Source organism: Pseudarthrobacter sp. NPDC058119 (assembly GCF_042884655.1).
Lineage (GTDB): Bacteria > Actinomycetota > Actinomycetes > Actinomycetales > Micrococcaceae > Arthrobacter.
In genome coordinates, this window is the sequence record NZ_JBHVTN010000008.1 from 55,544 (window position 1) to 112,776 (window position 57,233).

The 57,233-nt window shown below is 66.7% G+C and carries 53 protein-coding genes, 2 tRNA genes and 1 riboswitch; of the genes, 41 read left to right on the top strand and 14 right to left on the bottom strand.

Annotation, left to right across the window (positions count from 1 at the left end):
• Positions 1–411 precede the first annotated feature (411 nt).
• Genes ileS through ndk form a run of 4 tightly spaced genes read left to right on the top strand, consistent with a single transcriptional unit; the run spans position 412 to position 6,026 of the window.
• Entirely contained in the window at positions 412–3,729 is a 3,318-nt protein-coding gene (gene ileS, locus ACFVTD_RS16695; protein ID WP_387565020.1) for an isoleucine--tRNA ligase, read from the top strand.
• Positions 3,730–3,732: 3 nt separating this feature from the next.
• Positions 3,733–5,091 carry a bifunctional folylpolyglutamate synthase/dihydrofolate synthase gene (locus ACFVTD_RS16700; RefSeq protein ID WP_387565022.1) on the top strand — a complete coding sequence of 453 codons (1,359 nt, stop codon included), beginning with the start codon at positions 3,733–3,735 and terminating at the stop codon, positions 5,089–5,091.
• Between the two features lie 2 nt (positions 5,092–5,093).
• Positions 5,094–5,558, top strand: a complete 465-nt coding sequence (locus ACFVTD_RS16705) for a DUF4233 domain-containing protein (RefSeq protein ID WP_387565415.1) — start codon at positions 5,094–5,096, stop codon at positions 5,556–5,558.
• Positions 5,559–5,609: 51 nt separating this feature from the next.
• Positions 5,610–6,026, top strand: coding sequence for a nucleoside-diphosphate kinase (gene ndk / locus ACFVTD_RS16710; protein WP_387565024.1), 417 nt, complete (start codon positions 5,610–5,612; stop codon positions 6,024–6,026).
• Between the two features lie 99 nt (positions 6,027–6,125).
• On the opposite strand, the gene ACFVTD_RS16715 is transcribed toward ndk, so the two are convergent.
• Positions 6,126–6,791: a vitamin K epoxide reductase family protein gene (locus ACFVTD_RS16715; protein ID WP_387565026.1), complete on the bottom strand. Its 666-nt coding sequence runs from the start codon at positions 6,789–6,791 to the stop codon at positions 6,126–6,128.
• A 437-nt stretch (positions 6,792–7,228) separates the two neighbouring features.
• Between ACFVTD_RS16715 and ACFVTD_RS16720 the strand changes: the two genes are divergently transcribed.
• From ACFVTD_RS16720 to mctP, 15 genes are all read left to right on the top strand, one after another.
• Positions 7,229–10,636 (top strand): Rne/Rng family ribonuclease, encoded by a 3,408-nt coding sequence (locus ACFVTD_RS16720; RefSeq protein ID WP_387565028.1) that lies wholly within the window; start codon positions 7,229–7,231, stop codon positions 10,634–10,636.
• A 149-nt stretch (positions 10,637–10,785) separates the two neighbouring features.
• Positions 10,786–10,882: riboswitch (TPP riboswitch) on the top strand.
• 7 nt (positions 10,883–10,889) lie between these two features.
• Positions 10,890–12,410, top strand: coding sequence for a bifunctional hydroxymethylpyrimidine kinase/phosphomethylpyrimidine kinase (thiD, locus tag ACFVTD_RS16725; protein ID WP_387565417.1), 1,521 nt, complete (start codon positions 10,890–10,892; stop codon positions 12,408–12,410).
• Positions 12,411–12,672: 262 nt separating this feature from the next.
• Complete coding sequence (rplU, locus tag ACFVTD_RS16730; RefSeq protein WP_003803420.1) at positions 12,673–12,981, top strand: 50S ribosomal protein L21; 309 nt, start codon at positions 12,673–12,675, stop codon at positions 12,979–12,981.
• A 61-nt stretch (positions 12,982–13,042) separates the two neighbouring features.
• Positions 13,043–13,306, top strand: a complete 264-nt coding sequence (gene rpmA, locus ACFVTD_RS16735; RefSeq protein ID WP_387565030.1) for a 50S ribosomal protein L27 — start codon at positions 13,043–13,045, stop codon at positions 13,304–13,306.
• Positions 13,307–13,423: 117 nt separating this feature from the next.
• Positions 13,424–15,013, top strand: a complete 1,590-nt coding sequence (gene obgE, locus ACFVTD_RS16740) for a GTPase ObgE (RefSeq protein ID WP_387565032.1) — start codon at positions 13,424–13,426, stop codon at positions 15,011–15,013.
• A gap of 4 nt (positions 15,014–15,017) precedes the next feature.
• Positions 15,018–16,154, top strand: coding sequence for a glutamate 5-kinase (gene proB, locus ACFVTD_RS16745; protein WP_387565034.1), 1,137 nt, complete (start codon positions 15,018–15,020; stop codon positions 16,152–16,154).
• 26 nt (positions 16,155–16,180) lie between these two features.
• The gene (locus ACFVTD_RS16750; protein WP_387565036.1) at positions 16,181–17,548 is read left to right on the top strand and encodes a glutamate-5-semialdehyde dehydrogenase; all 1,368 of its coding nucleotides are present in this window, start codon (positions 16,181–16,183) and stop codon (positions 17,546–17,548) included.
• A 78-nt stretch (positions 17,549–17,626) separates the two neighbouring features.
• Positions 17,627–17,866: a hypothetical protein gene (locus tag ACFVTD_RS16755; RefSeq protein WP_311262130.1), complete on the top strand. Its 240-nt coding sequence runs from the start codon at positions 17,627–17,629 to the stop codon at positions 17,864–17,866.
• On the top strand, positions 17,805–18,536 hold the full coding sequence (gene nadD / locus ACFVTD_RS16760; protein WP_387565038.1) for a nicotinate-nucleotide adenylyltransferase: 732 nt from the start codon (positions 17,805–17,807) through the stop codon (positions 18,534–18,536). The genes ACFVTD_RS16755 and nadD overlap by 62 nt, the downstream gene beginning before the upstream one ends.
• Before the next feature lie 7 nt (positions 18,537–18,543).
• Positions 18,544–19,800 (top strand): hypothetical protein, encoded by a 1,257-nt coding sequence (locus tag ACFVTD_RS16765; protein WP_387565040.1) that lies wholly within the window; start codon positions 18,544–18,546, stop codon positions 19,798–19,800.
• Positions 19,801–19,842: 42 nt separating this feature from the next.
• Positions 19,843–20,244 carry a ribosome silencing factor gene (rsfS, locus tag ACFVTD_RS16770; protein WP_387565042.1) on the top strand — a complete coding sequence of 134 codons (402 nt, stop codon included), beginning with the start codon at positions 19,843–19,845 and terminating at the stop codon, positions 20,242–20,244.
• 114 nt (positions 20,245–20,358) lie between these two features.
• Positions 20,359–20,431 (top strand) — tRNA-Ala (locus tag ACFVTD_RS16775).
• A 199-nt stretch (positions 20,432–20,630) separates the two neighbouring features.
• Positions 20,631–20,703: transfer RNA gene (locus tag ACFVTD_RS16780), tRNA-Ala, on the top strand.
• A gap of 191 nt (positions 20,704–20,894) precedes the next feature.
• Positions 20,895–21,266: a DUF3311 domain-containing protein gene (locus ACFVTD_RS16785; RefSeq protein ID WP_387565044.1), complete on the top strand. Its 372-nt coding sequence runs from the start codon at positions 20,895–20,897 to the stop codon at positions 21,264–21,266.
• Positions 21,263–22,939, top strand: coding sequence for a monocarboxylate uptake permease MctP (gene mctP / locus ACFVTD_RS16790; RefSeq protein WP_387565046.1), 1,677 nt, complete (start codon positions 21,263–21,265; stop codon positions 22,937–22,939). The genes ACFVTD_RS16785 and mctP overlap by 4 nt, the downstream gene beginning before the upstream one ends.
• 75 nt (positions 22,940–23,014) lie before the next feature.
• On the opposite strand, the gene ACFVTD_RS16795 is transcribed toward mctP, so the two are convergent.
• Complete coding sequence (locus ACFVTD_RS16795) at positions 23,015–24,346, bottom strand: class I SAM-dependent methyltransferase (protein ID WP_387565048.1); 1,332 nt, start codon at positions 24,344–24,346, stop codon at positions 23,015–23,017.
• A 46-nt stretch (positions 24,347–24,392) separates the two neighbouring features.
• Here ACFVTD_RS16795 and ACFVTD_RS16800 point away from each other — a divergent pair, with 46 nt between their 5' ends.
• The 6 genes from ACFVTD_RS16800 to ACFVTD_RS16825 all read left to right on the top strand — a co-directional run bounded on the left by ACFVTD_RS16800 (position 24,393) and on the right by ACFVTD_RS16825 (position 31,150).
• Positions 24,393–25,475 carry an FAD-dependent oxidoreductase gene (locus ACFVTD_RS16800; protein ID WP_387565050.1) on the top strand — a complete coding sequence of 361 codons (1,083 nt, stop codon included), beginning with the start codon at positions 24,393–24,395 and terminating at the stop codon, positions 25,473–25,475.
• Positions 25,476–25,525: 50 nt separating this feature from the next.
• Positions 25,526–26,698, top strand: coding sequence for a class I SAM-dependent methyltransferase (locus ACFVTD_RS16805; RefSeq protein WP_387565052.1), 1,173 nt, complete (start codon positions 25,526–25,528; stop codon positions 26,696–26,698).
• A 181-nt stretch (positions 26,699–26,879) separates the two neighbouring features.
• A complete protein-coding gene (locus tag ACFVTD_RS16810; protein ID WP_387565054.1) occupies positions 26,880–28,079 on the top strand; it encodes an ROK family transcriptional regulator in 1,200 nt (399 codons plus the stop codon).
• 7 nt (positions 28,080–28,086) lie between these two features.
• The gene (locus ACFVTD_RS16815) at positions 28,087–29,439 is read left to right on the top strand and encodes an extracellular solute-binding protein (RefSeq protein ID WP_387565056.1); all 1,353 of its coding nucleotides are present in this window, start codon (positions 28,087–28,089) and stop codon (positions 29,437–29,439) included.
• Between the two features lie 2 nt (positions 29,440–29,441).
• Positions 29,442–30,323 (top strand): carbohydrate ABC transporter permease, encoded by an 882-nt coding sequence (locus tag ACFVTD_RS16820; RefSeq protein WP_387565058.1) that lies wholly within the window; start codon positions 29,442–29,444, stop codon positions 30,321–30,323.
• On the top strand, positions 30,320–31,150 hold the full coding sequence (locus tag ACFVTD_RS16825) for a carbohydrate ABC transporter permease (RefSeq protein WP_387565060.1): 831 nt from the start codon (positions 30,320–30,322) through the stop codon (positions 31,148–31,150). The genes ACFVTD_RS16820 and ACFVTD_RS16825 overlap by 4 nt, the downstream gene beginning before the upstream one ends.
• Here ACFVTD_RS16825 and ACFVTD_RS16830 read toward each other — a convergent pair.
• Positions 31,147–31,344 (bottom strand): hypothetical protein, encoded by a 198-nt coding sequence (locus ACFVTD_RS16830; RefSeq protein WP_387565062.1) that lies wholly within the window; start codon positions 31,342–31,344, stop codon positions 31,147–31,149. The two genes, ACFVTD_RS16825 and ACFVTD_RS16830, sit on opposite strands and share 4 nt — an antisense overlap.
• A 139-nt stretch (positions 31,345–31,483) precedes the next feature.
• Between ACFVTD_RS16830 and ACFVTD_RS16835 the strand changes: the two genes are divergently transcribed.
• The 6 genes from ACFVTD_RS16835 to ACFVTD_RS16860 all read left to right on the top strand — a co-directional run bounded on the left by ACFVTD_RS16835 (position 31,484) and on the right by ACFVTD_RS16860 (position 37,842).
• A complete protein-coding gene (locus ACFVTD_RS16835; RefSeq protein ID WP_387565064.1) occupies positions 31,484–32,491 on the top strand; it encodes an AAA family ATPase in 1,008 nt (335 codons plus the stop codon).
• Positions 32,492–32,497: 6 nt separating this feature from the next.
• The gene (locus ACFVTD_RS16840) at positions 32,498–33,400 is read left to right on the top strand and encodes a DUF58 domain-containing protein (RefSeq protein WP_387565066.1); all 903 of its coding nucleotides are present in this window, start codon (positions 32,498–32,500) and stop codon (positions 33,398–33,400) included.
• On the top strand, positions 33,390–33,866 hold the full coding sequence (locus tag ACFVTD_RS16845; RefSeq protein WP_387565068.1) for a hypothetical protein: 477 nt from the start codon (positions 33,390–33,392) through the stop codon (positions 33,864–33,866). Before ACFVTD_RS16840 ends, ACFVTD_RS16845 begins: the two co-directional genes overlap by 11 nt.
• A complete protein-coding gene (locus ACFVTD_RS16850; protein ID WP_387565070.1) occupies positions 33,857–35,839 on the top strand; it encodes a VWA domain-containing protein in 1,983 nt (660 codons plus the stop codon). The genes ACFVTD_RS16845 and ACFVTD_RS16850 overlap by 10 nt, the downstream gene beginning before the upstream one ends.
• Positions 35,836–36,552 (top strand): hypothetical protein, encoded by a 717-nt coding sequence (locus ACFVTD_RS16855; RefSeq protein WP_387565072.1) that lies wholly within the window; start codon positions 35,836–35,838, stop codon positions 36,550–36,552. Before ACFVTD_RS16850 ends, ACFVTD_RS16855 begins: the two co-directional genes overlap by 4 nt.
• Before the next feature lie 324 nt (positions 36,553–36,876).
• Entirely contained in the window at positions 36,877–37,842 is a 966-nt protein-coding gene (locus ACFVTD_RS16860) for a methylenetetrahydrofolate reductase (protein WP_387565074.1), read from the top strand.
• 139 nt (positions 37,843–37,981) lie between these two features.
• On the opposite strand, the gene ACFVTD_RS16865 is transcribed toward ACFVTD_RS16860, so the two are convergent.
• From ACFVTD_RS16865 to ACFVTD_RS16875, 3 genes are read right to left on the bottom strand one after another with little or no spacing between them, the layout of a single operon-like run.
• Entirely contained in the window at positions 37,982–38,692 is a 711-nt protein-coding gene (locus ACFVTD_RS16865; RefSeq protein WP_387565076.1) for a DUF4386 family protein, read from the bottom strand.
• 51 nt (positions 38,693–38,743) lie between these two features.
• Positions 38,744–39,250: a DUF2004 domain-containing protein gene (locus ACFVTD_RS16870; protein ID WP_159631825.1), complete on the bottom strand. Its 507-nt coding sequence runs from the start codon at positions 39,248–39,250 to the stop codon at positions 38,744–38,746.
• A 45-nt stretch (positions 39,251–39,295) separates the two neighbouring features.
• Complete coding sequence (locus tag ACFVTD_RS16875) at positions 39,296–40,213, bottom strand: LysR family transcriptional regulator (RefSeq protein ID WP_307089723.1); 918 nt, start codon at positions 40,211–40,213, stop codon at positions 39,296–39,298.
• A 95-nt stretch (positions 40,214–40,308) separates the two neighbouring features.
• On the opposite strand from ACFVTD_RS16875, the gene ACFVTD_RS16880 reads away from it, so the two are divergent.
• The 8 genes from ACFVTD_RS16880 to nrdF all read left to right on the top strand — a co-directional run bounded on the left by ACFVTD_RS16880 (position 40,309) and on the right by nrdF (position 48,753).
• Positions 40,309–41,706 carry an NAD(P)/FAD-dependent oxidoreductase gene (locus ACFVTD_RS16880; RefSeq protein WP_387565079.1) on the top strand — a complete coding sequence of 466 codons (1,398 nt, stop codon included), beginning with the start codon at positions 40,309–40,311 and terminating at the stop codon, positions 41,704–41,706.
• On the top strand, positions 41,703–42,434 hold the full coding sequence (locus tag ACFVTD_RS16885; RefSeq protein WP_387565081.1) for a DUF1365 domain-containing protein: 732 nt from the start codon (positions 41,703–41,705) through the stop codon (positions 42,432–42,434). The genes ACFVTD_RS16880 and ACFVTD_RS16885 overlap by 4 nt, the downstream gene beginning before the upstream one ends.
• Positions 42,431–43,801, top strand: a complete 1,371-nt coding sequence (locus ACFVTD_RS16890) for a class I SAM-dependent methyltransferase (RefSeq protein WP_387565083.1) — start codon at positions 42,431–42,433, stop codon at positions 43,799–43,801. Before ACFVTD_RS16885 ends, ACFVTD_RS16890 begins: the two co-directional genes overlap by 4 nt.
• A gap of 36 nt (positions 43,802–43,837) precedes the next feature.
• On the top strand, positions 43,838–44,359 hold the full coding sequence (locus ACFVTD_RS16895) for a TspO/MBR family protein (protein WP_387565085.1): 522 nt from the start codon (positions 43,838–43,840) through the stop codon (positions 44,357–44,359).
• 360 nt (positions 44,360–44,719) lie between these two features.
• Positions 44,720–44,965, top strand: coding sequence for a glutaredoxin-like protein NrdH (gene nrdH / locus ACFVTD_RS16900; RefSeq protein WP_013601222.1), 246 nt, complete (start codon positions 44,720–44,722; stop codon positions 44,963–44,965).
• A gap of 104 nt (positions 44,966–45,069) precedes the next feature.
• Entirely contained in the window at positions 45,070–45,540 is a 471-nt protein-coding gene (gene nrdI, locus ACFVTD_RS16905) for a class Ib ribonucleoside-diphosphate reductase assembly flavoprotein NrdI (protein ID WP_387565420.1), read from the top strand.
• A 20-nt stretch (positions 45,541–45,560) separates the two neighbouring features.
• On the top strand, positions 45,561–47,681 hold the full coding sequence (gene nrdE / locus ACFVTD_RS16910) for a class 1b ribonucleoside-diphosphate reductase subunit alpha (protein ID WP_387565087.1): 2,121 nt from the start codon (positions 45,561–45,563) through the stop codon (positions 47,679–47,681).
• A 97-nt stretch (positions 47,682–47,778) separates the two neighbouring features.
• On the top strand, positions 47,779–48,753 hold the full coding sequence (nrdF, locus tag ACFVTD_RS16915) for a class 1b ribonucleoside-diphosphate reductase subunit beta (protein ID WP_015937302.1): 975 nt from the start codon (positions 47,779–47,781) through the stop codon (positions 48,751–48,753).
• 146 nt (positions 48,754–48,899) lie between these two features.
• Here nrdF and ACFVTD_RS16920 read toward each other — a convergent pair whose 3' ends face one another.
• On the bottom strand, positions 48,900–50,429 hold the full coding sequence (locus ACFVTD_RS16920; RefSeq protein WP_387565089.1) for a DUF222 domain-containing protein: 1,530 nt from the start codon (positions 50,427–50,429) through the stop codon (positions 48,900–48,902).
• A gap of 360 nt (positions 50,430–50,789) precedes the next feature.
• Between ACFVTD_RS16920 and ACFVTD_RS16925 the strand changes: the two genes are divergently transcribed.
• The gene (locus ACFVTD_RS16925; RefSeq protein ID WP_387565091.1) at positions 50,790–51,335 is read left to right on the top strand and encodes a hypothetical protein; all 546 of its coding nucleotides are present in this window, start codon (positions 50,790–50,792) and stop codon (positions 51,333–51,335) included.
• A gap of 24 nt (positions 51,336–51,359) precedes the next feature.
• Here the strand turns inward: ACFVTD_RS16925 and ACFVTD_RS16930 are convergent, their stop codons facing one another.
• Positions 51,360–51,914, bottom strand: coding sequence for a DUF3090 domain-containing protein (locus tag ACFVTD_RS16930; protein ID WP_387565093.1), 555 nt, complete (start codon positions 51,912–51,914; stop codon positions 51,360–51,362).
• Between the two features lie 119 nt (positions 51,915–52,033).
• Positions 52,034–52,552, bottom strand: a complete 519-nt coding sequence (locus ACFVTD_RS16935; RefSeq protein ID WP_387565095.1) for a DUF2087 domain-containing protein — start codon at positions 52,550–52,552, stop codon at positions 52,034–52,036.
• Positions 52,553–52,873: 321 nt separating this feature from the next.
• Here ACFVTD_RS16935 and ACFVTD_RS16940 point away from each other — a divergent pair, with 321 nt between their 5' ends.
• The gene (locus ACFVTD_RS16940) at positions 52,874–53,620 is read left to right on the top strand and encodes a nuclease-related domain-containing protein (protein WP_387565097.1); all 747 of its coding nucleotides are present in this window, start codon (positions 52,874–52,876) and stop codon (positions 53,618–53,620) included.
• A gap of 34 nt (positions 53,621–53,654) precedes the next feature.
• Here ACFVTD_RS16940 and ACFVTD_RS16945 read toward each other — a convergent pair whose 3' ends face one another.
• The 5 genes from ACFVTD_RS16945 to ACFVTD_RS16965 all read right to left on the bottom strand — a co-directional run bounded on the left by ACFVTD_RS16945 (position 53,655) and on the right by ACFVTD_RS16965 (position 57,225).
• Positions 53,655–54,602: an alpha/beta fold hydrolase gene (locus ACFVTD_RS16945; protein WP_387565099.1), complete on the bottom strand. Its 948-nt coding sequence runs from the start codon at positions 54,600–54,602 to the stop codon at positions 53,655–53,657.
• Between the two features lie 23 nt (positions 54,603–54,625).
• Positions 54,626–55,495 (bottom strand): restriction endonuclease, encoded by an 870-nt coding sequence (locus ACFVTD_RS16950; RefSeq protein ID WP_387565101.1) that lies wholly within the window; start codon positions 55,493–55,495, stop codon positions 54,626–54,628.
• Positions 55,496–55,599: 104 nt separating this feature from the next.
• Positions 55,600–55,794 carry a hypothetical protein gene (locus ACFVTD_RS16955; RefSeq protein WP_387565103.1) on the bottom strand — a complete coding sequence of 65 codons (195 nt, stop codon included), beginning with the start codon at positions 55,792–55,794 and terminating at the stop codon, positions 55,600–55,602.
• The gene (locus ACFVTD_RS16960; RefSeq protein WP_387565105.1) at positions 55,791–56,315 is read right to left on the bottom strand and encodes a hypothetical protein; all 525 of its coding nucleotides are present in this window, start codon (positions 56,313–56,315) and stop codon (positions 55,791–55,793) included. Before ACFVTD_RS16960 ends, ACFVTD_RS16955 begins: the two co-directional genes overlap by 4 nt.
• 58 nt (positions 56,316–56,373) lie before the next feature.
• Positions 56,374–57,225 carry a universal stress protein gene (locus tag ACFVTD_RS16965; protein ID WP_387565107.1) on the bottom strand — a complete coding sequence of 284 codons (852 nt, stop codon included), beginning with the start codon at positions 57,223–57,225 and terminating at the stop codon, positions 56,374–56,376.
• Positions 57,226–57,233: the final 8 nt, after the last annotated feature.

Genomic DNA, 57,233 nt, shown 5'->3' on the forward strand with positions numbered 1-57,233 from the left:
CCGCAACTGCCTCCCTAATTCCGCACCCCGTCACCGCCAGTTCCCCGGGAGGCGCCCGGCCCGGAGACTACCGACCGGGAAAGGAGGATGGCTGGAATGGCACAGGACGCCACGGCGATAGTAGACTCAAGGGTGGCGATGACCCGGCAATCACCGGCGAGCTTCCGGAAGAACACCCGGCCCAGGTAAACAGTGGCCGCGCCAGTAGAACCGGACGGGTAAGCCCGTCACAGCAGTAATGAGAGGCCGGGGCAGTGTGTGTTCCTCGCGGAAGACACGGTGCGCCGGTAAGTGAGGTGGTACCGCGGTGGGCGTGAAGTCTTTCAAAGACGGCACGGAAGCCGTCCTCGCATCCTGAACGGAACATCCGGCCCTGCCGGGGTTCACCACGCTCAACCCAGGATGTCGAACATGACGTTTTACCCCAAGGCCTCAGCCTCCATCACCGCTTCCAACGGCAGCGCCGGCGTTTCCGCCTCCGTGAAGTTCCCGGAGATCGAAGAGCGCATCCTGAAGTACTGGGACCAGGACGGCACCTTCCAGGCCAGCATCGAACAGCGCAGTGCCGACGCCCCCGGCGGCGAGCCCGGCAGCAACGAATTCGTGTTCTACGACGGGCCGCCCTTCGCCAACGGCCTGCCGCACTACGGCCACCTCCTCACCGGTTACGCCAAGGACCTGGTGGGCCGCTACCAGACCCAGCGCGGCAAGCGCGTGGAGCGCCGCTTCGGCTGGGACACCCACGGACTGCCCGCCGAGCTCGAGGCCATGAAACAACTGGGCATGACGGACAAGACCCAGATCGAAGCCATGGGCATCGACAAGTTCAACGACGCCTGCCGGGCCTCCGTGATGAAGTACGCCGATGAATGGCGCAGCTACGTCACCCGCCAGGCCCGCTGGGTGGACTTCGACAACGACTACAAGACCCTCAACGTCGAGTACATGGAGTCGGTGCTCTGGGCGTTCAAGCAGCTGCACGACAAGGGGCTGACCTACAACGGCTACCGGGTGCTGCCCTACTGCTGGAAGGACGAAACGCCGCTGTCCAACCATGAGCTGCGCATGGACGACGACGTCTACAAGAACCGCCAGGACCAGACCGTCACTGTCACGTTCCCGATCCTCGCGGGTGAGTCCGCTCTCTCCAGGGAACTCGCCGGCGTGCAGGCGCTCGCCTGGACCACCACTCCCTGGACGCTGCCCACCAACGCCGCGCTCGCCGTCGGGCCTTCCATCACTTACGCCGTGCTGCCGGCCGGCCCCAACGGCATCAAGGCGGCCTCCGCCGACGCCCCGGTGACCGGGAGCTTCATGGTTGCAGCGGACCTGCTGGGCAGCTACGCCAAGGACCTTGGCTACGACAGCTTCGAGGATGCTGAAGCCGCCGTCGTGTCCACCCATACCGGGGCCGAGCTTGAGGGCCTTGGATACCAGCGCCTCTGGGACGACTTCGCCGACAATGAGAAATACGGCATGGAGAACGCCTGGCGCTTTGTGGTGGCAGACTACGTCACCACCACCGACGGCACCGGCATCGTGCACCAGGCGCCCGCCTACGGTGAAGACGACCAGAAGGTCTGCGAGGAGGCAGGCATCCCCGTGGTGCTTTCCGTGGACGAAGGGGCAAAGTTCCTGCCGCTGTTCAAGCACGGCGACCTCCACGACATCGTGGGGCTGCAGGTCTTCGAGGCCAACAAGCCCATCACCCAGGTGCTCCGTGCCCAGGGCCGCCTGGTCCGCCAGGCCAGCTACGAGCACAGCTACCCGCACTGCTGGCGCTGCCGCAACCCGCTGATCTACCGTGCGGTGTCCTCCTGGTACGTGGAGGTCACCAAGTTCAAGGACCGGATGTCCGAACTGAACCAGGAGATCAACTGGATCCCCGGCAACGTCAAGGACGGCCAGTTCGGCAAGTGGCTCGAAAACGCGCGCGACTGGTCCATCAGCCGCAACCGCTTCTGGGGCAGCCCCATCCCCGTCTGGCAGTCCACGGACCCCGAATACCCGCGCACGGACGTTTACGGCTCGCTGGCCGAAATTGAAGCCGACTTCGGCCGGCTGCCGCTGAACAAGGACGGACAGGTGGACCTGCACCGCCCGTTCATCGACGAGCTCACCAGGCCCAACCCGGACGACCCCCGCACCCCCGAAGAAGGCCAGTCCGTCATGCGCCGCGTGGAGGACGTCCTGGACGTTTGGTTCGACTCCGGATCCATGCCGTACGGCCAGGTGCACTACCCGTTCGAGAACGAGGCTTGGTTCAACACCCACAACCCGGCCGACTTCATCGTCGAATACATCGGGCAGACCCGCGGCTGGTTCTACATGCTGCACATCCTGTCCACGGCGCTGTTCGACCGGCCGGCGTTCCGGAACGTCATCAGCCACGGCATCGTGCTGGGTTCCGACGGCCAGAAGATGTCCAAGAGCCTGCGCAACTACCCGGACGTCTCCGAGGTCCTGGACCGCGACGGCTCCGACGCCATGCGCTGGTTCCTGATGTCCAGCCCCATCCTGCGCGGCGGCAACCTGATCGTCACCGAGCAGGGTATCCGCGACGGCGTGCGCCAGGTGATCCTGCCGCTGTGGAACGTGTACAGCTTCTTCACGCTCTACACCAACGCTGCTGCCGCGGGACAGGGCTACGAGGCGAAGCTGCGCTACGAAGGCTACGCGGACACCCTTGACCATTACCTGCTGGCCAACACGGGCGACCTGGTCCGGAACATGACCGCGCAGCTGGACACTTATGACATCTCCGGTGCCTGCGACTCGCTGCGCAGCTACCTGGACATGCTCACCAACTGGTACGTCCGCCGCAGCCGGCAGCGCTTCTTCGACGAGGACCAGGACGCCTTCGACGCCCTGTTCACCGCCCTGGAAACCGTCACCCGCGCCGCGGCCCCGCTGCTGCCGCTGGTCTCCGAGGAGATCTGGCGCGGCCTGACCGGCGGCCGCTCCGTGCACCTGGCCGACTGGCCGGACGCGGAACTCTTCCCGGCCAATCCGGCCCTCGTGGAAGCCATGGACCGGGTCCAGCAGATCTGCTCCACCGGGTCGTCCCTTCGCAAGGCAGCAAACCTGCGCGTCCGCCTGCCCCTGCAGGAACTCACCGTCGTGGCACCCGGCGCGGATTCGCTGGAAGGCTTCGCCGCCGTCGTCGCCGATGAACTCAACCTCCGCTCCGTCCGCCTGCTGGACGCTGCCACCGCCTCCCCTGAAGAGTTCGGCATCCAGCAGAAGCTGGTGGTCAACGCCCGGGCCGCCGGCCCGCGCCTGGGCAAGAACGTCCAGGCGGCCATCAAGGGATCCAAGTCCGGCGACTGGTCCGTGGACGACGCCGGTGTGGTCACCGCGGGCGGGCTGCAACTGGAGCCCCAGGAATACACCCTGGAGACGGTGGTGGCAGAATCCGAAGGCGGTTCTGCCGCTGTCGCCGTGCTGCCCGGCGGCGGGTTCGTGGTCCTGAACACCGAGGTCACCCCCGAACTGGAGGCCGAGGGCCTGGCACGCGACATGGTCCGTGCCATCCAACAGGCCCGCAAGGACGCCGGGCTCAACGTCAGCGACCGGATCCGGACCACCGTGACTGCCCCGCAGCAAGTGGTGGACGCCCTGCTGGCCAACGCTGAACTGGTCAAGGGCGAGACGCTGACGGTGGAGCTGGCCGCAGGGCCGGGAGACGTGTCCGAACCCGCCGTCGCAGTTGAAAAAGTGGAGGCCTAAGCCATGACCGACGAATTCTCCGTGGAAAGCGTCTACGCCGAACTCCTGGGACGGGCGCCCGAAAACAAGATGGAACCCCGCCTGGCGCCGCTGTTCCGCGCCATGGACGTGCTCGGCGAGCCGAACAAGGCGTACCCGATCATCCATGTCACCGGAACCAACGGCAAGACCTCCACCTCGCGGATGATCGAATCCGTGCTCCGCGCCCATGGCCTGAGCACGGGACGCTACACCAGCCCGCACCTGTCCAAGGTCACCGAACGGATCAGCATCGACGGCCACCCCGTCTCCGACGAGACCTTCGTCAGGATCTGGGACGAAATCCGGCCCTACCTGCAGATCGTGGACTCCGAACTGGAAGCCGAAGGACAGCCCCGGCTGACCTACTTCGAGTGCCTGACCATCCTGGGCTTCGCCATCTTCGCCGACCAGCCCGTCAACGTGGCCATCATCGAAGTGGGCCTTGGCGGCATCACCGACGCCACCAACGTGGGCGACGGCCAGGTATCGGTGGTCACGCCGATTTCGTTGGACCACACGGACCTGCTGGGCGACACCACGGAAGACATCGCCTACGAAAAGGCCGGCATCATCAAGCCCGGCGGCTACCTCATCAGCGCCGCGCAGCCCCTTGATGCGGCCCAGGTGCTGCTTGAAAAGGCCAAGGAAGTGGGCGTGCCCTTCCGCTTCGAAGGTGTTGAGTTCGGCGTCGAGTCGCGGACGGTGGCCGTGGGCGGGCAGATGGTCACCATCAAGGGCATCGCCGGCCGCTACCCGGACCTGCTGGTACCGCTGCACGGCGCCCACCAGGCGCAGAACGCGGCGGTTGCAGTCGCGGCGCTGGAGGCGTTCTTCGGCGGCGAGAAGGAACTGCCGTTCGACGTCCTGCAGGAAGGCTTCGCCGCCGTCACCTCACCCGGTCGCCTCGAGGTGGTTCGCACGGCGCCCACCATCATCGTTGACGCAGCCCACAACCCCGACGGCATCAAGGCCTCGGCCGCCGCACTGCAGGAGGCATTCACCTTCACCCGGCTGGTTCCGGTGGTAGGCGTCCTTAAGGAGAAGGACGCCGAGGAGATTCTGCGCGAGCTCAAGGAATCCCTGGGTGACGTGGCTGAGGAATACTGCTTCACCCAGTCCAACTCCCCGCGCGCCGTTCCCGCGGCGGAACTGGCGGAGCTCGCCATCGACCTGGGCTTCGGCGAAGACAACGTCCACATCGCCGAGAAACTGGACGATGCACTGGAATGGGCCGTGGAACGGGCCGAGGCCAACGACGACCTTTCCGGCGGCGTGCTGGTCACGGGCTCGATCACCCTGGTGGCCGAGGCACGCATCCTGCTCGGAAAAACGGAGGCATGACCATGGCCAGACTGACAAAAGCGCAGCGCGAGTGGCGCCCGGGCATGCCCAAGAAGCGGCGTTCCACCAAGGTCATGTTCGCCTCCACCGTGCTGCTGCTGGAAGCGTTCGTCATGTTCTTCGCCACGCTGGTGGTGTTCGGGTTGCGCCGCGGGGAGTTCCCGCCCGCCCTGATCCTCGGCGTCGGCATTGCCCTCAGCGTGGTCATGATCTTCGCCTGCGCGGTCCTCAACAAGCCCTGGGGCATCGGCCTTGGGTGGATCCTGCAGCTGGTCCTGATCCTCACCGGCATCTTCGAACCGGCCATGTTCCTGGTGGGCGCCCTCTTCGCGCTGGCCTGGTGGTACGGAATACGGACCGGCATCCGGCTGGACCGGGAAGCCGCACAGCGCGCCCGCGAACAGGCCGAATGGGAAGCCACCCACCCGGACCAGGCCGCGGGGCCCGCCCAACCGCAGACCCCGTAAGCCAGTCCCCGTAGACTTGTCCCGAAACCCCACCAACGCATTGGAGCAGTTGTGACCACTGAGCGCACCCTCGTCCTGATCAAGCCCGACGGCGTCGCCCGTAACCTGACCGGGGCCATCCTGGCCCGCATCGAAGCCAAGGGCTACAGCCTTGCCGAGCTGAAGAAGGTTGACGCCACCCGTGAACTCCTGGAGCAGCACTACGAGGAGCACGTGGGCAAGCCGTTCTACGAGCCCCTGGTGGAATTCATGCTCAGCGGCCCCGTGGTGGCGGCTATTTTCGAAGGCCACCGCGTCATCGAGGGCTTCCGCTCCCTGGCGGGCACCACGGACCCCACGACGGCGGCCCCCGGCACCATCCGCGGCGATTTCGGCCGGGACTGGGGCCTGAAGGTGCAGCAGAACCTGGTGCACGGCTCCGACTCGACGGAGTCAGCGGACCGGGAGATCAAGATCTGGTTCCAGTAAGCCAGCCGAAATGACAGCTAAGGCCAATGTTCTTGTTGAACATTGGCCTTAGCTGTCAGATGGCGCAGGTGACGGCGCGGATGGTGGGGGAGCGGCCTGCTAGAACCCTGAGGTCCCTGCGAACACCTGGATGAACGCGAAGAAGATGGTGGCGATCACGGCCACGTACAGCAGCGCGGTGATGATCCAGCCGGAATCACCCAGGACGCGGGCCGCACCGGCAGGCATGGGAATGACGCCGGCCGCGATGTTCCGGATGGTGGTCCACACGAAAAGCGGGATCATGGCAGCCCAAACGATCATGCAGAACGGGCACAGGATGTGGATGGAATACAGGGCCTGGGACCACAGCCAGACGACGAACGCGAAGCCGAGCGTGACGCCCGCCTGCAGCCCGAGCCAGTACCAGCGGGCAAAGGTTGCTCCGGACAGCAGGGCCATGCCCACCGTGATGGTGATGGCGAAGGCCACGATTCCGATGAACATGTTGGGGAAGCCGAACAGGGAACTTTGCCAGGTCTGCATGACCTGGCCGCAGGAGATCCACGGATTCACGTCGCACACCGTGGTGTGGTTGGGGTCCTTGAGTACTTCGAGTTTTTCCAGGACCAGGGTTCCGGAGGCCAGCCAGCCGACGACTCCGGTAATGACCAGCAGCCAGCCAAAGGGACGGTTCCGGGCCATCCGTGGCAGGCTGCCGGCGCTGGTCTGCGCCTCAGTGGCCCGTTCCTGCTCGTGGGCGCTGACGGGGGAAATGCTGGGCATGGGTGTTGCGTCCTTTTCGTCCGGTGCTCCTGTGCCTGATTGTAACGCCGGGAGCTGGAGCCACCACACAGGCAAAGGAACAGCAACGCCCGCTTCCGCGGCGATCCGGCGCGGGTATGAGAGAATGAACGTGGCTGGAAGCCGATCCACATTCGGACTCCGGTCCGGTGGTTTGTTCCCAAGACCGCCAATGATGAGCAGGGCAGGCTTCGGATTCTTCCGGCACACCCGCGACTCCATTGGGCGGCACCTGGTTGTAACACGCAGAACAACGGGTTTCAGAACATCCGCCGGCTCCCACGGGCTGCCGCACCCCAACGACGGTGCGAACCTGGGAGTATCCACTTGACTTCTGTCAATGCCTGCGGGTGTTGACAATATGTGCCCCAATGGGTGCCGGATGTGGCGGTACGTCAGGGGCAGGAGTGTTGCCACATATGGACAATGATCAGGAACTGGCCGTTAACGACGAAGCAGCGGCAGCTGCACCCAAGAGGGCTCCGCGGACGCGCCGGAAAGCGGCAGCCAAAACCGGAGAAGCTCCCGCGGACGCCGTGACCAGCGCACCGGACGCCGATGCTGTCTCCGGTGAAAACCCGGCGGGTCAAGAGACTGCGGTTGAAGCAGCCGCCGTCGACGCAACAGCTGCCGAAGAAACCGGCACTCCGAAGAAGGCACCCGCCCGGCGCACCCGGGCACGGAAGAAGGCCGACACCGCCGAACCCCTGCCCGCGTTCGCCGCCGACGCGCAGGCTCCCGACGAAGCCGCGGCCGTTGACGCGCCCGCCGCTGTTGCCGGCCCCACCGCCGAAACCCCTGCCGTTCCTGCCCCGGACGGAACGGCGGATGCCGAAGCCAAGCCGGTCCGCCGCCGTCGGGTAGCCACCCGCAAGACTGCGTCCCCAGCCGCCGCCCCAGCAGCGGAGTCCGCGGCAGCGGCTGAAGAAGCACCTGCAGCCGCAGTCCCTGAAGCAGTGCTGCCGGAGGCCGCTGACCAGATCGCGGAGCAGAACGTGGAGCAGGCGGCCGGGTCCGGCGGGCAGGAAGCAGTTCCTGCGGCGGAAGGTGCCCCGGCACAGGAGCAGCCCACGGAAGTGCCGGCAGCCGAGGACGGCGAGGCCGCCGCTGCCGCCAGCCCCTTCGGGTCCCTCTTCCTGGAGCCCGCTTCCCCCACCTCAGTACTCTTCCAGGCCCCTGACCTCAGCACCGTAGTCCGGCCCGCAGCGCCGGCCGCCGCGGAGCCCGGGGAGGAAGACTCCGAAGAAACCGACGATTCCTCCAGCCGCCGCCGTCGCCGCAGCCGCGGCCGCAGGGGCCGCAGCCGGATCGGTGGTACGGCGGAGGAGGACAACGAGGACAGCGGTTCCGAGGCTGAGGACGAGTCCGACGAGGACGCCGCCGGCCAGGTGGAGGACGGCGTGACGTCACGCCGCCGCCGTCGCCGCCGCCGCGGGGACCAGGACCTTGAGCTCACGGGCGGCGGGGACGACGACCCGCCCAACACGGTCACCAGGGTCCGGGCGCCGCGCGCCGTCAGTGAAGCCCCGGTGAGCAACCGGGTCACCAGCGTCAAGGGCTCCACCCGCCTGGAGGCCAAGAAGCAGCGCCGCCGCGAATCCCGGGACACGGGCCGGCGCCGTACCGTCATCACCGAGGCCGAGTTCCTGGCGCGCCGCGAGTCCGTGGACCGCCAGATGATCGTGCGCCAGCGCGATGACAGAATCCAGATCGGCGTCCTCGAAGACGGCGTCCTGGCCGAGCACTTCGTGTCCAAGACCCAGCAGGATTCCCTGATCGGCAACGTGTACCTGGGCAAGGTCCAGAACGTCCTGCCGTCGATGGAAGCGGCGTTCGTGGACATCGGACGCGGCCGCAACGCCGTCCTGTACGCCGGCGAGGTCAACTGGGAAGCCGTCAACCTCGAAGGCAAGCAGCGCCGCATCGAAAACGCGCTCAAATCCGGCGACACCGTGCTGGTCCAGGTCACCAAGGACCCCGTGGGCCACAAGGGCGCCCGGCTCACCAGCCAGATCTCCCTGCCCGGCCGCTATCTGGTGTACGTCCCAGGCGGTTCCATGACGGGCATCTCCCGCAAGCTGCCCGACGTCGAACGCAACCGGCTCAAGCGCATCCTCAAGGACCGCCTGCCCGAACACGCCGGCGTCATTGTCCGCACCGCCGCCGAGGGCGCTTCCGAGGAAGAGCTCACGCACGACATCAATCGGCTGCGCGCCCAGTGGGAAGGCATCGAAAGCCAGTCCACGTCCACCAAGATCCTGGCCCCCGAGCTCCTTTACGGCGAACCTGATCTCACCATCAAGGTGGTCCGCGACGTCTTCAACGAGGACTTCTCCAAGCTCATCGTTTCCGGCGAGGAGGCCTGGGACACCATCGAGGCCTACGTCACCTACGTGGCGCCGGACCTGGTGGGCCGGCTGGAGAAGTGGACCAAGGACCAGGACATCTTCTCCGCCTGGCGCATCGACGAGCAGATCCACAAAGCCCTCGAGCGGAAGGTCTTCCTGCCCTCCGGCGGCTCCCTGGTGATCGACCGCACCGAGGCCATGACCGTGGTGGACGTCAATACGGGCAAGTTCACCGGCAGCGGCGGCAACCTCGAGGAAACCGTCACCAAGAACAACCTCGAAGCGGCCGAGGAAGTGGTGCGCCAGCTCCGGCTGCGCGACATCGGCGGCATCATCGTGATCGACTTCATCGACATGGTGCTCGAATCGAACCGCGACCTGGTCCTCCGCCGCCTGGTCGAGTGCCTGGGCCGGGACCGGACCAAGCACCAGGTTGCCGAGGTGACCTCACTCGGCCTGGTCCAGATGACCCGTAAACGCATGGGCACGGGCCTGCTGGAAGTCTTTGGTGAGCAGTGCGAAGCCTGCGCCGGCCGGGGCGTCGTGACCCACGACGATCCCGTGGAGCACCGCCGCGCCAACATCGTGGCGGCCGAGCACCACGTCCAGCGCACCGACAACCGTCCCGAAGCCCGCGCGGAGACCCGTCCGGAAGCGCAGCGGAACGACAACGGCCAGCCCGGTGTCCGGTCCGAACGCAAGCGGCGGCGGGGACGCGGCGGCCAGCAGCCCGAGGCCGCCCCGGCACCTGCCGTCCATGTCCACACCGTCCAGCCGGACCCCTCCGACGCCGAGCGGCACGCCAAGGCTGAGGCAACCAGGCTTGCCCTGGCGAACATCGCCGCGGCCGCGCATGCAGCCCACCTGCATGACGACGAGGTGGCGGCAGCCCGGCAGGTGCCGTCCGTGGAGCCCGCGCCGGTTCCCGTTGAGGAGAAGCACGACGCCGACGCCCCGGCACGTCCCGCAGCGGTCCTGACGTTCGGCGGCGAGGAAGTCCCGCTTCCGTTCGTGGAGCACGCCGGGGAACAGCATCCGAAGCCTGCCCTGACGCTGGACCGCCTTGCGGAAGCATTCGCCCACCTGGGCCAGCCGGCTTCTCCCGTGGAGAACGCGCCTGCCAGGCAGGCAGAGGCCGTGCAGCCGGCAGCGGAGGTGGCGCCGGAAGGGCATGCCGACGGCGGGGCAGCGGAAGCCCCCGCCGGTGCCGCTCCCGGGGCATCCCCTGAAAAGGACTATTCGGACCACACGCTGGAGCAGTCGCGGCAGCGCCGGCCCCGGCGCCACCGGGCCGCCAGCCGTGCCCAGGGTGCCGCCAACGAGACTGCCGTCCAGCACCATGAAAACGTCCAGGCTGATGCCGCTGGGCACTCGCACGCAGCCAAGGCGCCCGAACCGGCGAAGGACCAGCCGGAACCCCGCAAGGCGGCCGAGGAACCCATCATCCTCGGTGTCGGCGTGCCGGCGTCGGAGCTGTAAATTCCGGCAAGCCACGGCGTCGACAGGTGAAGTCCCCGTCTCGTGGACCATTCCCCCCGAAAGTACAGGGGGAACAGTCCACGCGGCGGGGACTTCCTGCATCTGGCCGCTGTCACCTTTACCACAGCCCCGTGGCAGCGGCTAGGGTAGGAACCGACACGGGGTGCCGCGCACAGGCCGGCTGAGATCCAGACCCGTTGAACCTGTCCGGCTAGTACCGGCGAAGGGATGTCTCTTGTCTTCGACCCTTTTCATGCCCCTGCCAGCTCGCTCCGGCTTCAGCACCGGGCTGTCCACCGGCCGGGACGTCCCGCGGGTACTGTCCATCGCCGGCTCCGACCCGTCCGGGGGGGCGGGTATCCAGGCCGACCTGAAGAGCATTGCCGCGCACGGCGGTTACGGCATGGCTGCCATTACTGCCCTGACGGCACAGAACACCTGCGGTGTCCAGGCAGTCCACGTTCCTCCCGCGGCCTTCCTGGCCCAGCAGCTGGACGCGGTCAGCGATGATATCTCGATCGATGCGGTCAAGATCGGCATGCTGGGGGACGAAGCCGTGATCCGCACTGTCCGGCACTGGCTGGAGAAGGTCCGTCCCGCCGTCGTTGTCCTTGACCCGGTGATGGTGGCCACCAGCGGCGACCGGCTGCTGAGGGAGTCCGCCGAGGCCGCGCTCCGGGACCTGATGCCCCTGGCCCACCTCATTACTCCCAACCTGCCGGAGCTTGCCATGCTGGTGGGCGCGGAACTTGCGGACAGTTGGCCGGCAGCGCTGCAGCAGGGCCGGCGCCTGGCGGATGCCACCGGCGCCACCGTCCTGGTCAAGGGCGGCCACCTGGCGGGTGCGGAGTGCCCGGATGCGCTGGTCAATACCGCAGGCCTCCTGTCGCAGGACGTGGTGGAGGTGCAGGGAAACCGCGTCGACACCCGCAACAGCCACGGCACCGGCTGTTCCCTGTCCTCCGCAATGGCCACCGTCCAGGCACGCCTGGGCGACTGGGAGGCATCGCTCCTGACCGTCAAGCCATGGCTTGCCGGCGCCCTTGAAAACTCGGACCAACTCGAGGTTGGCCAGGGAAACGGACCGGTGCACCACTTCCACCATGTGCGGCAGGACCTGCATGACGGCGGCTTCGCTGCCCGGCTGTGGGAGGAAGCCCAACAGGACCTCGCGGACATCTACGCCCTGGACTTCATTCACGGCCTGGCTGCCGGGGACCTTCCCGAGAAGGACTTTGCCTACTATCTGGCCCAGGATGCCCTGTACCTGAACGGCTACTCCCGGGTGTTGGCACGCGCCAGTGCCCTGGCCCCCTCCGAAGCGGAACAGCTGTTCTGGGCAGGGTCCTCGCAGCAGTGCCTGGAGGTGGAGTCGGAACTGCACCGCTCCTGGCTCAGCACCCGGCCCACCCAGGGCGGCCGCGGCCCCGTCACCAAGGCTTACGTGGACCACCTCACCGCAGCGTCGGCGTCGGGCAGCTATGCCGTCCTGGCCGCCGCCGTCCTTCCCTGCTTCTGGCTCTACGCCGAGGTGGGCGAAAAACTGCACGGCCAGTTCGTTGCCTCGGGGGAGCCGGAAGGGCACGCCTACGCTGCCTGGCTGCGGACGTATGCCGACGAAGGCTTTGCCGAAGCAACGCGCCGGGCCATCGCCATCGTGGACGCGGCAGGACGGAAGGCCTCCGACGCCGAGCGGGAGGCCATGCTGACCGCGTTCAAGCAGTCCTGCCGCCTCGAGGTGGAATTCTTCGACGCGCCGAGGCTGCATTCCTGACTCCTGCGGGGAGCGCCGCCGCTATTATGGAGTTCATGGTTGCGGTGCTGCCCGCCGGAGTGTGGTTACTACCACACCCGGGCCGCCGGAACCAGCCTCATTTGCGGCCGTAGATGGATTTAGCGTATTCTAGATCTTCGGTGCTTACGCCAACACTTGGGTTATGACCCCACGGCGTTGAGGCACAGCGGGAACCTTGGCTTTTTCGAGTCGGTTCCGCACGCAAATTTTGTAATAAACGTCGAGAGAAGTGAGTTCCCAAGTGGTGTACGCGATTGTCCGCGCAGGCGGCCGCCAAGAGAAGGTTTCCGTTGGAGACTTCGTTACCCTGAACCGCGTCGCCGGTGGAGCCGGCAGCACCATCGAGCTGCCCGCACTGCTCCTGGTTGATGGTGACAAGGTCACCTCCGCCGCCGCTGACCTGGCCAAGGTAACTGTTACGGCTGAAATCCTCCAGGACCTGCGTGGTCCTAAGATTGTCATCCAGAAGTTCAAGAACAAGACCGGCTACAAGAAGCGCCAGGGTCACCGCCAGGAACTGACCAAGGTCAAGATCACCGGCATCAAGTAACCACCGGTTACTGTTCAGGTATTTCAACAGATTCCCCAGAATTTAGAGGCAGGCATTTCAGATGGCACATAAAAAGGGCGCGAGCTCCACTCGCAACGGTCGCGATTCCAACGCTCAGTACCTCGGCGTCAAGCGCTTCGGCGGCCAGGTTGTTTCCGCAGGCGAGATCATCGTCCGCCAGCGTGGCACCCACTTCCACCCCGGCGCCGGCGTTGGCCGTGGCGGTGACGACACCCTGTTCGCACTGACCCCGGGCGCCGTTAAATTCGGCACCCGCCGCGGTCGTCGCGTGGTCAACATCGTTGCTGCTGCAGCTGCAGAGTAACAACCAGTTCTGAAGCGGTGGAGCGGGCCTGAGGGTCCGCTCCACTGTTCTTTTAACAGCATTACAATCGATGTGGCGTCCCCGGGCGTCCCATAAACAGCACCTGAGGAGATCCACGTGGCCAGCTTTGTAGACCGGGTAGTACTGCATGTATCCGGCGGAACCGGCGGCCATGGTTGCGTCTCCGTCCATCGCGAGAAGTTCAAGCCCCTCGGCGGTCCCGACGGCGGGAACGGCGGCAACGGTGGCGACGTGATCCTTCGCGTGGACCACCAGACCACCACCCTCCTCGACTACCACCACGCACCGCACCGGCACGCGAGCAACGGCGGCCCCGGCATGGGCGACTGGCGCGGCGGCAAGAACGGCGAGACCCTGGTCCTGCCCGTACCGGACGGCACAGTGGTCAAGACCAAGGACGGCGAAGTCCTGGCCGACCTCGTGGGGGAAGGCGCCGAGTTCGTGGCGGCCGCCGGTGGCCTGGGCGGACTCGGCAACGCTGCCCTGTCCTCGCAGAAGCGCCGCGCCCCCGGCTTCGCGCTGCTCGGCATCGAGGGGGACTCCCGGGACATCGTCCTGGAGCTCAAGAGCATTGCCGACATCGCGCTGGTGGGCTTCCCGTCTGCCGGCAAGTCCAGCTTGATTGCAGCCATGTCCGCTGCCCGGCCCAAGATCGCCGACTACCCCTTCACCACCCTGGTTCCCAACCTGGGCGTAGTGCAGGCCGGCGACGTACGGTTCACCATCGCCGACGTTCCCGGCCTCATCGAGGGCGCCAGCGAGGGACGGGGCCTGGGCCACAACTTCCTCCGCCACGTCGAGCGCTGCGCGGCCCTGGTCCACGTGCTGGACTGCGGCACCCTTGAGTCGGACCGGGATCCGCTCACCGACCTCGCCATCATCGAGGGCGAGCTGGAGAAGTACGCCGTCGACATGAGCTATGCCGGCCAGGACGGCGAAGTGGTTCCGCTGAACCACCGGCCCCGGCTGGTGGCGCTGAACAAAGTGGACCTGCCCGACGGCAAGGACATGGCTGAGTTCGTGCGCCCGGAACTCGAATCGCGCGGCTACCGCGTCTTCGAGGTGTCCGCCACGAGCCATGAGGGCCTGCGGCAGCTCGGCTTCGCCATGGCGGAGATCGTCAAGGCCGCCCGCGATGCAGTGGCTGCCGCCCCGCCCAAGGTGCAGCCTGCCGTGCTGCGGCCGCGTGCCGTCAATGAAGCCGGGTTCAAGATCCGCCGCGAGGAAAAGAACCTGGAACCGCTGTTCCGCGTCCTGGGCGAAAAGCCCGTGCGCTGGGTCAAGCAAACCGATTTCACCAACGAAGAGGCCATCGGCTACCTGGCGGACCGGCTCGCCCGGCTGGGTGTTGAGACCGAACTGTTCAAGCAGGGCGCCAAGCCCGGTGACACGGTGGTCATCGGCGAGGACGACGGCGTGGTGTTCGACTGGGAGCCCACGATGATGGCAGGAGCTGAGCTCCTGGCTTCGCCGCGCGGCACCGACGTCCGGTTCGCCGATATCGGCGACCGGCCCACCCGCAGCCAGAAGCGCGAAGAGCAGCAGGAGCGCCGCGAGGCCAAGGCTGCCGCCCGCGCGGAGCTTGAGGCGGAGCGTAAGGCCGGGATCTGGACCGAGTCCGTCAGCGGCCGCCGTGCCGCCCAGCCCGTCAAGGAAAGCGGACTGGAAGCGGACGATGACCTCTAGGGGCATGACTGCAGTACCTGCCGGGACTGCGGGGGACAGGAGCGCGCTGGCCGGGGCCCGCCGGATCGTGGTCAAGGTGGGCTCCTCCTCGCTGACCAGCATCAAGGGCGGAATCTCGGAGGAATCACTGACCGCCCTTGCTGACGCCCTGGCGGCCAAGCGCAATGCGGGCGCCGAGATCATCCTGGTGTCTTCCGGCGCCATCGCTGCAGGCCTGGCTCCGCTTGGCCTGGCCAAACGCCCCCGGGACCTGGCAACCCAGCAGGCCGCGGCCAGTGTAGGCCAGGGGCTCCTCATGGCCCGGTACACCCAGGCCTTCGGTGCCCACGGCGTCACCGTCAGCCAGGTCCTGCTGACCGCCGAAGACCTGATGCGGCGCAGCCAGCACACCAACGCCCTGCGGGCCATGGACCGGCTGCTGAACCTTGGGGTGGTTCCTGTGGTCAACGAAAACGACACTGTGGCAACCCATGAGATCCGCTTCGGCGACAACGACCGGCTGGCCGCCCTGGTGGCCCACCTGGTGCGCGCCGACGCGCTCGTCCTGCTGTCCGACGTCGACTCCCTCTATGACGGGCCGCCCGCCAAGGGTGCCAAGCGGATCCCGCTGGTCACCGGCGCGCACGACCTCGAGGGCGTGTCCATTGGCAAGGCGGGCAAGGCCGGTGTGGGCACCGGTGGCATGATGACCAAGGTGGAGGCTGCCGGTATGGCGGCAGGGTCGGGAATCCACGCCCTGGTGACCTCCACGCCCAATGCTGCCGCGGCCTTGAACGGCGAGGACGTGGGCACGTGGTTCTCCGTCAACGGCTCGCGCAAACCGGTCCGCCTCCTGTGGCTGGCGCACGTTGCGTCGGTCCAGGGCCGGCTGGTCCTGGACGAGGGTGCGGTCCGCGCTGTGCGGCACCACCGCACGTCCCTCCTGCCGGCCGGCATCTCCGCGGTCCATGGCGACTTTGAAGCCGGCGACGCCGTGGAGCTGGTTGGGGCCGACGGCACCGTTATTGCCCGCGGCCTGGTGAACTACTCCTCCGAGGAGCTGCCGCGGATGCTGGGGCGGTCAACGCATGAGCTGGGCGAGGAAATGGGCAGCGGCTACAACCGTGAAGTTGTTCATGTTGACGACCTGGTGCTGGTCTGAGCTGCCACCTCGCCTAAACTTGGATCATGACTGACGCCCTGATCCACGCTGCTGAACTTTCCGGAACCACCGCTGCGCAGGCGCAGCCGGGTCCCGCAGCAGGACCGGCATCGGCCGAGGCACCCCTGTCCGCCGCCGGGGTGGAGTCCGCCGTCCACGCCATCACCGACCGCTCCCGCCAGGCAGCCCGCCGCATGGCCACCGCCAACCGCGCCTGGAAAGACCGTGCCCTCCGCGCCGTGGGCTCCGCCCTGCAGGAGAACGTACCGGCCATTCTGGCTGCCAACGCCATGGATGTGCAGCGGGGCAAGGCCAACGGGACCTCCGCAGCCCTCCTGGACCGGCTCACCCTCACCAAGTCCCGCGTCGCCGGACTCGTGGCGGCCCTCGAAAACCTGGCTGGCCTCCCCGACCCCGTCGGCAACGTCGTGCGCGGGCAGACCCTCCCCAACGGGCTGCGCCTCCGCCAGGTCAATGTGCCCATGGGGGTGGTTGCCGCCATCTACGAGGCACGGCCCAATGTCACCGTTGACATCGCAGGGCTCGCGCTTAAGAGTGGCAACGCCGTCATCCTCCGTGGCGGCGGCGCGGCAGAAGCCACCAACCAGGTGCTGGTCCGGATCCTGCGCGAAGCCCTGGAATCCGTTGGCCTGCCCGCTGACGCGGTCCAGACCGTGGACCAGTACGGCCGTGCGGGGGCCACCGTCCTGATGAAGGCCCGCGGAAGGGTGGATGTCCTGATTCCCCGCGGCGGCCGGGACCTGATCCAGACGGTGGTCACCAACTCCGCGGTGCCGGTCATCGAAACGGGGGAGGGAAACGTCCACATCTTCATCGACGAGTCCGCCGACGAGGCCATGGCGGTGGAGATCCTGCTCAACGCCAAGACCCAGCGGCCCAGTGTCTGCAATACCGTGGAGACGCTGCTGGTCCATTCCGGCTCAACGGTGCTGCCCGCCGTCGCCTCCGCCCTTCGCAGCGCCGGCGTCCGGCTCCACGTGGACAGCCGCATCAGCGCCGCACTGCCGGCCTCGATCGAAACCGAGCCGGCGACGGACGCGGACTGGGAAACGGAGTACATGGACCTGGACCTCGCCGTGGCGATGGTGGACAGCCTTGACGAAGCCGTCCGGCACATCCGGACCTGGTCCACCGGCCACACCGAGGCGATCCTCACCAACAGCCTCGCCAACGCCGAGCGCTTCATCGCGGAGGTGGATTCGGCGGCCGTGATCGTCAACGCCTCCACCCGTTTCACAGACGGCGGAGAACTGGGCCTCGGTGCCGAGGTGGGCATCTCCACGCAGAAGCTGCATGCCCGCGGTCCCATGGGCCTGACCGAACTCACCACCACGAAGTGGATCGTCCAGGGCGAAGGCCAGGTCCGCGGGTAGCAACGCGGTAACATAGACCAGAACCCGGAAAGCAGCGGAAGGTTCCGCTGCCTGAAAATCCTTGAACAAGGGGAGAAAATGCTGCTCCAGCAGATTGCCACGTCCGTCGCCGCCGCAGGCGAATCAGGCCACGAGGAGCTCGCGCCGCTGTGGGCCGAACCGTGGGTCTTCGGCGTGTCCATGTTCGGCATCCTTGTGGTGCTGATGTTCATTGCCTGGTCCTACAACAACCTGGGCAACCGGCACGCCGCCACGGATGAGCACGCGGATCCGCACCGCCAGCACCCCAACAAGCACGATCGCGGGCAGGGCCACTAACATTTCCCACAACCTGCAACGCAATGGGGCCCGGGGGAGGCTGCGGCTGGGCGTGATGGGCGGGACCTTCGATCCCATCCACCACGGCCACCTTGTGGCGGCCAGCGAAGTCGCAGCGGAGTTCGACCTTGACGAGGTGGTCTTCGTTCCCACCGGGCAGCCATGGCAAAAGTCCCATAAACAGGTCAGCGAGCCCGAACACCGCTACCTGATGACCGTCATCGCCACGGCCTCCAATCCCCGCTTCACCGTCAGCCGTGTCGACGTCGACCGCCCGGGTCCCACCTACACCATCGATACCCTGCGCGACCTCAGGGCGCAGCGCCCCGACGCCGACCTGTTCTTTATCACCGGCGCGGATGCCTTGGCGCAGATCCTGTCCTGGAAGGACATCGACGAACTCTGGTCGCTGGCCCACTTCGTGGGCGTTACGCGGCCAGGGCATGTCCTTGACGGCATGGGCCGGGACGATGTCAGCCTGCTGGAAGTGCCCGCCATGGCCATTTCGTCGACGGACTGCCGCGCCCGGGTAGCCTCCAACAGCCCGGTCTGGTACCTGGTCCCGGACGGGGTGGTCCAGTACATCGCCAAGTACGGCCTGTACTCGGACGCACCGGCAGGCGCTGATGACGCAACGTCCGAAGCCCGCGAACCAGCCAGTACTGAATGAGTTCTCAATGAGTCAGGAACAGCCCCCAATCCGCAGCCGCCGGGAACTCCGGAAGGCCAGGGACGCCCAGCGGGCCACCTCGCCTGCCACGGAGCAACGCCCGCCAGCCGCGAACCGGCCAGCTGACAGTGCACCTGCACGGGACGGCCAGGACGCGGCGGCCGGCTCCGGTTCCACCGGGGGAGCTGCCCCTGCGGCGCGCCCCCAGGCACCGGCGGGCCAGCCCGGCACGCCGCGCTCCTCCCAGATCCGCGCCCGCGACCGTGCCGCGCTGCGCACCATCAAGGAGCTTGAGGAAAAGGAAGGGCAGCTTGCCGGGGGCGGGCCCCCCACGCGACGCCAGTTGCGGTTGCAGCAGCTCAAGGAGCAGGCCCTGACGGCCGCCAATCCCATCGTTCCGGCCGCCGCCGCTCCGGCCAGCAAGCCGACCACGCCAGGCAAAGGCACCGGCGAGGCTGGAGAGGCGGCGGACGATTCCAAGGCGGACAATCCCAGCCAGGTCCCCGCCGGAGCCCCGGAGGGCATGACGGTTGAGCAGGCCCTGGAGGCCCGCGCACTCATCGCCGCGCAGGCCAGGAACCAGATAGCCAAGATGGAGCACATCGCTTCCCTGGACCCTGAAGCTGTAGATCCCGAAATCCTGGCTGAGCAGATTGCGTTGGCAGAACGTGCCGCCGTCATGAACCGACGCGCCATGGCCAGGCAGAAACTTGCCGAGCAGGCCGGCAGCCCCGCCGGCGCCCCCGGCAGCGGTCCGGGGCAAAAGGACACCGCGGGCCCGTCAACTGCCAGCAACCTCGCAATGGTGACGCCGCTTGAGTTCGTCCAGGTGCCGGGCGTTGAGCGGCCCGTCATGAAACCACCTGCCACCTCCCACGTCCCGGTCACCACCCGGCCCGGCACCAAGGTACCCGGCACGAAGGTACCGGGCGCTGGAAAACGGAGGCCCACTGCACGTCCCAAGGCACCCGCCGCGGATACGGCAACCGGCCGCTCCCAGGTCATCGCGCGCGCCGAGGCGGCTGCCAAGGCCGCCAGCCGGCCCAAGCCGGTGTCGCGTCCGGACGACCAGTCGGAGGATCTGTTCGAAGACCTTCCCCGGGTTCCAGCCCGGTCGGCCTACGGGCTTGATCCCCTGGATGCAGCCACCGCCGGCCTTACCAGGGCCCGCCGGAACCGCATTCTCCAGTTCTGCATCCTCGCGTTCGGGATCCTGGCCCTCGTCGCCGGCATCATCCTGATCGTCAGCGGCATGTCCCGCTGACCTGCCGGCCGGCACCAACACTTAACCACAACAAGGAGTCCCGTGACTGCAACAGAATCGTCCATCGCCATAGCCCGCACGGCTGCCAAGGCCGCCGCGGACAAGATCGCCCAGGACATCGTCGCCATGGACGTGAGCGAACGCCTGGCCCTGGCCGACGTCTTCCTTATCGCCTCGGCGCCCAGCGAACGCCAGGTCAACGCCATCGTTGACGGCATCGAGGAAGAGCTCGCCAAGCAGGACCTGCGGCCGGTGCGCCGCGAGGGCCGGTCCGGCGGCCGGTGGGTCCTGTTGGACTACGCCGACGTCGTCATCCATGTCCAGCACGATGAAGACCGCGTGTTTTACGCCCTGGAGCGGCTTTGGAAGGATTGCCCCGTCGTCGACCTGCAGCTCGGCGATGACGCGTCCGCCAAGGCAGCCGCTGTTTCCGACAGCGAGTAGGCGCCGCCCGGCGGTGAATATTCCCGATTTGGAATTTTCGGAATTGCTGTTCTAAGATATTTGAGTTGCTTCGGGGGAGACCCTGAAGAAAGCTCCCAAGGGCAGCAACAATCCGGGGCTGTGGCGCAGCTGGTAGCGCACCTGCATGGCATGCAGGGGGTCAGGGGTTCGAGTCCCCTCAGCTCCACCGGAGAGTCCGCCGGAACCACCTGGTTCCGGCGGATTTTTTGTTGTGTGCCGTCTGTTCGCGACGGACCCGCGGAGCCAGTTTGGGTGCCGGATTCCGGGGGTCGGAGCGCCGGAAACCACCCGATTGGCGTCCAGCGGAAAAGTGCATTACTCTGGTCAGGTTGCTCCGGGGAATTCGACCGGAAAGACAAAAGTACGGGGCTGTGGCGCAGCTGGTAGCGCACCTGCATGGCATGCAGGGGGTCAGGGGTTCGAGTCCCCTCAGCTCCACCCGTAAGGAAAGGGAACCATCACCTGTGATGGTTCCCTTTTTTGTTGCCACCGGCAACCGATACTGGGCGGAAACTCTTCCGGCGCAGGTCAAAGCGCGGTACAACTGTGGTTGAGGGCACATCGTCCCGCCTCCGGACACCTTTCATCCAAAGCGGCGGCCGCGGGACAGGCTGACGAGGAGGTCACAGATGTCCCACGCAGACGGCTACAGCCGCAACGGCGGAGCTTTTCCCGACGAACCGCGCCTGACGCGGGATACCGTCATCCGCGGACCGGCCCGGCCCGCCCCCTATATCGGCGCCGGTGTCCTGCTGGCTGCCGCCATCCTTTTACCCCTGATGCCGCAGCTCTACTCTTTTGACGCTCCGCGGCTGGCCGGGATGCCCTTCTTCTACTGGTACCAGCTGCTGTGGGTGCCGATCTCTGCGATCCTGACCGGCAGCGCGTACTGGCTGGTCACCAAGGAAGACCGACGACGGCGGGCTGAGGCCCGGGCGGGCGGCCCGCCCCAGCCGGGCAGTGACTCCGCCGGGGCCGGGTTGGGAGGGGACCGGCCATGAACCCGCGCGAGATCAACTGGACTGCCCTGGTCATCGTGGTGCTGCTGTTCGTCATCGTGGCCGTGATGGGCTTCCTCGCCGCAAGGTGGCGCCGGAGCACCGAAGTGGAGGGGCTGCACAGCCTGGACGAGTGGGGACTGGGCGGCCGCGGCTTCGGCACCTGGATCACCTGGTTCCTCCTGGGTGGGGATTTATACACCGCCTACACCTTCGTGGCGGTACCGGCAGCCATGTGGTCCACCGGCGCGGTCAGCGGCTTCTTCGCGGTTCCGTACACGATCGTCCTGTATCCGATCATCTTCATCATCATGAGCCGGCTGTGGTCCGTATCCCACCGCCACGGCTACGTCACCTCGGCAGACTTCGTGGGCGGCCGCTACGGTAGCCGCTGGCTCTCCCTGGCCGTCGCCGTTACGGGCATCGTGGCCACGATGCCCTACATTGCGCTGCAGTTGGTGGGCATCAAAGCTGTGCTCACCGTCCTCGGCCTCGGGAGCTCCGACAATGTCCTGCTGACCGACCTCCCCCTGATCCTGGCTTTTGTGGTCCTGGCCGCCTACACGTACACCTCCGGCCTCCGCGCCCCGGCGATGATCGCCGTCGTGAAGGACCTCCTGATCTACCTTGCCGTGATCGTGGCCGTCATCTACCTGCCCATCAAGTTCGGCGGCTGGGACACTATTTTCGGTGCAGCCCAGACCAAACTCGGCGCGGTGAACCAGGCCACGGGCAAGCCGGCAGGCGTCTTCGTCCCCGGCGCGGCCAACTACTCCGCCTACTGGTCGCTGGCGCTCGGATCCGCCATGGCGCTGTTCATGTACCCGCACTCGGTGACCGCGGTGCTGGCCTCGAAGGCACGCAATACCATCCGCCGCAATGCCGCCATCCTGCCGCTGTACTCCCTGATGCTCGGTTTCCTGGCCCTGCTGGGTTTCGTGGCCATCAAGGCCGGCACCAAGCCAATCGACCTGGACGGATCCGTCAATCCGCAACTGGTGGTCCCACAGCTGTTCCTTGACCACTTCCCGTCCTGGTTTGCCGGGATCGCACTGGCAGCCATCGCCATTGGGGCCCTGGTGCCGGCGGCGATCATGTCGATTGCGGCCGCGAACATGTTCACCCGGAACATCTACCGCGACTTCATCCGCCCGGACGTCGATCCGAAGACGGAGGCGAAGGTGTCCAAGATCGTTTCCCTGGTGGTGAAGGTGGGCGCCCTGGTCTTCGTGATCGCGATGGACCAGTCGGCGGCCATCAACATGCAACTGCTGGGCGGCATCTGGATCCTGCAGACCTTCCCCGCCGTGGTCGCCGGTCTCTACACCCGCTGGTTCGACCGCTGGGCCCTGCTGGTCGGCTGGGCGGTGGGCATCATCTTCGGCACCGTCTCCGCCTACAACGTGGTTAATCCCGTAACCAAGGCGCACTTCGGTGGTTCGGTGGCTCCCATTCCCGGCACGGACTTCAGCGTCTACATTGCCGTGTCGGCGTTCGCGCTGAACCTGGTGGTCGCCGCCGTGCTGACCCTGGTGATGCGGGCCCTCAAGGTCCGGACCGGCGAAGACCTTACCCGGCCCACGGACTATGCCGCCGACGAAACGGATCCGAAAGTGGTGCAGATCGAAAAGACCCAGCACTTCACCCAGCCGGGCGGACCTTCCCCGGTGGCCTAGCCGGACCGGGACCTGACCGCAGCCTCACCCAGCCGCCCTCCTGCCGGGTTGCGTCCCGGCAGGAGGGCGCTCCCGTCACAACCAGGCGGTGCGGCGCAACGGCGGTTCCTCCCCGCCCGGCCGCCGCACCAGGACCTGGTTGACCCCGGTGAGTCCGTTTTCGAATCCGATGGCGCTGGCTGCCATGTACAGCCGCCACACCCTCGCACGCCCGGCTCCGGCCAGTTGCACCGCTTCCGCCCAGTTCTGCTCCAGGCGCCTGACCCACGCCCGGAGGGTCAGCGCGTAGTGGGGGCGCAGCGCCTCCACGTCGAGGACTTCGAACCGGGCAGTCTCCAGGACGGACACCATTTCTCCCAGGCTGATCATCTCGCCGTCCGGGAAGACGTACCGGGGAATGAACGAGTCGGGATCCGGAGCGGTGGGGCCGGCGTTCCAGGAGATGGCATGGTTCAACAGTCGGCCTCCGGGGCGGAGCAGGCCAAACAGCGCTGCGGCGTAGGCAGGGGTCTGGGCCCGTCCCACATGCTCGGACATGCCGATGGAACTGATGGCGTCGTAGGGCCCGTCGCTCACGTCCCGGTAGTCCTGGACCCGGATTTCCACCCTGTCGGTGAGGCCGGCGTCGGCTGCGCGCTTCCGCGCCAGGATGGCCTGCTCCATTGACAGCGTCACCCCCACCACGCGGGCGCCGTACTTTGCCGCGGCATGAAGGGCGAAGCTGCCCCACCCGCAGCCAACATCGAGGACCCGCATCCCGGGCTGCAGGCCCAGCTTTCGGCAGACGAGGTCCAGCTTGGCTTCCTGCGCCGCGTCCAGGCCATTGTCCGGATCGCCGTCGGGGGCGCCCTCGTCCGGCCACACAGCGCAGGAATAGACCATTGAGGGTCCCAGCACCAAGGCGTAAAAATCGTTGCCGACGTCGTAATGATGCGAGATGGCGGCCGAATCCCGTCCACGGGAGTGCATCCTGCCCTTCCTGGCGATCCGCGCCTCCTCGGGCGGCGGGGCCGGGCTGGTTCCCACAGCGCCCAGCCGGACAGCGGTGCGCAGCAGCAGCCAGAGTTCGCCGGCCGAAAGCGGCCGGAACGGTCCGGGCTCGGCGAACTTCCCGGCCGAACTCAACGCCGCGAAGGCTGCGAAGACGTCACCCGGGGCGTCGATGTCACCGGCCACATACGCCCGGCTCAGGCCAAGCTGCCCCGGTGACCAGAGCATCCGCCGCAGCGCCTTCCGGGACTTGAACTCGAGGACCGGCGCGCCGGGAGGGCCCGCTTCCGAGCCGTCCCATGCCCGCAGCCGCAGCGGGACTTCGCTGGTGCCCAAAACCACCCCCAGCGCCTTCTCCAGCCTGGCGGCGTGGCCGCCCGCTCCAGGTCCGCTTTCTCCGGCGTCTTCAGTGTCCATGCGCCAACCCTAAGGCCGGCCGGCCCTCCGCGACTATCATGGGGGAGTGATTCCTGACCCAACCGATGTGGTGGTCATCGGGGCGGGCCAGGCAGGCCTGTCGGCGGCGTACCACCTCCAGCGCCGCGGGCTGGGCTTCGCCGTGCTCGACGCCGAGGAAGGTCCCGGCGGTGCATGGCGGCACCGCTGGAAGAGCCTGCGCATGGCCACCGTCAACGGGATCAGCGACCTTCCCGGAATCGCCAAACCAGAGGTGGATCCCGCGGAACCAAGCTCGGAATTCCTGACCCGCTATTTCGCCAGCTACGAGGCGGAGCTGGGGCTTGCCGTCCACCGGCCGGTGAAGGTGCGGGCCGTGAGGCGTGAGGACAGCAATCCGGCCGGGCGGCTGCGGATCGAAACGTCCGACGGCGACTGGAGCGCCAACGCGCTGATCAACGCCACGGGCACGTGGACCCGCCCATTCTGGCCCATCTACCCCGGCCGGTCCTCGTTCCGCGGCAGGCAACTGCATGTGGCCGACTACGTGTCCGCGGACGAGTTCATCGGCCGGCACGTGATTGTGGTGGGCGGCGGCATCTCTGCCGTGGGGCTGCTGGAGGAGATCTCCCGCGTCACCTCCACCAGTTGGTTCACGCGCCGGGAACCGGTGTGGCGGGACGAACCGTTTGATGCCATGGCGGGCCATGACGCCGTGGCGCTCGTGGAGGAGCGTGTCCGCAACGGACTTCCGCCGCAAAGTGTCGTCTCGGTGACGGGCCTGATCTGGACGCCCGCCCTCCGCGCGGCGAAGGAACGCGGGGCGCTGGACCGGCAGCCCATGTTCACCGCCATCGAACCCGAGGGGGTCCGCCGCGCCGACGGCACCCTGCTGAGGGCCGACGTCATCCTGTGGGCCACAGGGTTCAGGGCCGAACTGGAACACCTGGCGCCGCTTCACCTCCGCGGACCGGGCGGCGGGATTGCCATGGACGGAACCCAGGTGGCGGCCGAGCCGCGCGTGCACCTGGTCGGTTACGGTCCGTCGTCGTCCACCATCGGCGCCAACCGGGCGGGACGGGCAGCAGTGGCAGCGATCCTGAAGCTGCCGGGGATGGCGACGGCGGCGGAACCGGTAACGTGGGGGTGAGGCCCCGGGTGCCGGGGCCGGCAGAGGCGACAGAAGGCGGCAGCACACCGGTGGCAGCAAACACCCTGGCGGACATCTTCGACGGGCTGCGACGACGGCCTGATGTGGAAGCCCCCAACCTGCAGGCCTGGGACGCCACCGACCGGCTCCTGCTGGACACCGCCGTCCAGCTGGGACGCGCCGGCAGTGGCGTGGCCGTCATTGGAGACCGCTACGGAGCACTCACCCTCGGAGCCGCCGGGGTCCTCGCCCCGGCCTCGTTGCGCGTGCACCAGGACCTCATCACCGGGGAGCGGGCCTTGCGGCTGAACGCGGCCGAACTGTCAGCCAGGCGGGAGGGTGCCGGGCTTCCGGAGGACGGCGCCGGGCCCGTTTTCGTGCACCTTCCCCTGGGGCCCGAACTGCTGGCCGGAGCGGACACCGTCCTGCTGCAGCTGCCCAAGACCCTTGCCGAGCTCGAGGAGACCGCCGCAGCCGTTGCCACATACGCCGCACCGGACGTCCGGCTCCTTGCCGGCGGCCGGATGAAGCACATGTCACTGGGCATGAACGCCGTCCTTGAACGGTACTTCGTGTCCGTGCAGCCGCAACTGGCGAAGCAAAAATCGCGGGTCCTCCTCGCCGCCGGACCCAAAACCGCCGCCGCCTCCCCGCGTTTTCCGGTGGTGGAGCACCTCGCGGAACTGGACCTGGACGTTGCCGCGCACGGCGCCGTCTTCGCCGGCGCCAGGCTGGACATCGGCACGCGCTTCCTGCTGGGGTTCCTGCCCGCCATGAAGCCGGCACGCCACGCCGTCGACCTCGGGTGCGGCACCGGCATCCTCGCCGCGATGTATGCCAGGCAGTTCCCGGACACCGCCGTCACGGCAACAGACCAATCGGCGGCCGCCGTCCAGTCCGCGCTCGCCACTGCCCGCGCCAATGGGCTGGCGGACCGGATCACCGTGATGCAGGACGACGCGCTCAGTACCTTTCCCGGTGGGACAGTTGACGCGGTCCTGCTGAATCCGCCTTTCCACGTCGGGGCTGGAGTCCACGCCGGCGCCGGGCTGAAGATGATCGAAGCGGCCGGGAGGGTCCTGGCTCCGGGGGGCGAACTGTGGACGGTCTATAACCGGCACCTGGCCTACCTTCCTGCCCTGGAGCGGTCCGTCGGGCCCACCGTGGTGGAGGGCCGTAACCCAAAGTTCACGGTCACCCGGAGTACCCGCAGGTCCCACTGACCCCTTCCTGCCCCTCACCGGCCACGACATCCGCCGCGCCGCTGGCGGGACATGTGGGCGGTGGGGGACGCTTAACGTACGATTCAAAGCATCACCACCGCCAGGTAGCCGAAGACCTTTAGGGGACACAGTGTCTGAGATCCGCCAATCCTCTCCGAGGCGCGGAACCAACTTGCCCAGGATGGGGGACTTCAACCTCACAGTCATCCTCGACGCAATCCGCAGGACATCCGGCGGACTGAGCCGGGTGGAGCTCGCCCAGATCGTTGGCCTGTCGCCGCAGACCATCTCGAACATTTCCCGCCGCCTGCTGGACCAGAACCTGATCGTCGAAGCCGGCAAGGAGGGCAGCGGCCCCGGTAAGCCCCGCACCATCCTGCGCCTGAATCCCGGCGGCATGTACGCCCTCGGCGTCCACCTGGACCCGGCCGTGACCACCTTCGTGGTGCTTGACCTCGTGGGGGCGGTGGTGCGGCACTCCCGGATCAAGACTCCCGGCGGAAACGATCCCGCCGCCGTGATTGCCACCATCGCCGCGGAACTGGCCCAGCTCGTGGAGGATTCCGGCGTGGACCAGGGCCGCATTGCAGGACTCGGAGTGGCCGCCCCGGGTCCCATCGACCTGGACCACGGCACCGTCGTGGACCCGCCGCTGCTCCCCGGGTGGGACCGGGTGGAACTGCGGGACGCACTGGCCAAGGCCACCGGCTACTCCGTGCTGGTGGACAAGGACGTCACCAGCGCCGCCGTCGCGGAAACGTGGGCGGGCGGCCCCAGCGGTGCCGGCAGTTTCGTGTTCATGTACATGGGTACCGGCATCGGCTGCGGGATCGTCCTCAACGATGAAGTTGTCAGGGGGACATCCGGCAACGCCGGCGAAATCGGCCACATCATCGTGGACCCGGACGGACCACCCTGCGACTGCGGCCAACGCGGCTGCGTCAAGTCCTCCGCCATTCCGCAGGTCCTGGTGGCCGAAGCGGTGGCCGCAGGAATCCTGGAGGGCGCGCAGGCCGGAAGCGCCGCCGAAATCCAGCAGAGCTTCTCCGAGCTGTGTGCCCGTGCCTACGCTGGTGACGAAGGCGCCGCCGCCATCCTGGACAAGTCCGCTGTCCTGGTTGCCAGGGCGGTCTCGGTGGTCACCAACACCCTGGACGTTGAACGGGTGGTCTTCGGCGGCCCCTTCTGGACCTGCCTCTCGCAGCGCTACCTGGAGCTGGTCCCGCCGCTACTGGACGCCAACAGTGCCGCCCGCCTGATCCACCCCATCGAAGTCGTAGGGACAGGGGTGGGGGAGGACGTGGGCGCCATCGGCGCGGCCTCGCTGGTCCTTGAACACACGCTGGCGCCACGCGCCCAACGGCTCCTGCTGGAAAGCTGACAGCGCCATGTTTCGCCGGGCATCCAAAGCCGCATCGCTGGTGGCCGCCGCAGTCCTGGTCCTCACCGCTTGCACCCCTGCCGATCCTTCGGGCGGGAACCGGACCATCAAGGTGGCCTACCAGAAGACAGACTCGTTCACGGCACTGGACACCATGTTCCAGGACGCGAAGAAAGAGTTCGAGGCCGCCAACCAGGGCGTGACGATCGAGCTGCAGCCCATTCAGGCCAACGACGACGATTACGGTACCAAGCTGGCCCTGGCCCTGCGGTCACCCTCGACCGCCCCGGACGTCTTCTACGAGGACACGTTCAAAGTGCGCTCCGACGTGGACGCCGGGTACCTGCTGAATTTGGACAGCCGCCTGGAGGGGTGGAGGGACTGGGACAAATTCGACGACGCTGCCAAGGAAGCCGGCAAAGCGGACGACGGCGGCACGTACGCGGTGCCGCTGGGCACCGACACGCGCGCCATCTGGTACAACAAAAAAGTTTTCGCGGCGGCCGGCATTGACCTGCCGTGGGAGCCGTCCAGCTGGCAGGACATCCTGGACACCGCCCGCGAGATCAAGGCCGCGAACCCCGACGTGGTTCCCTTCAACATGTATGCCGGCAAAGGCACCGGCGAAGGAAGCGTGATGCAGGGCTTCTACGAGCTCCTGTACGGTACGGGGGCGACGCTGTATGACCCGGATTCAAAAAAGTGGGTCGTTGGCTCGGCCGGGTTCAAAGATTCGCTGGCCTTCCTCAGCACCCTCTATGGGGAAAAGCTCGCAGTTCCCCCGGCCGAGGCGCTGGACCCGAACATCTGGAAGAAAGTCTTCGGCGAATGGTTCCCCAAGGCCAAGCTTGGCGCCACCGTGGAAGGCTCCTACGCGCCGTCGTTCTGGCAGGACGGCGGAAGCTATGCCTGGCCGGAATATAAGCAGGACATGGGAGTAGCCCCGTTCCCCACCCAATCAGGGGGTGCGCCCGGCGCAGTGAGCATGTCCGGAGGGTGGACGCTGGCCGTCGGCGCGGAAAGCAAGCAGCCCGACCTCGCATTCAATTTCCTGACCACCGCCCTGAACGCAAAGAATTCGCTGGCGTTCACGGTGGCCAGCTCGCAGATCGCCGTCCGCACCGACGTCGCCGCCGACCCCGGCTACCAGTCGGCCAACCCGTTCGTGAAGGACGTGTCCAGCCTGGTCCCGGTCACCCGGTACCGGCCCGCGACGTCCGACTACCCACGGATCTCCGCTGCTGTACAGGAGGCCACCGAGGCCGTGATCACCGGTAACAGGACCCCGGAACAGGCGGCAGCCGATTACGACGCGGCGGTGGCCGGTATTGTGGGCGGCGACAAGACCATTCGGAAGTAGCGGTGCCCGCCAGCCACCGCACACGGCAGGTGGTCCGGTACCTGCCGGTGCTGCCCGCCGTCGTGCTTCTGCTTGTGTTCCTCGCAGGCCCCGTGCTGTGGGCCTTCCACGCCTCGCTGACCAACGCCGCGCTTACCGGCCGGCATGCCAGGAACCCCGACTGGGTGGGCTTGGACAATTACCAGCGGCTGCTGCAGGACCAGACCTTTCCCCTGTCGCTGGCGCTCACCGTCCTCTTCGTCGGCGGCTCGGCGATCCTGGGCCAGAACGTGCTGGGGCTCGCCCTCGCGGTCCTGATGCGGCGCGCACGGCCGGTGGTTTCCGCAACGGTTGGGACCGCCGTCGTCGCCGCCTGGGTCCTGCCGGAAATCGTGGCGGCGTTCGCGGCCTACGCCTTCTTCAGCCGCGACGGGACACTCAACCAATTGCTCGGCCGGCTGGGACTGGCGGAGACCGACTGGCTCTACGCCGTCCCCATGGCAGCCGTGATCCTGGCCAACGTCTGGCGCGGGACCGCCTTCTCCATGCTGGTCTACCGCTCCGCGCTCGGCGGCGTCCCCGGCGAGCTGACCGAAGCTGCCCAGATGGACGGTGCCGGCGCCTGGCAGCGGCTGGTGTTCATTACCCTGCCGGTGATCCGGGGGAGCATAGCCACCAACCTGATGCTGGTCACGCTGCAGACCCTCGCCGTCTTCACCCTGATCTGGGTCATGACCGCCGGCGGTCCGGCCAACGGCAGCACCACGCTGCCTGTGCTGGCCTACCAGGAGGCCTTCAAGTTCGGAGACATCGGCTACGGCACCGCCGTCGCCACGGTCCTGATCCTCATCGGCGGAGTGTTCGGGGGAGCATACCTTCGTTTGCTGAAGGACCAGAGGCCGTGACTGCACGGCGCAAGGGCAGGCGCAGCATCCTGGCGGACGTGGTCCTGCTGCTGATTGGCGGGTGCTTCCTGCTGCCGCTGCTCTGGCTGGTCCTCGGGTCGCTGGATCCTGCCGCCGGACACGCGGTCAAGGTCCCCCAACAGCCGGCCCTGGACAATTTCGCCGCCGTCCTCACGCCGGAGCTGCTGTTCCTCCCACTGTGGAACAGCCTGCTGCTGTCCGCCGGGACAGGGATCGTGACACTGGCAGCGGCCGTGCTCGCTGCGTACCCCTTGTCCCGCTACCGCTCCCGTTTCAACACCCCGTTCATGTCCACGATCCTCTTCGGCACCTGCCTGCCCGTCACGGCCATCATGGTGCCGGTCTACGGCCTGTTCGTGCAGTTCCGGCTGCTGGATTCCCTCCCCGCCACGGTGTTGTTCCTGGCGGCCACCAGCCTGCCCATGGCTATCTGGATGACCAGGAACTTCATGGATGCCGTGCCCCTGGCGCTGGAGGAGGCGGCCTGGGTGGACGGCGCCTCCCGGCTGGCTGGCCTGCGTTCAATCGTTCTGCCGCTCATGGGGCCGGGCCTTGGCGTGGTGTTCATCTTCGTCTTCATCCAGGCCTGGGGGAACTTCTTCGTCCCGTTCGTGCTGCTGCTCTCCGAAGCCAGGCAGCCGGCAGCAGTATCGATTTTCAGCTTCTTCGGCCAGCACGGGGCAGTTGCGTACGGCCAGCTGGCCGCATTCTCCATCCTCTATTCGGTTCCGGTCCTGGCCCTCTACGCCCTCGTGGCGCGCGGGTCCGGTAATTCGTTGGCCCTGTCGGGAGCGGTGCGGGGCTAGTCGATGTCCTCGAGCACCACGCCGAAGGGCAGGGTATCGTCCAGGTGGGCCTGGTGGCCGTGGTGGGTGTCCACCACGCGGACGCCGTGGAGTTTATCGGCAGCGGACTGCATCAGGACGGGCCTGACCGTGTCGATGAACATTTGGCTTTTGTCGGCGAGGAACTCCTTGTAGCTGGCTGGAAGCTCAATCATGGCAAAAGGATAGACCTGTAGGCGCCGCAAGGGGAGGGGTCCCCATTGCCGGCCTCCGGACGTGCGGCTTGGATAGTATGGCGGCGGGGCGCATCCGGCCCGGACCGCGCGCCCAAACACCGTCATCAGGGGGAAACCAGTGCTTTCGACCAGCGTGCCCGCACGAATCCAGCCTGCGGAGCTGGCCAGGGCGCAGCAGGTGGCCGCCAACATTTCACGCAGTTTCGATGCGAAGGTGGTGGGGCAGTCCCGGCTGCGGGAATCGCTGCTGGTGGGCCTGCTGACCGGTGGCCACATCCTGCTGGAGAGCGTCCCGGGACTGGCCAAGACCACCGCCGCGCAGACCCTGGCCGATGCCGTCAGCGGCGAATTCCGCCGGATCCAGTGCACCCCGGACCTGCTGCCCAGCGACATCGTGGGAACCCAGATCTACGACGCCGCCAAGGGCAGCTTCCACACCCAGCTTGGTCCGGTGCACGCGAACATCGTGCTGCTGGACGAGATCAACCGCTCCAGCGCCAAGACCCAGAGCGCCATGCTGGAGGCCATGCAGGAACGCCAGACATCCATCGGCGGCCAGGACTACCGGCTGCCCTCGCCGTTCCTTGTCCTGGCCACCCAGAACCCCATCGAGCAGGAGGGCACGTACCAGCTGCCCGAAGCCCAGATGGACCGGTTCATGCTCAAGGACGTCCTGGACTACCCCAGCCCGGCGGAAGAGGCGGAGATCATCCGCAGGATCGACGCCGGCGTCTATACCCCCGAACAGAAGCCCGCCGCTGCCGCCTCCCTGGACGCAGTCATGGAGATCCAGGAACTGGCCGCGCGCATCTACATCGATCCGGCAGTGATCAACTACATTGTGGGGCTGGTGTATGTGACCCGGAACGCCTCCCAGTACATCGATGCCAGGCTTGCCGGATTCATCGAGTTCGGCGCCAGCCCCCGGGCCAGCATCGCCTTCAGCCAGGCAGCCCGGGCGGTGGCCCTGCTGAATGGCCGGGACCACGTTATTCCCGAGGACGTCAGGTCGCTGGCCCACCGGGTGCTCCGGCACCGGCTCATCCTGAACTTTGACGCTGTGGCCGAGCAGGTTCCGGTGGAATCGGTGATCGACGCCATCGTTGCCGCCGTCCAGACCCCCTGACCCCGCATGGCCACCCTCCTCCAGCGCGTGAAGTCGAAGATTGCCATCTTCGCGCACCGCAAAGCCCGCGGCATGCTCGACGGCGAATACGGTTCCGTGTTCAGGGGCCGCAGCCTGGACTTCGACGACCTCCGCGCCTATGTGCCTGGTGACGAGGTCCGCGACATCGACTGGAAGGCGTCGGCGCGCCACGGCTCGCCCCTGATCCGGCGCTACGTGGCCGTCCGCAGGCAAACCGTCCTCCTCGTTACGGATACGGGGCGCAACATGGCGGCGGAGGCGAGGTCCGGGGAAACGAAAAAGGACATCGCCGTGCTGGCCCTCGGTGTCCTGGGCTACCTGGCCCTCCGGCACGGCGACGTGGTGGGACTGGTGTGCGGCGACTCGTTGGCCACCCGTTCGTTCCCGGCCAAGAGCGGGGAGGCCCACTTGGAGCGGCTGCTGCGGCACGTCGACTCCCACACCGGCCTGGAAGCGGCCGCCAGCAGCATCCGGGACCAGCTCGACTACATTGCGAGGAACATCAGCGGACGGCACCTGCTGTTCGTCGTCGCTGACGAACTGGCCGCGGACGATGCCACGGGGCGGCTCCTGCGCAGGCTGGGCGCCCAGCACGAGATCCTGTGGCTGACGGTCAGGGATGCGGAGCTGGTGTCCTCGGCGCCGGCCGACGCAAAGTCCAAGCGCGGCGGTGACTCCTACAGCGTGGCCGATTCCTCCCTCCTGGCCTGGCAGCCGGCCGCGTCCGCTGTGGTGGCGGCTGCCTACGGCACAGCCGCCGCGGAACGCGGCGCGGCCCGCAAAGCCATGCTGCAATCGGCCGGGATCACCGAAGGGGAGGTGGCCGGCAGCGGGGATGTCATCACCGGCCTGTTCGCCCTCCTGGAGAGGCACCGGCGTGCAGGCTGACCCGGGATTCTATGGCCCGCTGCAATACAACACGGCCTGGACGTGGTGCGCCGCTGCACTTCTGGCCTTGGTGGCAGGATGGTACGTCTTCGTGTTCGCCACCACGCGTCCCCGTGCGCGCTCCACGCCTGGCCGCGCCGGGGCCCGGTCCGCCCTGACGGACCTGCCCGGGCTTAAAGCGGCGTACCTGCAGCGGATCCGTGATGTGGAGCAGGAGGCGGCGGCGGGAAACCTTGACGCACGTGCGGCGCACCAGCAGGTGAGCCTCCTGCTGCGCGGGTTCGTGCGGGACGCAACGGGGGTCGACGCGACCAGGATGACCCACCAGGACCTGGCCCGGCACCCGCTCCCAGCGGCAGCACGTGTCATCGAGGCCCTGTACCCAGCCGAATTCGGCCCCGGGCCGCTGCCGTCCGTGGCTGCATCGGCAGCAAAGGCTTCCGAGGCGGTGCGCGCGTGGAACTGATTTTCTGGTGGGTGCTGCCGCTCGCCGCTGTGGCAGCCGGCGCGGCCGCATGGGTTGCGCTGCGCCGCAGCCAGGGGTCCAACGCACGACGCCGGCCCGTGGCGCATGCCGACAGGCTCACTGCCCTCCCGGAATACCAGTCAGCCCTCCGGCGGCACCGCCGCCGGCTGGCAGCGGCCGGGACGGCCTGTGCGGTGCTGCTGGCCGCCACCGCCGTTGCTGCGGCGCGGCCGGCGGACGTGACCACCATCCGCCCGGAGCAGCACAACCGCGACGTCATGCTTTGCCTGGACGCCTCCGGCTCCATGAGCAGCGCCGACGCTGCGGTAGTGGACGTCTTCGCCGGCCTGGCGAAGAACTTCCGCGGCGAGCGGATCGGCTTGACCATTTTCGACAGCAGCGCTATCCAGGTGTTTCCGCTGACCGATGACTACGCCTACGCCCAGGAGCAGCTCCAGGCTGCCAAGGACGCCTTTGACGGCAAACCCGGCAGCTCCGGGTTCCTTGACGGCACCTGGAGCGGCAGGGGATCCTCCCTTATCGGTGACGGCCTGGCCTCCTGCCTGAACAGCTTCCCGGGTGCCACCGGCGGACCCTCCGGCGCGGCCGGGAACACGGGCGCGAACTCTGCCCCCGCGCGCTCGCGCTCCGTCATCCTGGCCACTGACAATTTCCTGTCCGGCAGGCCGATCATGACCCTGGACCAGGCTGCACAGTTGGCGAAGGAACGGTCCGTGCATGTCTACGCACTGAATCCGGGCGACCTGGATTACGGCAGCGGGCCCGGCCAGCCCGGTGCCCAGCTGCGCGCCGCTGCGGAGTCCACCGGCGGCTCCTACTACGCCCTGGACAGCCCCGACGCCGTCCCCGGCATCGTTGCCGCCGTAGAGCGGACCGAAACAGCGGCGATCCAGGGCGCACCGCGGGCCGTGTTCTCCGAAGTGCCGGGCCTGCCGATGGGCGTGGCACTGCTGTCCGCGCTCGTACTGTGCGCGGTCCTGTGGCGCCTGCAACGGACACCGCTGCGCAGCCGCGCGGCGCTGAGGCGGGGCGGGATCGTCCTGCTGGTCCTGGTGGCAGTCCTCCGGCCCTCCATGCCCGGCGGCTCGGTCCAGGCCGCCACTTCCGACCTGGACGTGTTCTTCGTGGTGGACACCACCACCAGCATGGTGGCCGAGGACTACGGCAAGGGGTCCCCACGGTTGGACGGCGTCCGCAGGGACATTATGGCCATCGCCGAACAGCTGCCCGGCGCCCGCTTCTCCGTCATCACCTTCGACACCACCGCACACGTCCGGATGCCGCTCAGCACCGACACCCTGGCTCTGGAAACCATCACGGACGTCATGGAGCCCCAGGTCACCGCCTACGCCAGGGGCAGCAGCATCACCGCCGCCAGGCAGGTCCTTTCCGAACGGCTGGCCGCTGCCCGGGACAGCCGGCCGGACCGGCCCCGGCTGGTGTACTACCTGGGGGACGGCGAACAGACCAGCGGCAAGGAGCCGGACGCCATGAAGGTCGACGGCGGGCTGGTGGCCGGGGGTGCGGTGCTGGGTTACGGGACTTCCGAAGGTGGCCGGATGAAAGAGAACACCGGCCAGGCTGCCGACGCCGGCGGACCGGTCGGCAGCGGTGCCCCCGCGGCACCGGCGAACTACGTGCAGGACACGCGGCCCGGCAGCTCCGGGGACGCACTGTCCCACATCGACGAAGGACGGCTGCAGACCATCGCCTCCCAGCTTGGCGTGCCCTACGTCCACCGTGCTGCCGGCGATCCGGTGGCGGACATGATGGAACAGGCGCGCCCCAGGAGGGCCCAACGAACGGACCAGGACGGAACGCTGGGGGCCGCCGCCGAGCTCTATTGGGCCTTCTCCCTGGGCGCCTTCCTGCTGTCCCTGCCGGAAGCGGTGGGCATCATCCGTCAACTTCACGGACTCCGGCCAGTGTCCCGCCACCGGGGTAACCGGTGAACGCCAACGCCCGCAGGCGCGCCCTGCTGCTGTGGTCCGCACTGCCGGTGCTCCTGGCCCTGAGTGTCGCCGCCAAACTCCTCAGCCTCGGCCTCCTGGGCCGCCAGGCTTCCGAGGGTTTTGAGGCCGGAAACGCATCCGCGGTGGGCGCTGCGGCCGGCGGCCTTGGCATAGCCAACCTGGTGGAGCCGCATAAGGCGCCGTTCGCCGCCGGCGATGGTGCCGTGCTGGCGGGGGACGACCAGGCTGCCCGGACCTTGTTCGAACAGTCACTGGCTATGGTCCCGGGCGGATCCGGTGACGAATGCCCGGTGCGGGTGAACCTGGTCCTGGTGATTGAACGCCTGGGTGACCAGCGCCTCCAGGCCGACGATCCGGCGTCGGCCGTTCCCCTCTTCCGGCAGGCGCTGGACGTTGCCGGGAAGGCGCCGGAACACTGCCGGTCCAACGACGCGGAAGGTGGAGCGGGCAGCCGGTTGTCGGACGCTGAACGGCGGCTGGAAGACAAACTGGGGGCTGCCGGACAAAAAGCCGCGCAGGAACCCGCGCCGGCGGGGGAACCGTCCCCGGACCCGTCCGGTGGCACGCGGCAGAACCAGCTGGACCAGCTGCAGGACAGTGCGCGGCAGGCCGAGCGGGAGCGGAACAGCGGGCGCGAGAGGGAAGAATACCTGGACGGCAACAGCGCGACCGCCCCGGAGCGACCCTGGTAAGGCGGCCACGGGACGAACATTATTCTGTTGCCGGACGAAACAACCTGTAAAACTGCGTCTTAATTCGGTGCCTACTTGTCCCCGGACCGCCGTGCCCCTAAAGTCGTAGACAAGTTACCGCCGTAACGTGTCAGCGATCCTCCGCTCCGGAGGGTGTGGGTGCCCCCATGTGGGCCTGACATTTGCTCACGGACTACTTCATTCCAGGCGTGCAGTCGCGGCTGCGTCCTCGTGGAGTGCCTCCGTGTTCCCAAACTCAAATTCATTGCCGGTTGTCCGCCCTTCAGGCAGGCATCCCCAATGGCCCAAAAGCCAAGGACGCAAATGTCACCACCAAGCCTTATTGACGCACATCCCCAGCTATCCGAGACCGCCCCGGTGGCGCTCTCCTATGAACTGTTCCCGCCGCGTTCGCCCGCGGCGGCGGAGACGCTCTGGACCACCATCCGCGAGTTGGAGACCACCGAGCCCGACTACGTCTCCGTCACCTACGGTGCCAGCGGATCCAACCGGGACACCGCCCTCGAGCTCATCAACCGGCTCCTGGTCGAAACCACCCTGCGGCCCCTGGCCCACCTGACCTGCGTGGGCAACACCCCCCAGGAGCTTGCGGCGATCATCGGCGACCTGCTGGACATCGGGGTGCGCGGCATCCTCGCCCTGCGCGGCGACCTCCCCAAGGACAGTGCCCAGCCGGCGGCCGGGTCCCTGCGGTACGCCCAGGACCTGATCGACCTCATCCGCCGCGTGGAGCAGCGCCGTTCGGCCCTGCTCTGTGCCGGAAAGATCGCTGTTGGCGTGGCCGCCTACCCCACCCGCCACCCGGAGTCACCCAGCGAGGACCATGACGTCGAGGTGCTGCTGGCCAAGCAGCGTTCCGGCGCCGATTTCGCCATCACCCAGGTGTTCTTCGAAGCCGCGCAGTATCAGGACCTGCTCACCCGGGCCCGCCGTGCCGGCGTGACCATTCCCATCATCCCCGGCGTCATGCCGTTCACCAGCCTCCGCCGCCTCAAGCGGCTGGGGGAGTTGGCAGGAGTGGAACCGGCACCCAGGCTGATGGAACGCCTCGCGGCTGCGGACAACGACATCGAAAGGCTCCACATCGGTGTCGACGCCACCGTCGACCTCGCCAATGCCGCCCTCGATGCCGGAGCTCCCGGTCTCCACCTCTACACCTTCAACGAGCACCAAAGCGCGCTGGAAGTCCTGGACAAGCTTGCCCTGCCGCGCCACCACCGCAGCAGCCACGCCCGGGCTGCCGTTGCCCGGCCCCAGCTGGCCAGCTGACCGCCGGACTGCGGCCTGAAGACCCGCGGCTACGCCGAGACCGGGGAATCCGTGTGGAACCTGGTCAAGGCCACGCAAGCCGTCCGGTCAGGGCTGCTGGAAACGGCACGCTGACCGGGACGGGCCGTGCGCCGGCAGGTCACCCCACGTGGCCTGCCGGCGCCGCCTCTTTCATCCTCAGGGCGCTCACCAGCAGCCATACGGTCCATGCGAGGACCGCCACGATGCCCACCAGGGTGGGCAGCGTGTTCGCCGCGGAGAATCCCGAGGCCCCGATGATCCATCCCTGGACCAGATAGGCCAGACCCGACAGGGCCATGAGGTAGCCGATCATGCGGGAAACGTCGCGGGCCGCTGCGACAACGACTCCCAGCAGTACCAGCGCGGCTCCCAGCAGGAAGTTCTGGTAGCTGCGCATTCCCCATTCCAGCCACCGGATGCCCTCTGCCGTGGCGAACCGTGCCGCTTTCTCCGGCTCGGGCGCGGCGGCCCAGGCATCCACGGCCTGCTTAAGTGCTACGCCGTCCACCGCCTGCAGGGCTGCATAGAGCGCCAGGGCGCCAGCTGCGGAGAGGACCCCGAAGCGGGCAGTCCAGGACACAAAGGGCCGCTGGATGTCGATGGCGGGCCAGAGGGCAACCAGGCCGGCGCACACCAAGGCCATGCCTATGAACTGGCCCAGATGGACAGCGGTCCACACGCCGCTTTCGGCGTAGGCGGTGAATGAGGCAACGTGGTCGTTCGCGTCGTGGGATTCGGCGTGGAACACGCCGGCGATAATTGAAACGGCGACACCGGCGAGCAACAGTATGGCCGAAAGCCGCCAGGTCCGGGCTCTGGCATCCTTCATGGGTTCATGGTGGAACCGGGCCCGGGGAACGGCCAGTGCCAAAAGCCCCGTTCAGGACTCCCAGACGATTTCGTCGTCCACCACGCCGTCCTGGTCAGCGGATGCCACCAGGACCTCATCGGTGAAGTGCTCGCCGAGGGTGAAGTCCAGGACGAAGTAGCGTTCCGGCTGGCCCGGGTAGATGGCTACGTGCCCGAGTTTCAGGGCTTTGAGGAACACCTCATTGGTGAGCTGGCTCCGGTCCTGGACGCCGAAGACCTTGTGCAGCTGCTCGTCCTTGAGCGCGTTGCAGTGGAAGTGCAGGTATTCCTGCGGACTGGTGCCCTCCTGCTCCAGCTCTTCGGCGATCATTTCGCGGACCTCGTCCACCAGTTCGGGCAGGAAGCGGAGCCGGTATTCCACCTTGCGCAGTGCGGCTTCATCGAAGTGGTCGTGGGCGTTGATGTTCAGGTCGAGTTCCAGTGGATGGCCGCGCAGCTCATGTTTGGCGGCGAAGAGATGATCCATGCCGTGGTTGAGCTCAATCTCCCCAAAGTGCTGGCTCGCTACCTTGTTCATAGTCTCAACATAGACCCGAAGGGCAGACCATTCCAGCGTTCGCGCCTAATTCACCGCGGTGCGCATCCCGGCGAGAGTCTCGGCCAGCAGGTCAACGAAAAGCTGCACCCGGGCCGTCTTCCGGTCATTGATCAGCAGCGCGAAGACGTTCCGGGCCAGCCGGATTTCCGGCACGTCCAGCACCACCACGCCCGCGGGTTTGTTCCGTAGCGCCAGTTCCGGAACCAGGGCGGCGCCCAGGCCTGCGGCCGCCATCTCCAGGCTGGCGTGGAAGTCATCGCTGTGCGCCACCACCCGGGGGTGCAGGTTGCAGCCGGCAAACAGCCGCTCGATCACCATGGCGTCACTGGTGCCGGGGTGGTGCATGATCCAGGGCATCTCGGACAAATGGTCCGCTGCGACCTTCGCGTCGGCCCGGAAACCCCATCCGGCCGGCAGCACCACCCGGAAGTCGTCGTCGCCGATCCACTGCCGGTTAATGGTGTTGGGCCACGCGAAGCCGGTCTGGCCCACCTGGAACACCACAGCCAGGTCCAGGTCCCCGCCGGTTCGCAGCCCCTGGATGGTCTGGCCGGGTTCCGCCACTGAAACCCGGAGGTCAATGCCCAGCTTCTTCCACGCCGGGTTCTTGAGGATCCGCGGCAGGACGTAGGTGGCCAGGCTGGGAAAGATCCCCAGCCTCAGTTCCTGGCTTCCACTGTCCTGCGTCCTTGACGCGGCGGCCATCAGCGCTTCGATGTCCGTGAGGACCTTGGCGGCGTGCCGGGTCATGACGACGGCGGCTTCCGTGGGGATCACGGCGCGCGCCGAGCGCTGGAAGAGGGTTACGCCGGTTTCCCGCTCCAATGCGGACATCTGCTGGGAGACGGCGGAGGCCGTGTAGCCGAGCGTTGCGGCTGCCGCAGCGAACGAGCCCAGCCGCGTGACTTCCAGGAGGGTCTTCAGGTGCACGGGATTTACCACCAGTTCACAGTACTGCACCCATCCACCGCCGCGACCGCGCCGAATTGCCGTCTGTATAACCAGCACAGCGGCAATGTTCAGCAGAGGAGCATGAAGTGTCACTTGATCCAGCAGTAAGTGCAGGCGGCCGGCGGCGCATCGCCGTGATCGGCAGCGGTGTGGCCGGATTGACCGCCGCCTACGTACTGAACCGGCAGGACGACGTCACCCTGTTTGAGGCGGATTCGCGGCTGGGCGGCCATGCCCACACCCATGACATGCCGCAGGCCGACGGCAGCGTCATCGGAGTGGATACTGGGTTCATCGTGCACAACGAACGGACGTACCCCACCCTGCTGCGGCTCTTCGCGGAACTTGGCGTCGAAACCCAGGACTCTGAAATGAGCATGTCCATCCGCTGCGACGGCTGCGGACTGGAATACGCCGGCGCCCGCGACGGCGCGCGCGGCATCATTGCCAAACCCTCCAGCCTGCTGCGCGGCCGCTACCTGCTGATGCTGCTGGAGGTTACCCGTTTCTACCGGAAGGCGAGGGAACTGCTCAGGACCGCCCCGCCGTCGGCCGTCAGCGACGAAGTTGACGTGCCGGAACTGACGTTGGGGGAGTTCCTGGCGCGGGAGAAATTCAGCAGCTACTTCATTGCCCACTTCATGACCCCGGTGGTCAGCGCCGTCTGGTCCTGCGATCCCGCCACCGCCCTGTCCTATCCGGCGCGGTACCTCTTCACGTTCCTTGGCCACCACGGAATGCTGGGCATCAAGGGCTCACCGCAGTGGCGCACCGTAACGGGCGGCTCGGCACGATACGTCGAGAAGCTTGCCGCCACGCTCCCCGACGTTCGCCTCAACACTCCCGTGACGGCCATCCGGCGCGTGTCCGACGGCGTGGAGCTCGCAACGGCCAGCGGGCTGGAAGACTTCGACGCAGTCGTGATCGCCACCCATCCCGCCCAGGCGCTTGGGTTCCTGGCCGATGCCACCCCGGAGGAGAAGGAAGCATTGGGCGGCATGCCCTACTCGGTGAACCACACCGTGTTCCACCGGGACCCCGCGGTCCTGCCCGCGGCGGACAACGCCAAGGCGTCCTGGAACTACCGGCTCCCGGCGTGCGAGGCGAGGCCGGACAAGGTGCTGGTGAGTTACGACCTCACCCGGCTGCAGAAGCTCGAGCCGGTGGATGGCCGCCCCTACCTGGTGAGCTTGGGCGAATCCGAGCTGATCCGGGACAGCGCCGTACTGGAGCGGATGGTGTACGAGCACCCGCAGTACACCCCGGAATCCCTGAAAGCCCAGCAGGCCATTGCTGCGCTGGGCGACAGCCGGATTGCCTACGCCGGTGCGTACCTCGGCTGGGGCTTCCACGAGGACGGCGCACTCTCCGGGGTGCGCGCTGCTGAGAAGCTGGGCCGCACATGGAAGGTGGCCCGGGCCGGCGATTCCACGGAGTCCAACGGCGAGGGGGAGCGGGAACTGCTGTCCGCGGAACCTGTATGACCATGGACGCCTCGATCTACCGCACGTCCATCTCCCATGTGCGGCGCACCCCGTTGAAGAATGCGTTCACCTACCGGAGCTACAGCTGGTTCGTGGACGTGGACAACCTTCCCCGGCTTCCCTTCCTGCTCCGGCCCCTGGCGGTGTTCGGTGCGGGGGACCACCTGGGCGATCCAAACGCGGACATCCGGTCCAACGTGGAGCGCTACCTGCGATCCCAGGGCATTGAGCCCGACGGTGGCGCCATCCACATGCTGACCAGCGCCAGGGTTTTTGGCTACGTCTTCAATCCGCTCACCCTGTTCTGGTGCTACCGCTCCACCGGGGAACTCCAGTGCGTGGTGGCCGAGGTCCACAACACCTACGGGGAGCGGCACTGCTATTTGCTACAGACAGATTCCGGCGGCCGCGCCTCGGTGCCGAAGGCGTTCTACGTTTCACCCTTTAACGACGTCGACGGGCAGTACCGGATGAAACTCCCCGCCCCCGGGGACAGGCTTGCGGTTTCCATCGTCCTGGAGCGCGAAGGCCACCGCCCCTTCGTGGCCACCATGGACGGCAGGCGCCGGTCCGCCACCGTCCCCAACATCCTTGCGGCGGCACTGACAGTGCCTGCCGCGCCGCTGCTGGTATCCGCCCTGATCAGGGTCCAGGGCGTTAAACTCTGGGCAAGACGCCTGCCCGTCGTTGCCAGACCACATCACCCCTCACAGGAGGCAGTTCAATGACAATGACTGACGACAACGGAACCGCTTCCGTCGAGAACAAGGCGCACCGCCAGGCCGCCACCCACACGCCCGCAGCCTGGACTGCGGCCGGCGTCCCGGCTGCGCCGGCCACCATAGATCCCGCGCTGTGGCCCGGAGTCGCCCAGCCGCCGTCGGGCCTGAAAGCCGACGTCGCGGCCAAAGCCGCCGGCCTGATGTTCAGGGGCGCGGTCAAGCGGCTGCCGCTGCGCGTTGAATATCCTGACGGCTCGGTCCTGGGTACGGGCGGCCCGGACGCGCCCGTCATGACCATGGTGCGGCCCGCCGCATTCGAGGCCCGCATCGGCGACAACGGGCTGATCGGCCTGGGTGAATCGTTCATGGCCGGCGACTGGGAGGCCTCCGACCTGGCCGCGGTGCTCGAAGTCTTTGCAGCTTCCGTGGACACACTCATACCCATGCCGCTGCAGAAGCTGCGCTCGCTGTACCTGCCGCGGACGCCCCGCCAGGAGCGCAACGCCGAACAAAACACCCGCAGCAACATTTCGCGGCACTATGACCTGTCCAACGAATTGTTCTCCAACTTCCTGGACTCCACCATGAGCTACTCGTCGGCGCTGTTCCCGGAGAAGGCCGGGCCGTTGTCCTCGGTGGCATGGGATTTCCTGGCGGAGGCGCAGCAGGCCAAGATCGACCGGCTGCTGGACAAAGCCGGCGTGGGCGAGGGGACCCGGCTGCTGGAAATCGGCACCGGCTGGGGCGAGCTGGCCCTGCGTGCTGCCGCCCGCGGTGCCACCGTCTACAGCGTCACGCTGTCCAGCGAGCAGCAGGCGCTGGCGCAGGAACGCATTGCGGCGGCCGGGTTCGCGGACCGCGTGACAGTCGCCCTTCAGGACTACCGCGCGGTGGAAGGTGAGTACGACGCCGTGGTGTCGGTCGAGATGATCGAGGCCGTGGGGTACGAATACTGGCCCATCTACTTCCAGACGATCGACCGGGTCCTGGCCCCGGGCGGAAAGGTGGCCATCCAGGCGATCACCATGCCGCACGGACGCATGCTGGCCACCCGCAACGCCTACACGTGGGTGCACAAATACATCTTCCCCGGCGGCTTCCTCCCGTCAGTCCGGGCCATCGAAGGCGTGACCCAGCAGCACACCACCCTGCGGGTGCGGGAGCGGATGGGAATGGGAGACCACTACGCGGCCACCCTGCGGCTGTGGGAGGAACGGTTCCTTTCCCGTTCCCGCGAGGTGGGGGACCTGGGCTTCGATGCAGTCTTCCAGCGGATGTGGCTGTTCTACCTCTGCTACTCGCGCGCAGGCTTCCAGTCCGGCTACCTGGACGTCCAGCAGATTGTGCTGGACCGCCGGGAGGCGCAGCTGTAGTTTGCCCCGTGTATCCGTTCGGGGAAAGGAAGACGCATGAAACTGAAGACCCTGGCGTGGACGGCCGCGGCGACGGTGGCTACCGCCGCCGCGGGCGGAGCGGCGACTGACCCCCGGAGCAGCTGGTACCTGGAACTGCGCAAGCCGGCATGGCAGCCGCCTGCCCTTGCTTTCCCCGTGGTGTGGACGGCCCTGTATGCGGACCTTGCCGTGACGTCTGCCGCCGCACTCGACGACGCGGCGGAGCAGGACAGGGCTGCTGACAGTCCGGGTCCGGTCAGGAAGGACCACCGCCGGCAACTGCGCTCGTACCGGGGCGCGCTGGCCGCTAACCTGGTCCTCAACGCTTCCTGGAGCTGGTTCTTCTGGCGCTCCCGCCGGCCATGGCTGGCCGCTGCCGAGGCGGCGGTGCTGGCGGCCAGCAGCGCGGACCTGGTGCGGCGCACGTACAGGCTGAACCGGGTTGCCGGAGTATCGCTGGCTCCTTACGCGGCCTGGTGCGGTTTCGCCACTGTGTTGTCCGCCGCGATCGCCCGGCTTAATCCCGCCAGCAGGTAGACGTGGAGGAAATCGCCCGGCTGAGGTGCCGGCCCAAAGGGTCCCTCATCACTACATGTAGTGATGAGGGACCCTTTTTCGGCATTGCGGCAGGCAGGGCGACACGCCGGTAAATCACGACACGCGGACTGTGCATATGTGTTCAACCCCATCCACAGGTTGTGGACCCAGGCTGCAAAAAACCCGGGATCCCGGGCATTTTTCCCGCCCTTGCCTGTGGATTAACGGTGCATTAAATGACATACTTGTAATACATCATCTTGGGGTTCCAAAGAGGCGTCTGCACTACATGTAGTATCTACATACAGCTGGACGGGGACACCGGCCCAGCCAAAGAGTTCAACTAAGGGGACAGGGACAATGACCGTAACGGTTTACACGAAGCCTGCTTGTGTTCAGTGCAACGCCACTTACCGCGCGCTCGACAAGAAGGGCATCACCTACCAGAGCGTTGACATCTCCCAGGACGCCGAGGCACTCGAGCGGCTGAAGGCACTGGGCTACATGCAGGCTCCCGTTGTGGTCACCGACCAGGACCACTGGTCAGGCTTCCGCCCCGACAAGATCGAGGAACTCGCGCTGTCAGCCGTTTCCTCCGTGGCCTAGGAGCCACAGCTTTTCCTGTCGGCAACCATCAACCAGCTGAGGTGACTCCCATGGCAGCACCAACAGCAGAGCAAAGCACTTCGCAACACCACGCGGCTCAGCGCGTGGAGGTGTCCCCGCCGGCCACTTCGCACCACCAGCCAGAGCAGGTTGTCACGGACAGCCGGCTCATCTATTTTTCCTCGGCATCCGAGAACACCAGCCGCTTCGTTGTGAAGCTTGGCCGTGAGGTGGCCCGGATCCCGTTGCATGCAAAGGACGCACCCCTCCTCGCCACCCGGCCGTTCGTGCTGGTAGTGCCCACTTACGGCGGCGCCGGGGGAGAGGGGTCCGTTCCCAAGCAGGTCATCCGGTTCCTGAACAACCCGCAGAACAGGCAACTGCTCCGCGGTGTCATAGGCGCCGGCAACACAAACTTCGGGGACAACTACTGCATGGCAGCGGACATCATCGCCGCCAAATGCCAGGTACCCCACCTTTATCGATTCGAACTTATGGGAACGCCGGAAGACGTCACCCGGGTCAACCAAGGATTGGACACGTTTTGGACACGACTGTCGCAGACACAGAAGTAACCAGGTCCCAGAAGCCTGAGATGCCGGCTGCCTACAAGGGGCTGGGCTATCACGAGCTGAACGCCATGCTGAACCTTTATGGTCCTAATGGCGAAATCCAGTTTGGGGCTGACCGCGAGGCCGCCCACCAGTACTTCCTGCAGCACGTTAACAACAACACCGTGTTCTTCCACGACCTGGAAGAGAAGCTCGACTACCTGGTGAAGAACCAGTACTACGAGCGCGAGACGTTGGACCAGTACACGATGAACTTCATCCGTGACCTGTTCAACCGTGCCTACAAGAAGAAGTTCCGCTTCGAAACCTTCCTGGGCGCCTTCAAGTTCTACACCTCGTACACGCTGAAAACGTTCGACGGCAAGCGCTTCCTGGAACGCTACGAGGACCGCGTCTGCATGGTGGCCCTGCATCTGGCGCGCGGCAACGAACAGCTTGCCATGCAGATGGTGGACGAGATCATCGATGGCCGCTTCCAGCCGGCCACCCCCACCTTCCTGAACGCGGGCAAGAAGCAGCGCGGCGAGCTTGTCTCCTGCTTCCTGCTCCGTATCGAGGACAACATGGAGTCGATCGGCCGCTCCATCAACTCCGCGCTGCAGCTGTCCAAGCGCGGCGGCGGCGTGGCGTTCGCACTGACCAACATCCGCGAGGTTGGCGCGCCCATCAAGCAGATCGAGAACCAGTCCTCCGGTGTCATCCCCGTGATGAAGCTCCTCGAAGACAGCTTCTCCTACGCCAACCAGCTTGGTGCCCGCCAGGGTGCCGGTGCCGTGTACCTGCACGCCCACCACCCTGACATCTACCGCTTCCTGGACACCAAGCGCGAGAATGCGGACGAGAAGATCCGCATCAAGACCCTCTCCCTGGGCGTCGTCATCCCGGACATCACGTTCGAGCTGGCCAAGAAGGACGAGGACATGTACCTGTTCTCGCCCTACGACGTGGAGCGCGTCTACGGCATGCCCTTCTCCGACGTCTCGGTCACCGAGAAGTACTACGAGATGGTGGACGATTCCCGGATCAAGAAGACCAAGATCAAGGCGCGCGAGTTCTTCCAGACCCTCGCCGAGATCCAGTTCGAATCCGGTTACCCGTACATCATGTTCGAGGACACCGTTAACCGGGCCAACCCGATCGACGGCAAGATCATCATGTCCAACCTGTGCTCGGAAATCCTCCAGGTTTCCCAGCCCACCACGTACAACGATGACCTGTCCTACGACGAGACCGGCAAGGACATCTCCTGCAACCTGGGGTCACTGAACATCGCCAAGACCATGGACTCGCCGGACTTCGGCCTGACCATCGAGACGGCCATCCGGTCCCTGTCCGCAGTGTCCGACATGTCCAACATCACCTCGGTGCCGTCCATCGCCAAGGGCAACGACCAGAGCCACGCCATTGGCCTGGGCCAGATGAACCTGCACGGCTACCTTGCCCGGGAACGGGTCCACTACGGCTCCGAAGAGGGCCTGGACTTCACGAACATCTACTTCTACTCGGTGGTGTACCACGCTGTCCGCGCCTCCAACCTGCTGGCCATCGAAACCGGCCAGACGTTCGGCGGCTTCGAGAAGTCCAAGTACGCCTCCGGCGAGTTCTTCGACAAGTACACCGAGCAGGAATGGGTGCCGCAGACCGAGAAGGTCCGCGACCTCTTCAACAACGTGCACATCCCCACCCAGGCTGACTGGCGCGAGCTGAAGGCCTCCGTGATGGAGCACGGCATCTACAACCAGAACCTCCAGGCTGTTCCGCCCACCGGCTCGATCTCCTACATCAACAACTCCACCTCCTCGATCCACCCGGTGGCGTCCAAGATCGAGATCCGCAAGGAAGGCAAGCTGGGGCGTGTCTACTACCCGGCGCCGTACCTGACGAACGACAACCTGGAGTACTACCAGGACGCCTACGAGATCGGCTACGAAAAGGTCATCGACACCTACGCTGCCGCCACCCAGCACGTGGACCAGGGTCTGTCGCTGACGCTGTTCTTCAAGGACACCGCCACCACCCGCGACATCAACAAGGCCCAGATCTACGCCTGGAAGAAGGGCATCAAGACCATCTACTACATCCGGCTCCGTCAGCTCGCGCTGGAAGGGACGGAAGTGGAGGGTTGCGTCTCCTGCATGCTGTAGTTGAAGCTTCAACTAACTAGCCAAGTACGACGGCGGGTGCCCGCCCGCCGTCGTACGCTTTAACTTAGAGAAACCCACCCAACGCTTAGGGGATGACATGACCGAGAAGGTCAAGCTGCTTAGCCACGTCGAGGCCATCAACTGGAACCGCATCCAGGACGACAAGGACGTGGATGTCTGGAACCGCCTGGTGAACAACTTCTGGCTGCCTGAGAAGGTGCCGCTGTCCAACGACGTCCAGTCGTGGAACACCCTGACCCCGGTCGAGCAGCAGCTCACCATGCGCGTGTTCACCGGCCTGACCCTGCTGGACACCATCCAGGGCACCGTGGGCGCTGTTTCCCTGATCCCGGATGCGCTGACCCCGCATGAGGAAGCCGTTTACACGAACATCGCGTTCATGGAGTCCGTCCACGCCAAGAGCTACTCCTCGATCTTCTCCACGCTGGCCTCCACCAAGGAGATCGACGAGGCGTTCCGCTGGTCCACCGAGAACGAGAACCTTCAAAAGAAGGCCCAGATCGTCATGGACTACTACCAGGGCGACGACCCCCTGAAGCGAAAGGTAGCCTCCACCCTGCTGGAGAGCTTCCTGTTCTACTCGGGCTTCTACCTCCCCATGTACTGGTCCTCCCGCGCCAAGCTCACCAACACGGCCGACCTGATCCGCCTGATCATCCGCGACGAAGCCGTGCACGGCTACTACATCGGCTACAAGTTCCAGCGTGCCCTGGAGACCGTGTCCGAGGAGCGCCGCCAGGAAATCAAGGACTACACGTTCGAGCTGCTCTTCGAGCTCTACGAGAACGAGGTCCAGTACACCCACGACCTGTACGACGGCGTGGGCTTGGCCGAGGACGTCAAGAAGTTCCTGCACTACAACGCCAACAAGGCCCTGATGAACCTGGGCTACGAGGCGATGTTCCCGGCATCCGTCACCGACGTGAACCCGGCCATCCTGTCGGCCCTGTCCCCGAACGCTGACGAGAACCACGACTTCTTCTCCGGCTCCGGCTCGTCCTACGTGATCGGCAAGGCCGTGAACACCGAGGACGAGGACTGGGACTTCTAACTACTACTACTGCTGGTTACTCCGGTACGGACTTTGCCGGCGGCACGTTCAGTTTCTGACTGAGACAGCCGGTTTCAATGGACCCCGCGCGTTCTGTGCGGGGTCCATTGTGCTTCCCGGGACGAATCTCTAAAACACCACCGAGCTCACCGCGCGGCGAGGTACTGGGCCAGGCTGTCTTCCAGGTGGGACCGCGACAGGCGGAAGTAGTCCACTGTGCCTTTGCCCGGCATCATTGCGTTGCGGCCTGGTTGAGTCAGGATGCCAGCGTGCGCCTGCAAGGGCGGAGGCAACTCCGGCGGTTCCCAGTCCTGGTGCTCACTCCTGTATTTGCGTCCTGAGGGCGAAACCCATCCCGGTGGCTCATTCTTCGATGCAGCCGTTGGACGCCACCTGCTGACGTGCCGCAACCGATGGTGCTTTGGACATGGTTGGCCAAGGTTGCTGATCCCAGTGGTCCCGCCGTGATGCCAGGCGAGGAGGTGATCTGCTTCGTTGTCCAGGGAACTGTTGTTGCAGCCAGGGAAGGGGCACTTGCCGTCCCGCAACCGCAGCCACCTTCGCATGGCTTTCCCGGGGCGGTAACTGGTCCGTCCGATCTCCAGCGGTGCGCCGTCGCGGGGATCCACAAGCACCCGGTAGAACGACTCAGCGCCGTTGGCCACGAGGTCCCGTGCCACGGAAGCCGGGATGGGACCATAGCCGTCAAGCATGGCGGGTTCGTCAGTGGCACCGAGCAGGGAAAATACGGGGACGGTGACCAGCACTTCCGCGCGGGGAACCGGGACGTCGGCGAGCCCCTTCGGTGGGGCCCCGACCCCGTCCACTCCGACCCCGTTCCGGCCGCAGCAACCGGTGCAGCCAGTGCCCCCGCGAAGTGCAGTGGCGGCGAATAGATCCGCCCGGAGCTGGGTGAGTGTGCGCTCCTCGTTGGGTCCCTGGAGGCCCCGGGCAATGGCGGTGTAGCGGTTCCAGATGGCCGTGGCCTTGTCCGCGGGCAGACGTGCGGACAAGCGCGCCATGCCGTCCTGTTCCGGAGCGAACTCCAGGCTCCTGTCCTCGATGCCATTTGCGTGCCGCTTTTCGATGCTGTCCGGGTGGTGACGTTCGCGCCAGACGCGGGCCTTATGCCGGAATCGGTATGCCGGCATCTCCCCGGCGGGGCACCCCCGGGCGGCGTTCGGCGCATCGGGGTCGAGGAAGTGGGCTTCCAATGCAGTCGCGGCCCCCGAGTTGAGGGTGGCGGTTTCGTCCACCATGGCGCGGGCGTGCTGCCACGACAAAGTTCCCGCCGTGAGCGCTTCCAAGGTCCGGGGAAGACAGGTGGTAAGAGCGTAGGACTGTGCCAGAAGCGCACCGGCGGCGCGGTCACCGATGGCCAGGATGCAGCCCACCTCCGCGGCGACGGCCACTTCCTGCGCCTGCACCGGCATGTCCGGGGGAGCCATAGTCCGCGCTGACTCCGCGAACCTGGCCGCTGCCGCGGCCTTCAGGGCCGCGACGCGGGCCTCGGTGCGGGCCACTCCGGCCAGGATGTCCAGGCATTCATCGGCTACGGCGGCCAAGGGATCTTCGTCTGCGGGCGGCCCATGGACGGCTCTGGCGACCTCGCCACGGAGCACGGAAAGGGCGGCGTCGATCGCCTCAAACGCCCGTGCTGCCGTGCCGTGTCCCATGTACCAATAATGAAGGGAGGGTCTGACAGTAATGATGGGCGGATGGTGGACGGGACGGACTTTTTGCCGCAGATCTTTGTCACGCCTGTGTTTAGGCGAACTGCGGCGGCCGCAGCCCACTGGTGTGGGCCGGCGGCGGTTTGGGGGGCTGCATCCGGTCTCGGGATGCTGCAGCCGCCGGCCCTGTCCATCTCCAGAACCCTGCCCCAGCGGCAGGATCTGGCCTCAACGATAGGACCCGTTGCTGAACGGCAGCCCACGAAGGGCACAAGGTTCGCTCAAGAGTGCCTGCGTCATCACCTTTGGGTCCCAAACGATGCGGCCGTAGCTGGGGGGAGGCCCTGCCCCTAGGATGGCGCCATGAGGAAGTGGGGCGAGATTCATCCCGCGCTCCGGGCCGTCCTGGTTGGCGCAGTGGCCTGCGCTGTCATCCTGGCGGCCAGTCTTGTCGCCGGGCAAAGTCTCGAAGATGCCATGGCCAATGCCATGTTCTACGCGCTTTTGATCGGTGGCGGCGTCTTCTTTATGACGAAGCGGTTCCAGACGGCGGCGGAGAGACTCGACGAGCATGGCGACGTAGTGGTCTTCCTACGATTTCCGCGTTCGTCGCCGGGCTCGTTGAACAGCGTCTGGCGGATGGGGATCGCTGTCCCTGGCGTGCAGAGGATCGAATTCCAGCCGATCGTCGACGACTCGTTGACGCCCAGTGGCCGCGGCATGACGTTCACCGGAGTTGGGCTTGCGGACGTTCCGGTGCGGAAAGCTGACCGGCACGACAATCAACAGGACGTACCGTTCGACTTCCGGATCATCACCCTGGACTCAGACGGCGGCGTCATTGAAATCGCGGCCGGCCCGGCTACCCTCCAGAAAATCCAGGACGCCATAGAGCCAGCGTCCTCGTAGCCTGTGGCCGCCGGATAGCCGGAATCACAGCTCGGGAGGAGTGCAGACGTGCCCTTCGGGGTCTATCGGGTATCCGCAGAGCGGGCACAGCGGGCGGCCCGCACCCACCACCTCACGCGTGCGCTTGGTAAATGCTCGGGCGGTGCCCACCGGCATCCGCACCAACAGCATTTCGGGGGCCTCGACGTCGTCCCTCTCGAAGGATTCGTCTTCCGGATCACCATTGGCGTCGGTGAGGGGATAAGCCTCGATCACCACCTGCGCCGTTGCCGGATCCCAGCCCAGGCCCATGGCGCCGGTCCGGAACTGCTCTTCAACGGCCTCCAGCGGATCATTGTCAACCAACTCGACGGGCGTGCCGGTGGGAACGCTGAACGGGTTGCCGTCCAGGGTGATGAGCTGGTCGAGGATTTCATCGATCTTCTCCGCGAGCAGGGCCGATTGCTGCTTCTCCATGGCGATGCTCACCAGCTGCGCACCGGCGCGTACCTGCAGATAGAACGTGCGCGCCCCCGGAGCTCCGACGGTGCCGATGACGACCCGATCCGGCCAGGCAAACTCGTGAACAAGTGTAGGCATGTCAGAATTCTAGGCGAGATCCCATCGGCGGCGAGGTCTGCCCTGCCGCAGGGCTTCAATCCTGGCGACTCGCCCATGCTGTCCGAGCTACTGCACTCCACGACACGACAGGCAGCAGTCTATTCCGGCAACGAATACGAAGAGCCCGTGGACGTGCGCTGCAGCAGGCCGAAGTCGACCAGGTAGCGCCGAAGCAGGACAACGTCGTCGGTATAGCTGAGCAGCCGCTCGTTGATGTGCCTTTCCGTGAGCTTTTCGCCGGGTTCGATGATCTCGTTGGCGATCTTTGCCAGCAGGGCCTGCCGCTCGGCTACGTTGGCGGGGTACCGCTCGATCCGCCCCAGCCGCATGAATCTGTCCAGCCCGGTCAGCGGCTGCCGGCGCGGCTGCTGGGCAAGCAGGTCCCGGAATACGGAGTCCTGCGCCACCAACTCACCCGATGCCTGCCGTCCCACGAGCCCGGACTCAAGCAGGGCCGCCAGGGCCCGTTGCCGCCGCCGCTGCTTCACGTCGGGCAGGACATCGCCGGGAGCGGCTCCCAGTACGATCTGCGCGTAGGCTATCCTCGCGTCCGCGTTGCCAAGCGTTGCCAGCACCCGTCGCCAATGCGGCCCGTTCATTCCTGCGCTTCCGGCCACGTCGGTATCCTTCCTCTGCCACTGACCCACGCCCTGGCGTTGGAGCGTGCCGGAAGATCCTAGCCTGGGTGCCTGGTGCCGGGAAGCGGGGCGGTAGTAACGGCATCGCAGGCCAGCCTCACGCCGGGGAAGGGAGGTGGCACTTCCCGCAGGTTCGCCCAAGTATTCGGGAAAGATCCGGACATCGAGGCCGGTTTTCACCCCGGAGACACCTCAACGCCCCTTACCCTCGGGGTGCACAGGCAAATTATTGGGGGAAAATAAATGAACGCTGATTCAGCACCAGCACATCTGGGGACTCGTGTGCCAGGCCAGGCCGTCATGGAAGAATTGCTGACCCTGCAAGCACTGGCGCGCCCCCGCTCCACGCTTCAGCGGATCTTTGGAGTCAGCCCACTCACCCAGGAAAGTTCGCCATGGTACCGAGGTGCCCTCGGCGAGATTGCTGTGGGGAGGCTCCTGGCAAACCTGGGGCCGGAGTGGCTGGTACTTCACGCTGTCCCAGTGGGAACCGGTACCTCGGATATTGACCATGTGCTGGTCGGTCCGGCCGGAGTCTTCACCATCAACACTAAGAACCACTCCGGCCAGCCGGTTTGGGTAGCCGGCCGGACCCTCATGGTTGCGGGGACAAAGACCCGGCACCTTTACAACGGGGCGTACGAAGCGGCGCGTGGGGCGAAGCTGCTGACTGCCGCGGCGCGCTTTCCGGTGAAGGTGACAGGCGTCGTCGTTATTGTTGAACCGAAGAGCCTGACCATACGGGCCAGACCCGAGGCGGTGAAAGTGGTCACCGATGCCCAGTTATTGCGCTGGTTGCGCGGGTTCAGGCCAGTGCTCACCGGGGAGGAAGTAGCCAACATCTCCGCCGTCGCCGTTCAGCCGGGAACGTGGCACAGGCGCCCGGCTCCCCGCGGTGACCAGGTGGGGCTGCAACGGAACTTTGATGCCCTGCGGCGCCTTGTTGACCAGGCACGACGGCGGCGGGCTGCGTGGGTGCTGGGCGTGCCGGCCATGGTCTTCCTGACCATAATGAATGGGATCCTCCACGGGCTGGGCGGGCGCTGAGGGCGCGCGCTGGGCCAGACATCAAGGAGACCCGTTACTCGTCCACGTCCCTGGCATACAGGGCCAGGAGGTCGCGGCTGAACTCGTGCGGGGATGTTTCGCACGGACTGTGCCCGCCCCGGTACACCCCTATCCGGGCCCGGATTGCCTGGGCGAACAGCCGGTGCAGCTGGAGCGGCCACAGGTCATGTTCGCCCACGGCCACGAATTTGGGCAGCGGCGCCGCCGCCAGTTCCGCCCGAAGGTCCGGAACGTTCTGCATCAGGGTGTAGATATCGCGGACGGAGGCGCGGCGGGTGAAACGGAACCGGTAGTTGACGAACCGCTGCCGTCCCGGCGGCACATGTGCCACGCGGCCGCTCCGGATGCCCCAAATCAGGAGGGCTGCACCCGCCCGCCCGTTCACCCAGGTGCTGAACCGGCCGATGCGGCTCACGCCCCGGAAACTCTGGCCGGGTTCCGGCGGGCACCCCAGGAACGTGATGGAACGGAACAGTTCAGGCCGCCGCAGGTAGGCGAGCTGGGCGATGATGCCGGCGAAGGAATAGGCCACAACGTGGGCCGGGGTGGCTGTAGTTTCCAGGACTGCCAGGAAATCGTCTACAAACAACTGGTAGTCGTAGTGCTGCCTGGGCGGCACCAGGTTCTCCGGGCCAGCGCCGGCCGACTGGTACTGACCCGCCAGATCGTAGGCCAGGGCGTAGTAGCCGGCTTGGGCGAGGTCCGGCATCATCAGCGAGAAATCCTCTTTCGAGCCGGTGGCGCCGGGCACCAGTACGACGCAGGGATCATCCGGATTCCCTAAGGCCATCGCGGCGAGCTTCCCGCTGGGAACATCGATGGTGAACTGAACGGCGCCCAGTGGCGGGACCGACCAATCGACGTCGCCCAATCCGGCGTCCTGCAGGGCTGCCGCATCTACCTGGGCAGAGCCGAACTCCTCGGGATCAACCCCGTATTCTTTCCGGCCCGGCTCCGCCATGGTCCCAAGATAGTCCAGCAACCCTACATCCGGCCGCCATCAAGGATTCGCCGCGCATCTTCCTGCGCCTGCAGGGCCACGTCCGTGACCACCTCACCCTTCAGGTGGCCGGCCGCGGACATGATGCGTCGGAGTTCACCCACGGTCAGCGGCGGATTCGCGCTGTGCGCCATGGCATGGCAGTTGTGGCAGAGCGGGACAAGGTCAGCAATGGGGTCAAGCTGATAAGTACCGTCGAGCATCTCCGGCGGCACTACATGGTGGACGCCGATTGCTCCCGTCCCCGCCACGCCGTAAGCGGACTCGAACGAGCAGCCGCACGCCGCACACTGCGTGCCGTGGAACGCGATGCAGGCCAGCCGTGCGTCGGGGTCGCGCTCGTACCGGTTCACGTGGACGGTGCTGAGTGCTTCCGGAGGAACGGTTCCGCCCGCCACCTCGAGGGGATCCGCCGTGGGCCGGGCGTGGGCCCGCCACAGCCGGCGCAACACAGGAACGGACGACGGCGGCAGGGTCACCACGGACGGTCCGTCCGCCTTGGACGCGAGGCTGTCGGCGAGTGCCTCGCCCAGAATTCCGGGCCGTACCTGCTCACCGAGCGGGAGCAGTGAATCCCAGGCCACCCAGAAGAACCAGTGAGCGGGTCCGGCATCCGCCGCGCCCTCAAGGTGGTGCGGCCGGGACGTCACGAAGCCGTGGCCGATCAGGCCGCTGGCTGCCTCAGTGCTGCCCTTTACGAAAAGCCATGCCTCGCTGCCCGGACCAACGCCGGGACTGGAGTCCGCGTGCCAGCGGTCAAGGAATATCCCGGATCCGGCCGCCTTTCCGACGACGGCACGGTAGTTCCAGCGGCGCAGCAGCTCAGCGTCACACCCGAGGATTACCGCGGCCACTGTTCACCCCATCCGTTCCCGCCGTGCGCCTGTCCGCGTCCACCGGACGGCCGACCACCAAAACCCGCCACGCGCCGTCGACCGCCATACGTACGCAAGGCGCGCTAGATCGGTTCCTTGGCCAGCGCCTTGGTCTTGGCGGGCGTCTCGCGTCCCAGCCGTTCATCCAGCGTGACGCGCAGCCGCGCGGCGGCAACCTGGACACGGTGTTCGGCCGGGGTGGCCTTCTTTTGGGCGGGTTTGGCAGCGCTGTTACGGGGAGCATGGACGTACCGGTGTTCAGGCGATGTTGCACTCATGATCCAACCTCCTTGCTGCTGTCTTCATCCGTTGTTCCATTCTCGCCTAAGTTGTGGTGGTCGTCCACGAAGGCTGCCTCCTCCCCGGAACCGGGCCCGGGCTCGTCCCCGTTCTCGTCGCCGGACACGCTCTTCCAGGCAATGTCGAACAACTCAAGTTCCTCGTTGCGCGCCAGTTCGCTCCTGGCCAGGACTTCCAGCGTCGCCAGCCCCAGCGCTTTGGTGCCTTCATCAGGATCCAGCGCCCGGTCCAGCGCCCACTGGGTCCGGCGCCACCACTCAGCCCGGCTGTCCGCCTCGGTCTTTTGCTGCAGCGCGTTGGCGTCAGCCTCGCGTTTTTGGTCGAGCGCCGTCTTGTCGGCGGCGGTGCGCTGCTTGAGCGTGCGCCAGTTAATGTAGAAGGCCAGCAGGGCAGCGGTGAGAACAGCCAAGGGGCCCAAGCCGGCGAGGATGACCCACCAGTCCGCCGGTCCGGAGTGGACCACGACGTCCAGCGGGCCGGGGGAGGGAACAGGGGTCACCTGACCAGCTTAGGCGGAGACCCGGCAGGCATCCGGCCCGACACCCGCAGCCCCTGCGTCACCTGCCGTGCCGTGAGACAAGGACGGGCCCGCGGGCGTGATGCAGTACTGCGTGGGCCGTGGAACCGATGGTTTCCCTCAGCATCCCGCGGCCCTGCGTTCCCACCACGATCATCCGGGCCTCTTCAGCGGCTTTGAGCAGGGCGCGCGGGACTGAGCTGTCCGTCAGCAATTCGGCCTCAGCGCGGACCGCGGGCGCCAGGGCTGCTGCCCGGTCCAGGGCCGAAGCCAGAACCGCTTGGGCAGCGGCCGCCGCGTCCTGTCCTTCCGGCAGCCGGTAGCCCGCAGGCTGGTGCCGGACATGGACCACTTTGAGAGGTGCGTGCCATGCTGCTGCCAGGGCGCAGGCGTCATCCAGCGCGGCAGGGGAACCCGAGTCATCGACGGCGGCGACGACGGGTCCGGCCGGGTGGTGTTCCTGCCGGATTACGGCGACGGGGCAGGCGGCAGTGGCTGCCAGTTCCAGGCTCGCGGAGCCCACCAGGAGGCCCAGGAAACCGCCCAGGCCGCGGCTGCCGACCACGAGCATGTGTTCGCCCACCGAGATTTCGGCCAGAAGCTGCGCCGGCAGTCCGTGCAGCAGTGTGCTCCTGACCTGAAGGCCGGGTACCTCCGCGGTGGCCACCGCCACGCCGTCTTCGAGGATGGCCCGGGCGGACTGTTCCAGGCCACTGCCTGACACGCCGGGGACGGGGCCGAGGTGCCGGGTCAGGAGCGGCCACAGCGAACAGTGCACAACATGGAGGGGGCAACCGATGGCTTGCGCGTGGCGTGCAGCCCAGCGGACCGCGGCCGCTGACCCTTCCGAACCGTCAAAACCGGCAACAATGGACCCTGCATCCTGCGTCACGGCACTGC

Bases quoted from the DNA above. Each gene is read 5' to 3' on its own strand.
- ileS (WP_387565020.1), top strand. From the start codon at position 412: ATGACGTTTTACCCCAAGGCCTCAGCCTCCATCACCGCTTCCAACGGC.
- ACFVTD_RS16700 (WP_387565022.1), top strand. From the start codon at position 3,733: ATGACCGACGAATTCTCCGTGGAAAGCGTCTACGCCGAACTCCTGGGA.
- ACFVTD_RS16705 (WP_387565415.1), top strand. From the start codon at position 5,094: ATGGCCAGACTGACAAAAGCGCAGCGCGAGTGGCGCCCGGGCATGCCC.
- ACFVTD_RS16715 (WP_387565026.1), bottom strand. From the start codon at position 6,791: ATGCCCAGCATTTCCCCCGTCAGCGCCCACGAGCAGGAACGGGCCACT.
- ACFVTD_RS16720 (WP_387565028.1), top strand. From the start codon at position 7,229: ATGGACAATGATCAGGAACTGGCCGTTAACGACGAAGCAGCGGCAGCT.
- thiD (WP_387565417.1), top strand. From the start codon at position 10,890: ATGCCCCTGCCAGCTCGCTCCGGCTTCAGCACCGGGCTGTCCACCGGC.
- rpmA (WP_387565030.1), top strand. From the start codon at position 13,043: ATGGCACATAAAAAGGGCGCGAGCTCCACTCGCAACGGTCGCGATTCC.
- proB (WP_387565034.1), top strand. From the start codon at position 15,018: ATGACTGCAGTACCTGCCGGGACTGCGGGGGACAGGAGCGCGCTGGCC.
- ACFVTD_RS16750 (WP_387565036.1), top strand. From the start codon at position 16,181: ATGACTGACGCCCTGATCCACGCTGCTGAACTTTCCGGAACCACCGCT.
- ACFVTD_RS16755 (WP_311262130.1), top strand. From the start codon at position 17,627: ATGCTGCTCCAGCAGATTGCCACGTCCGTCGCCGCCGCAGGCGAATCA.
- nadD (WP_387565038.1), top strand. From the start codon at position 17,805: ATGAGCACGCGGATCCGCACCGCCAGCACCCCAACAAGCACGATCGCG.
- ACFVTD_RS16765 (WP_387565040.1), top strand. From the start codon at position 18,544: ATGAGTCAGGAACAGCCCCCAATCCGCAGCCGCCGGGAACTCCGGAAG.
- ACFVTD_RS16785 (WP_387565044.1), top strand. From the start codon at position 20,895: ATGTCCCACGCAGACGGCTACAGCCGCAACGGCGGAGCTTTTCCCGAC.
- mctP (WP_387565046.1), top strand. From the start codon at position 21,263: ATGAACCCGCGCGAGATCAACTGGACTGCCCTGGTCATCGTGGTGCTG.
- ACFVTD_RS16795 (WP_387565048.1), bottom strand. From the start codon at position 24,346: ATGGACACTGAAGACGCCGGAGAAAGCGGACCTGGAGCGGGCGGCCAC.
- ACFVTD_RS16810 (WP_387565054.1), top strand. From the start codon at position 26,880: ATGGGGGACTTCAACCTCACAGTCATCCTCGACGCAATCCGCAGGACA.
- ACFVTD_RS16815 (WP_387565056.1), top strand. From the start codon at position 28,087: ATGTTTCGCCGGGCATCCAAAGCCGCATCGCTGGTGGCCGCCGCAGTC.
- ACFVTD_RS16830 (WP_387565062.1), bottom strand. From the start codon at position 31,344: ATGATTGAGCTTCCAGCCAGCTACAAGGAGTTCCTCGCCGACAAAAGC.
- ACFVTD_RS16840 (WP_387565066.1), top strand. From the start codon at position 32,498: ATGGCCACCCTCCTCCAGCGCGTGAAGTCGAAGATTGCCATCTTCGCG.
- ACFVTD_RS16860 (WP_387565074.1), top strand. From the start codon at position 36,877: ATGTCACCACCAAGCCTTATTGACGCACATCCCCAGCTATCCGAGACC.
- ACFVTD_RS16865 (WP_387565076.1), bottom strand. From the start codon at position 38,692: ATGAAGGATGCCAGAGCCCGGACCTGGCGGCTTTCGGCCATACTGTTG.
- ACFVTD_RS16870 (WP_159631825.1), bottom strand. From the start codon at position 39,250: ATGAACAAGGTAGCGAGCCAGCACTTTGGGGAGATTGAGCTCAACCAC.
- ACFVTD_RS16885 (WP_387565081.1), top strand. From the start codon at position 41,703: ATGACCATGGACGCCTCGATCTACCGCACGTCCATCTCCCATGTGCGG.
- ACFVTD_RS16890 (WP_387565083.1), top strand. From the start codon at position 42,431: ATGACAATGACTGACGACAACGGAACCGCTTCCGTCGAGAACAAGGCG.
- ACFVTD_RS16895 (WP_387565085.1), top strand. From the start codon at position 43,838: ATGAAACTGAAGACCCTGGCGTGGACGGCCGCGGCGACGGTGGCTACC.
- nrdH (WP_013601222.1), top strand. From the start codon at position 44,720: ATGACCGTAACGGTTTACACGAAGCCTGCTTGTGTTCAGTGCAACGCC.
- nrdE (WP_387565087.1), top strand. From the start codon at position 45,561: ATGCCGGCTGCCTACAAGGGGCTGGGCTATCACGAGCTGAACGCCATG.
- nrdF (WP_015937302.1), top strand. From the start codon at position 47,779: ATGACCGAGAAGGTCAAGCTGCTTAGCCACGTCGAGGCCATCAACTGG.
- ACFVTD_RS16920 (WP_387565089.1), bottom strand. From the start codon at position 50,429: ATGGGACACGGCACGGCAGCACGGGCGTTTGAGGCGATCGACGCCGCC.
- ACFVTD_RS16925 (WP_387565091.1), top strand. From the start codon at position 50,790: ATGAGGAAGTGGGGCGAGATTCATCCCGCGCTCCGGGCCGTCCTGGTT.
- ACFVTD_RS16930 (WP_387565093.1), bottom strand. From the start codon at position 51,914: ATGCCTACACTTGTTCACGAGTTTGCCTGGCCGGATCGGGTCGTCATC.
- ACFVTD_RS16940 (WP_387565097.1), top strand. From the start codon at position 52,874: ATGGAAGAATTGCTGACCCTGCAAGCACTGGCGCGCCCCCGCTCCACG.
- ACFVTD_RS16945 (WP_387565099.1), bottom strand. From the start codon at position 54,602: ATGGCGGAGCCGGGCCGGAAAGAATACGGGGTTGATCCCGAGGAGTTC.
- ACFVTD_RS16955 (WP_387565103.1), bottom strand. From the start codon at position 55,794: ATGAGTGCAACATCGCCTGAACACCGGTACGTCCATGCTCCCCGTAAC.